The sequence below is a fragment of the Streptomyces sp. NPDC031554 genome, from assembly GCF_055580685.1.
The window spans coordinates 1-57,671 of record NZ_JBVIKX010000015.1 but is presented as its reverse complement, the minus strand read 5'-3'; the positions used below and the strand labels follow the sequence as shown (position 1 = coordinate 57,671).

General features: G+C 74.0%; 33 protein-coding genes and 2 pseudogenes (1 of these 35 running past the window's edge). 19 read left to right on the top strand and 16 right to left on the bottom strand.

Features of this window, described 5'->3' with window-relative positions:
• The 5 genes from ACZ5FU_RS30580 to ACZ5FU_RS30560 form a co-directional block, all read right to left on the bottom strand.
• Positions 1 to 339, bottom strand: partial view of a cytochrome P450 gene (locus ACZ5FU_RS30580; protein WP_451525851.1) — the 5' portion only. The gene continues 903 nt to the left of window position 1, outside the view; 339 of the gene's 1,242 nt are visible here — the first part of the coding sequence; its start codon is at positions 337 to 339; its stop codon lies beyond the left edge, outside the window.
• Positions 336 to 3,278, bottom strand: coding sequence for a non-ribosomal peptide synthetase (locus tag ACZ5FU_RS30575; protein ID WP_451779229.1), 2,943 nt, complete (start codon positions 3,276 to 3,278; stop codon positions 336 to 338). The genes ACZ5FU_RS30580 and ACZ5FU_RS30575 overlap by 4 nt, the downstream gene beginning before the upstream one ends.
• 1 nt (position 3,279) lies before the next feature.
• Positions 3,280 to 4,845 (bottom strand): class I adenylate-forming enzyme family protein, encoded by a 1,566-nt coding sequence (locus tag ACZ5FU_RS30570; protein WP_451779232.1) that lies wholly within the window; start codon positions 4,843 to 4,845, stop codon positions 3,280 to 3,282.
• A 203-nt stretch (positions 4,846 to 5,048) separates the two neighbouring features.
• Positions 5,049 to 5,726: an SDR family NAD(P)-dependent oxidoreductase gene (locus tag ACZ5FU_RS30565; protein WP_451779235.1), complete on the bottom strand. Its 678-nt coding sequence runs from the start codon at positions 5,724 to 5,726 to the stop codon at positions 5,049 to 5,051.
• Between the two features lie 740 nt (positions 5,727 to 6,466).
• Positions 6,467 to 7,771, bottom strand: a complete 1,305-nt coding sequence (locus tag ACZ5FU_RS30560; RefSeq protein ID WP_468835006.1) for a 3-deoxy-7-phosphoheptulonate synthase class II — start codon at positions 7,769 to 7,771, stop codon at positions 6,467 to 6,469.
• A 697-nt stretch (positions 7,772 to 8,468) separates the two neighbouring features.
• Between ACZ5FU_RS30560 and ACZ5FU_RS30555 the strand changes: the two genes are divergently transcribed.
• On the top strand, positions 8,469 to 9,791 hold the full coding sequence (locus ACZ5FU_RS30555) for a helix-turn-helix transcriptional regulator (protein ID WP_468835009.1): 1,323 nt from the start codon (positions 8,469 to 8,471) through the stop codon (positions 9,789 to 9,791).
• A 719-nt stretch (positions 9,792 to 10,510) separates the two neighbouring features.
• Here the strand turns inward: ACZ5FU_RS30555 and ACZ5FU_RS30550 are convergent.
• Both ACZ5FU_RS30550 and ACZ5FU_RS30545 read right to left on the bottom strand, forming a co-directional pair.
• Positions 10,511 to 11,746, bottom strand: coding sequence for a CaiB/BaiF CoA transferase family protein (locus ACZ5FU_RS30550; RefSeq protein WP_451525845.1), 1,236 nt, complete (start codon positions 11,744 to 11,746; stop codon positions 10,511 to 10,513).
• A gap of 6 nt (positions 11,747 to 11,752) precedes the next feature.
• Positions 11,753 to 12,982: a cytochrome P450 gene (locus ACZ5FU_RS30545; protein WP_451525844.1), complete on the bottom strand. Its 1,230-nt coding sequence runs from the start codon at positions 12,980 to 12,982 to the stop codon at positions 11,753 to 11,755.
• A gap of 416 nt (positions 12,983 to 13,398) precedes the next feature.
• Here ACZ5FU_RS30545 and ACZ5FU_RS30540 point away from each other — a divergent pair, with 416 nt between their 5' ends.
• Genes ACZ5FU_RS30540 through ACZ5FU_RS30525 form a run of 4 tightly spaced genes read left to right on the top strand, consistent with a single transcriptional unit; the run spans position 13,399 to position 17,283 of the window.
• Entirely contained in the window at positions 13,399 to 14,559 is a 1,161-nt protein-coding gene (locus tag ACZ5FU_RS30540; RefSeq protein WP_451525843.1) for a DegT/DnrJ/EryC1/StrS family aminotransferase, read from the top strand.
• Positions 14,556 to 15,653 (top strand): Gfo/Idh/MocA family protein, encoded by a 1,098-nt coding sequence (locus ACZ5FU_RS30535; protein ID WP_451779250.1) that lies wholly within the window; start codon positions 14,556 to 14,558, stop codon positions 15,651 to 15,653. Before ACZ5FU_RS30540 ends, ACZ5FU_RS30535 begins: the two co-directional genes overlap by 4 nt.
• Positions 15,650 to 16,315: an HAD-IA family hydrolase gene (locus ACZ5FU_RS30530; RefSeq protein ID WP_468642155.1), complete on the top strand. Its 666-nt coding sequence runs from the start codon at positions 15,650 to 15,652 to the stop codon at positions 16,313 to 16,315. Before ACZ5FU_RS30535 ends, ACZ5FU_RS30530 begins: the two co-directional genes overlap by 4 nt.
• Positions 16,312 to 17,283, top strand: coding sequence for an ROK family protein (locus tag ACZ5FU_RS30525; protein ID WP_451525840.1), 972 nt, complete (start codon positions 16,312 to 16,314; stop codon positions 17,281 to 17,283). The genes ACZ5FU_RS30530 and ACZ5FU_RS30525 overlap by 4 nt, the downstream gene beginning before the upstream one ends.
• Before the next feature lie 33 nt (positions 17,284 to 17,316).
• On the opposite strand, the gene ACZ5FU_RS30520 is transcribed toward ACZ5FU_RS30525, so the two are convergent.
• On the bottom strand, positions 17,317 to 18,651 hold the full coding sequence (locus ACZ5FU_RS30520) for a helix-turn-helix transcriptional regulator (protein WP_469047478.1): 1,335 nt from the start codon (positions 18,649 to 18,651) through the stop codon (positions 17,317 to 17,319).
• A gap of 565 nt (positions 18,652 to 19,216) precedes the next feature.
• On the opposite strand from ACZ5FU_RS30520, the gene mhpA reads away from it, so the two are divergent.
• Positions 19,217 to 20,842 (top strand): bifunctional 3-(3-hydroxy-phenyl)propionate/3-hydroxycinnamic acid hydroxylase MhpA, encoded by a 1,626-nt coding sequence (gene mhpA, locus ACZ5FU_RS30515; protein WP_468835013.1) that lies wholly within the window; start codon positions 19,217 to 19,219, stop codon positions 20,840 to 20,842.
• A gap of 218 nt (positions 20,843 to 21,060) precedes the next feature.
• Here mhpA and ACZ5FU_RS30510 read toward each other — a convergent pair whose 3' ends face one another.
• On the bottom strand, positions 21,061 to 22,257 hold the full coding sequence (locus ACZ5FU_RS30510; RefSeq protein WP_451525837.1) for a cytochrome P450: 1,197 nt from the start codon (positions 22,255 to 22,257) through the stop codon (positions 21,061 to 21,063).
• A 187-nt stretch (positions 22,258 to 22,444) separates the two neighbouring features.
• Here ACZ5FU_RS30510 and ACZ5FU_RS30505 point away from each other — a divergent pair, with 187 nt between their 5' ends.
• Complete coding sequence (locus ACZ5FU_RS30505) at positions 22,445 to 23,467, top strand: NADPH:quinone reductase (RefSeq protein ID WP_451525836.1); 1,023 nt, start codon at positions 22,445 to 22,447, stop codon at positions 23,465 to 23,467.
• A 191-nt stretch (positions 23,468 to 23,658) separates the two neighbouring features.
• On the opposite strand, the gene ACZ5FU_RS30500 is transcribed toward ACZ5FU_RS30505, so the two are convergent.
• Positions 23,659 to 24,660 (bottom strand): acetamidase/formamidase family protein, encoded by a 1,002-nt coding sequence (locus ACZ5FU_RS30500; protein ID WP_451525835.1) that lies wholly within the window; start codon positions 24,658 to 24,660, stop codon positions 23,659 to 23,661.
• A 206-nt stretch (positions 24,661 to 24,866) separates the two neighbouring features.
• Here ACZ5FU_RS30500 and ACZ5FU_RS30495 point away from each other — a divergent pair, with 206 nt between their 5' ends.
• Positions 24,867 to 25,487: an NADPH-dependent FMN reductase gene (locus ACZ5FU_RS30495; RefSeq protein ID WP_451779252.1), complete on the top strand. Its 621-nt coding sequence runs from the start codon at positions 24,867 to 24,869 to the stop codon at positions 25,485 to 25,487.
• 94 nt (positions 25,488 to 25,581) lie between these two features.
• Here ACZ5FU_RS30495 and ACZ5FU_RS30490 read toward each other — a convergent pair whose 3' ends face one another.
• The 3 genes and pseudogenes from ACZ5FU_RS30490 to ACZ5FU_RS30480 form a co-directional block, all read right to left on the bottom strand.
• Positions 25,582 to 25,746 (bottom strand): hypothetical protein, encoded by a 165-nt coding sequence (locus ACZ5FU_RS30490; protein WP_451525833.1) that lies wholly within the window; start codon positions 25,744 to 25,746, stop codon positions 25,582 to 25,584.
• Between the two features lie 133 nt (positions 25,747 to 25,879).
• Positions 25,880 to 26,047, bottom strand: a pseudogene (locus ACZ5FU_RS30485) (3-dehydroquinate synthase family protein); the annotation flags it as partial.
• A 707-nt stretch (positions 26,048 to 26,754) separates the two neighbouring features.
• On the bottom strand, positions 26,755 to 42,972 hold the full coding sequence (locus ACZ5FU_RS30480) for a type I polyketide synthase (RefSeq protein ID WP_469047476.1): 16,218 nt from the start codon (positions 42,970 to 42,972) through the stop codon (positions 26,755 to 26,757).
• Between the two features lie 268 nt (positions 42,973 to 43,240).
• Here ACZ5FU_RS30480 and ACZ5FU_RS30475 point away from each other — a divergent pair, with 268 nt between their 5' ends.
• The 4 genes from ACZ5FU_RS30475 (at position 43,241) to ACZ5FU_RS30460 (ending at position 46,271) form a co-directional block, all read left to right on the top strand.
• Positions 43,241 to 44,014 carry a thioesterase II family protein gene (locus tag ACZ5FU_RS30475; RefSeq protein WP_451525831.1) on the top strand — a complete coding sequence of 258 codons (774 nt, stop codon included), beginning with the start codon at positions 43,241 to 43,243 and terminating at the stop codon, positions 44,012 to 44,014.
• 189 nt (positions 44,015 to 44,203) lie between these two features.
• A complete protein-coding gene (locus ACZ5FU_RS30470) occupies positions 44,204 to 45,382 on the top strand; it encodes a hydroxymethylglutaryl-CoA synthase (protein ID WP_469047474.1) in 1,179 nt (392 codons plus the stop codon).
• Positions 45,383 to 45,442: 60 nt separating this feature from the next.
• Entirely contained in the window at positions 45,443 to 45,805 is a 363-nt protein-coding gene (locus ACZ5FU_RS30465; RefSeq protein ID WP_451525829.1) for a helix-turn-helix domain-containing protein, read from the top strand.
• Between the two features lie 22 nt (positions 45,806 to 45,827).
• Positions 45,828 to 46,271: a hypothetical protein gene (locus ACZ5FU_RS30460; RefSeq protein ID WP_451525828.1), complete on the top strand. Its 444-nt coding sequence runs from the start codon at positions 45,828 to 45,830 to the stop codon at positions 46,269 to 46,271.
• A gap of 87 nt (positions 46,272 to 46,358) precedes the next feature.
• Here ACZ5FU_RS30460 and ACZ5FU_RS30455 read toward each other — a convergent pair.
• Positions 46,359 to 46,667, bottom strand: a pseudogene (locus ACZ5FU_RS30455) (DUF6197 family protein); the annotation flags it as partial.
• Positions 46,668 to 47,321: 654 nt separating this feature from the next.
• Here ACZ5FU_RS30455 and ACZ5FU_RS30450 point away from each other — a divergent pair.
• The 5 genes from ACZ5FU_RS30450 to ACZ5FU_RS30430 all read left to right on the top strand — a co-directional run bounded on the left by ACZ5FU_RS30450 (position 47,322) and on the right by ACZ5FU_RS30430 (position 52,898).
• Positions 47,322 to 48,311: a 3-oxoacyl-ACP synthase III family protein gene (locus tag ACZ5FU_RS30450; RefSeq protein WP_468835024.1), complete on the top strand. Its 990-nt coding sequence runs from the start codon at positions 47,322 to 47,324 to the stop codon at positions 48,309 to 48,311.
• Between the two features lie 96 nt (positions 48,312 to 48,407).
• Complete coding sequence (locus tag ACZ5FU_RS30445; RefSeq protein ID WP_468835224.1) at positions 48,408 to 49,727, top strand: aminotransferase class III-fold pyridoxal phosphate-dependent enzyme; 1,320 nt, start codon at positions 48,408 to 48,410, stop codon at positions 49,725 to 49,727.
• A gap of 58 nt (positions 49,728 to 49,785) precedes the next feature.
• Positions 49,786 to 50,931: an acyl-CoA dehydrogenase family protein gene (locus ACZ5FU_RS30440; protein ID WP_451525826.1), complete on the top strand. Its 1,146-nt coding sequence runs from the start codon at positions 49,786 to 49,788 to the stop codon at positions 50,929 to 50,931.
• Between the two features lie 104 nt (positions 50,932 to 51,035).
• The gene (locus tag ACZ5FU_RS30435; RefSeq protein WP_451525825.1) at positions 51,036 to 51,452 is read left to right on the top strand and encodes a thioesterase family protein; all 417 of its coding nucleotides are present in this window, start codon (positions 51,036 to 51,038) and stop codon (positions 51,450 to 51,452) included.
• A 99-nt stretch (positions 51,453 to 51,551) separates the two neighbouring features.
• The gene (locus ACZ5FU_RS30430; protein WP_468835027.1) at positions 51,552 to 52,898 is read left to right on the top strand and encodes a preATP grasp domain-containing protein; all 1,347 of its coding nucleotides are present in this window, start codon (positions 51,552 to 51,554) and stop codon (positions 52,896 to 52,898) included.
• Positions 52,899 to 52,953: 55 nt separating this feature from the next.
• Here the strand turns inward: ACZ5FU_RS30430 and ACZ5FU_RS30425 are convergent, their stop codons facing one another.
• Positions 52,954 to 53,466, bottom strand: a complete 513-nt coding sequence (locus ACZ5FU_RS30425; RefSeq protein WP_451525823.1) for a CGNR zinc finger domain-containing protein — start codon at positions 53,464 to 53,466, stop codon at positions 52,954 to 52,956.
• A gap of 110 nt (positions 53,467 to 53,576) precedes the next feature.
• On the opposite strand from ACZ5FU_RS30425, the gene ACZ5FU_RS30420 reads away from it, so the two are divergent.
• Positions 53,577 to 54,830, top strand: coding sequence for an MFS transporter (locus tag ACZ5FU_RS30420; RefSeq protein WP_468835030.1), 1,254 nt, complete (start codon positions 53,577 to 53,579; stop codon positions 54,828 to 54,830).
• 338 nt (positions 54,831 to 55,168) lie between these two features.
• On the top strand, positions 55,169 to 55,306 hold the full coding sequence (locus ACZ5FU_RS30415) for a hypothetical protein (protein WP_451525821.1): 138 nt from the start codon (positions 55,169 to 55,171) through the stop codon (positions 55,304 to 55,306).
• A 208-nt stretch (positions 55,307 to 55,514) separates the two neighbouring features.
• On the opposite strand, the gene ACZ5FU_RS30410 is transcribed toward ACZ5FU_RS30415, so the two are convergent.
• The gene (locus tag ACZ5FU_RS30410) at positions 55,515 to 56,699 is read right to left on the bottom strand and encodes an SGNH/GDSL hydrolase family protein (protein WP_468642135.1); all 1,185 of its coding nucleotides are present in this window, start codon (positions 56,697 to 56,699) and stop codon (positions 55,515 to 55,517) included.
• Positions 56,700 to 57,671: the final 972 nt, after the last annotated feature.

Sequence of the window (57,671 nt, the reverse complement as noted above, 5' to 3'; positions counted from 1 at the left end):
GAACGCCCTCGTCAGGATCGTGCGGATCTGCTGGTGGCGTAGTCCGTCGGTCACCGCGAGCATCGTCCCGGCGGCCGCGTCCCCTCCGGTGAGCAGGGTCGGCAGGCCGTTGCCGCGCTCGGTGGTGAACTCCCGGCTGCGGTAGACCTCCACCGCGTCGGCGTACCGGGTGATCACCCGGAACTCCGGCTGCGGGCCGCGCGCGGGCTGGCGGTGGAAGGGGCGCTCGGCCCGCAGCCTGCGCCACACCTCGGTCAGGTCGTGCTCGGCGTGCAACCGGGGGTCGGCGAAGTCGAGTTCGTCCAGTTCGTCGGGGGGGACCAGGGGCAGCGACGTCATCGGGCGCCGCCCTGGGTGGGGGTGGCGACCGCGGCGAGCGCGCGGACCGTCGGGTTGTTGATGATCTCCTTGGGCGAGACGGCGAAACCGGCGGCGCGGGCCCGCTGGATCACGCTGATGGCGAGCATGCTGTCGCCTCCGAGGGCGAAGAAGTTGCCGTCGACGTCCACCGGGGCGACCCCGAGCAGTTCCCCGAAGATCGTGCAGAACACTTCCTCCGCCGGGGTGCGCGGCGCCCTGCCGCCGCCGGCCGGCGCCACGGCCGGGGGCTCCGGGAGCGCCGGCCGGTCGAGCTTGCCGCCCGGGGTGACCGGGAAGGCGTCCAGCACGACGACGGCGGCGGGCACCATGTGGTCGGGCAGGAACCGGGAGGCGTGCTCCCGCACCCCGGTCACGTCGACCGTCGCTCCGTCCCGCGGGGTGACGTACCCGACGAGCACGTCGCGCTCCCCGTCCCCGCCGCGCACCGCGGCCGCCGCGTGCAGGACGCCCGGGCAGCCGGCCAGGACCGTCTCGACCTCGCCGAGTTCGATCCGGAAGCCGCGCAGCTTGACCTGGTCGTCGACACGGCCGTGGAAGGCCAGGGTGCCGTCCGGCTGCCAGGAGACCAGGTCGCCGGTGCGGTACATGCGGGAGCCGGACGGGCCGAACGGGTCGGCCACGAACCGCTCCGCGGTGAGCCCGGGACGTCCGAGGTATCCCCGCGCCAGCCCGTCGCCCGCCACGTACAGCTCGCCGGGCACGCCCGGCGGCAGCGGTTGGAGTCCCTTGCCGAGCACGTAGACCGAGGCGCCGGCGATCGGCCGCCCGATGGAGGGCGTCCCGGCGCCGCTCAGCGGTTCGCTGCAGGTGGCGCAGACGGTGACCTCGGTCGGGCCGTACGCGTTGACCATCCGGCGCCCCGGCGACCAGCGCGCGACCAGGTCGGCCGGGCAGGCCTCCCCCGCGGTCATCAGGCCCCTGACCCCGGCCAGTCGCCGCGGCTCCACGCTCGCGGCCGCCACCGGCGGCAGCAGCAGACGCGTCACGTCGTGCTCGGTGATCACCTCGGCCAGGGCGTCGCCGGCGAGCGGGACGTCCGGCGGTACGACCAGCGCGGCACCCGCGTGGTGGGCGCCGAGCAGTTCCGCGACGAACGCGTCGAAGCTCGGCGAGGCGAACTGCAGCAGCCTGCTGTCGCCGTCCAGCCCCATGCCCTCGGCCATGGTGGCGGCCAGACCGGCGAGCCCCGCGTGGGACACGGCGACGCCCTTGGGCCGTCCCGTGGTGCCGGAGGTGTAGATGACGTAGGCGACTTCGGCCTGCGCGGGGACGGGGTACGGGTGCTCCGCCGCGTCCGCCGCGTCCGCCGCGTCCGTCCCGGCGGGCCCGCGCACGGTGTCCCGTACCTCGGGCCGGTCCAGGAGCAGGGCTCCCGGCAGGTCCGCGAGAGGGGTGGTGGAGTGCGTGCAGACGAACGACGGCGCGGCGTCCTCCAGCATGAACGCGACCCGCTCGGCGGGATAGCCGGGGTCGACGGGCACGAACGCGGCTCCGGTGCGGGCCACCGCCAGTACGGCGACGACGAGGTCGACCGAACGGGGCAGCGCCAGCGCCACCAGTCGTCCGGGTTCCGCGCCGCGGTCGGCGAGGAGCCGGGCGAGGCGGTCCGCGCGCCGGCCGAGTTCGGCGAAGGAGACGGTCTCGGCCGCCGACACCAGCGCGGTCGCGTCCGGGGTGCGGACGACCGGGCGGTGCAGCAGTTCGAAGAGCGTGCGGGGCGGTGCCGCGGTGCCGGTGTCGTTCCACTCCGAGAGCGTGCGCCGCCGCTCCGCCGGAGACAGCAGGTCCACCCCGCCGACGCGCTGGGCCGGGTCCTTCTCCACGGCGGCGAACAGCCGGGTCAGCACCTCCAGCATCCGTTCAACGTCGGCGCGCTCCAGCAGGTCCGGCCGGAAGTCCAGGTCCAGCCGCAGCCGCTCGCCCGTCCCCTGGACCCGGAAGGCCAGGGCTCCGGGCGCCTGCGGCCGTTGCTCCACGGCCGCCACCCGGACGTCGGCGGCCGACGCCGGCTCGCCGCAGTCGACCGACACCAGCGTGTCGAAGATGCCGTCGACCGCGCGCGGCGCCAGGACGCCGGTGAGCCGGGCCTGTTCGGCGGCCAGCCGGAAGAACACGTCGAGCAGCGTGTCCCGCGCGGGGGCCCGCACCACCACCGGCCTCGGTTCGGCCAGGCGGCCGGCCATGATGTCGATGCCGAGGAAGCGCGGCCGGGCCGCGACCCCGAACACGACGTCGTCCCGGCCGGTCAGCCAGCCCAGCAGGACGCCGAACACGCCCTGTGCGACCGTCTCGAACGCCAGCCCGTGGTCGTGGGCCATCCGCAGCAGACCACCGCCGACGTCCGCGGGCAGCTGGGCGGAGATCCGCTCGACCGGGCCCGGCCGCGCGAGGGGCGTCCGGCCGCCCACCAGGGTGGGTTCGGCCCCGGCGAGGTGGGTCGACCACACCAGGTCGGCCGCCTCGCGGTCCTGGACGGCCAGCCAGCCGGCGTAGTCGGCCTGGCTCGGCACCCGCGGCAGGTCGCCGTTCCTTCCGCCGTACACGGTGAGCAGTTCGTCGACGAGCACGCGGTGCGACTGCGCGTCGACGGCCGACGGGGCGCTGCTCAGCCGGAGCCGGTGCCGTTCGGGGCCCAGGCGGGTGAGCAGCAGCCGCAGCGGGATCGCAGGGTCCTGGTCCTCCTCGGCGTCGATCCGGTCCAGTTCGGCGTCGCGCCGGGGCCCGTCCACGGTGCCGAGGTCGACGTCGCGCCAGGGCAGTTCCGCGTCCGGCGCCGACCGCAGGTGGGGGTGGCGCCGGGCCAGTTCGGCGGCGGCCCGTCGCAGCGCGGCCCCGTCCAGGGGACCGTCGACGTCGACCAGGGTGACCACGCGGGCGGGGAGTGTCGCTCGCACCATGTCAGCTCGCCGTCCCCTCGGCCGGCGCGGCCCGTCCCACGGCCTCGGCGCGCAGCCGCACCCGGTCCGGCTTGCCGGGACCCACCAGCGGCAGCGTCTCGCGCAGTTCGATGTCGGTGGGCACGTGGTTCGCCGACAGCGCGGCGGTGACGTGCCGTTCCAGCACCGCGCGGTCGAGGGTCACGCCGTCGCGCGGCACCACGGCGGCGCAGATCCGCTCGACGCGCTGCTCGTCCTCGACGCCGAAGACCGCGGCGGCGGCCACGCCCGGGTGCTCCAGGAGCACGCGCTCGACCGCGCTCGGGTGGACCTTGATGCCCTTGACCTTGATGACGTCCGCGATCCGGCCGTGCAGGTGCAGCCGGCCCGCCTCGTCCAGGTGTCCGATGTCCCCGGTGTGCACCCAGCCGTCGCGCACCACACGCGCCGTCAGTTCGGGGTCGTTCCAGTAGCCGGCCATCTGCCACCGGCCGATCACGCACACCTCGCCGGCCTCGCCGACGGGCAGTTCCCGGCCGTCGGCGACGGAGCGGATGCTCACCCGCACGGCCTCCGGCGGGCGGCCGACGGTGGCGCGCAGCTCCGGGTCCAGGTGGTCCTGCGGCGTCAGCAGGCTGATCAGTCCGGTCTCGCTGGTGCCGTAGACCTGGAAGAGGACGGGGCCGAGCGCCTTCACCGCGTGGGCGAGCCTCTCGGGCGCCGCGGGGCTGCCGGTGTAGAACACCTCGCGCAGGCTCGTCAGGTCCGTGGTCGCCGTGTCGGGGTGTTCGGCCAGCGCGTTCACCTGCGGCGAGCCGAGCACGAGGCGGGTGATCCCGTGGCGGGGGACGGCGCGCAGCACCTCGCCGGCGTCGAAGCCGTGGTGCAGCACGACGACGCCGCCGGCGACGATCGTGTCGTCCGCGGTGGCACCGCTGGAGTGGGTGAGGGGCGCGGTGACCAGGCAGCGGGCGCGGTCGCCGCGGACCGCGGAGGTCGCGACCATCTCGTTCTTGACCGCGTAGGGCCAGCTGACGCCCTTGGGTCTGCCCGTGGAGCCGCTGGTGTAGGTCACGACGGCGATCGTGCCCTGCTCGGCGGTGGCGAGGTCGACGTCGCCGGGGGCCGACAGGTCGATCGCGCCGGGGAGGGCGTCACCGCCGCCGAGCACCGCGACCGGCGGACGCTCGGGCAGCGAGGCGCACAGCTCCAGTGCCCGCGCGATGTTGTCCCGGTCGATGGCGAGCACGGCCGGCTCGACGTCGGTGAGGATGTCGAGCTGCGCCTCGGCGGACAGCTCGTCGGAGGGGTCGACCGCGTTGACGCCGCGGATGTGCACCGCGGTGGCGCCCACCAGGTTCGCCGCGTAGCGCAGTATCAGGGTCGCGGGCGTGTTCGGGTTCGTCAGTACGGCGACCGCGCTGCCGGGGCCGACGCCGTGCTCGCGCATGCGGGCCGCGGCGGAGAGGACGGAGTCCGCCAGCTCGCGGGCGGTGGTCGGCGTGTCCCGGTGGACGAGGGGGACGGCACCGGGGTCGGCGCTCAGTTTCGCGAGGATCTGGCGCACGTAGTGCTCATGGCCTTGCACGTACGTTCTCCAATGCGACTCGGTGGTCAACAGGCACGTTCGGGCATGGCGTGTCGGCATGTCCGGGCCGGGTGCAGGGATCTTCCGGCGGAGTGCATCGACCTGCGCCCTGATCCCGACCACCGTAGGTTCCGGCCGGGCGGGCCGACATCCCTCGGGCTGGTAGCCCGGCGGAGCCGCCGTGCGGTCACGGTCGACGGCTGTCAGGGGGTGCTCAGGCACAGGGTCTGCCCGGTGAGGGGGTCGGCGGCGGTCCCGGCGAGCATCACGGCGGTCCGGGCCGCCCGCGCGGAGAACTCGGCCGCGGTGGGGGTCCGGCCCGCCCGGGTGCCGAGCTGGTCGACGGGGAGGGCCGCGGCGAGGAGATGGGCCGTGATGCCCAGCGGCGCCAGTTCGAGCGCCAGGGTCCGGGTGAGGCCCTCGAGCGCGGTGCGGACGGTGGCGTTCTCGCTCTCGGCGCCCGCGGCGTCCGCGACCGTGATGATCCGGCCGCCACCGTTCTTGATCATGGGGTCGAGCACGGCCCGGCAGGCCAGGAAGAGCGCGCGCAGCGGTACGGCGGTCGTGTCGGTCCACTGCCGCGCGGAGAGCGCGTGCGGTCGCCCGGGGCCGGCCACGGGGACGACGGTGAGCAGGATCGACGGATCGCCGAGGCCGGTGCACACCTGTCCGATCGCGGCGTCGGCCGACTCCTCGTCGGTCCAGTCGGCGCGTACCGCCGACACCCGGCGGCCCAGGTCCTCGACCCGGGCCGCCGCGGCCTCGTGGGCTGATCCGTCGGCGTCGAGCAGTGCCACGTCGAACCCGTCCGCGGCGAGCGCGAGCGCCGCGGCGGCCATGGTGTCGGTACCGGCTCCGGCGATGATCGCCACGTGCGACATCTCCCCACCTCTCATCCGGCGCGGGCCGATTCGCCCGCGTGCGCCAGAGGCTAGGGCGGTCCGGGCCCGGCCGGCATCGGTCGGGTTGGTAGTCGTCGAGCGGGTCGGCGAGTGGGTCGGCGGGTCGGCCCGCTCGCCCGGGGCAGGACCGCGGGGCCCGGGCAGGACCGCGGCGCCGGGGGCTCGACGATCCCGGCGGCCCGCGCGGGAGGCGCCCCGCCGGGGTGGATCCGGGCGGGGCGGCCGGTCGTGGCCGGGCGGCCCGTGCTGCCACCGGGTGCGGTCCGTGCTCTGCCGCGGGCCGCCGGGCGGCGGCCCGACGCCCTCGCCCCACCGAGGGTCGGACGTCTCGCGCCGCTCCGGGAGCCGGCCCCGGCACGGGTGAGCGGTACACGGTGGCGGCCCGGCCGCCCCGGGGCCGGGAGGCGGTCCCGCGCAGCGGTTCGAGGCGGTCGGCGAACAGGCCTCCGTGCTCGTCGGGTTCGTACCCGGACGGCTTTGGCTCGGACGGCTCGGGGAACGCCGCCCGGGCCCACGGTGATCTCGGCGCCGCCGCCGGAGATCGGGTCCACGGCGGCGGAGGCCTCACACCCGTACCGGATCGGGCCCCCGTCGGCGTCGTCGCGCTCGTGAGCTCGACGCGTGGGGCGGTCAGGGTTGTGCGTGGGGCGGTCAGGACGATCGCGGCGGGCACGGCGGCGCGCACGACGCCGGAGACCCGCCTGCCGGCGGGCACGACGTCACCGGTCACCCGATCCGGGGTGAGGCCCGTGAGGCCGATCGGTCCAGGCGGCCTGCGGACACCCCGTCAGGAGCCCGAGCCGGTGGCAGGCCGCTCCCCCGGCGCGGGGTGCCGGGCGGATCAGCTCCGCCAGGAGCGCGGCCACCTCCATCGCCTGACGGTCGTTCAGACGGGGGTCGCACGCGCTCTCGTAACGGTGCGGCAGGTCCGCCTCGCCGACGCCCGCGCCCAGGCACTCGGTGACGTCGTCCCCGGTCAGTTCCAGATGGGCGCCGCCGGGGTGGGTGTCGAGCTGCCGGTGCACCTCGAAGTACCCGGTGAGTTCGTCGAGGACGTGGTCGACGTGCCGGGTCTTGTGGCCGGTCGGCGCGACGAAGGTGTTGCCGTGCATGGGGTCGCACTGCCAGACCACCTGGTGTCCCAGCGCGGTCACCTTCTCCACGATCGGCGGCAGCACGTCGCGCACCCGCCGGTGTCCCATCCGGCTCACCAGCGTCAGCCGGCCCGGCACTCCGTCCGGGTCCAGCCGCCGCACGTACTCGACGGCCTCCTCCGGCGTGGTCGTGGGGCCCAGTTTCACTCCGACGGGGTTGGCCAGCAGTTCGGCGAACCCGATGTGGGCGCCGTCGAGCCGGCGCGTCCGCTCCCCGATCCACAGGAAGTGTCCCGAGCCGCTGTAGGGCCGGCGCTCGCCGGGCGGCCCCGGCCGCAGCAGCGCGCGCTCGTAGTCGAGCACCAGCGCCTCGTGGCCGGTGAAGACCTCGCTGCCCGCCCGGCCCCGCAGGAAGTTCATCGCGACCGCCGAGGTGGCGTGGGCCCGGAGCATCCGGTCCGGGTCGGGCGCCCGCTCCGCCGGGGTCGCGGCGAGGCCGTTGACCATGTCACCGCGGTAGACGGGCAGCCCGTGGGCGTCCACCGCGGCGGAACGGGGCTTGGCGTACTGCCCCGCCATCCGGGCCAGCCGGACCACGGGCAGGCCGCCCGCGCGGGTGAGGACGGCGGCCATGCGGGCCAGCAGGTCGAGGTTCCCGCTCAGATGCGACTCGGTGGTGTCGGCGAAGGTCTCGGCGCAGTCCCCGCCCTGGAGGACGAAGGCCTCACCCCGCGCCACTTCGGCGAGCCGGGCCGTGAGGCGGTCGGCCTCGGCGGGCAGGACGAGCGGCGGCGCCGTACGCAGCACCGCGCGGACGGTCCGCACGTCCGCCGGATCCGGCCAGTCGGGCTGTTGCGCCGTGGGCCGGGTGAGCGCGGCCGCGAGCGGCAGCGGGGCCGGGCCGTCCTCCGGCGGACCCAGGTGCATCATCGGCGTCGCGGAGACACGGCGTCGTGCGGTGTCGCGGTCGTGAGTCCTGCGTGGCCGGAGCGGCCGGAGCGGCCGGAGCGGCTGGGGTGGCGGGCGCCCGGCGGCGGGAATCCGGCCGAGGCCCGTCCGGCAGGTGTCGCCGTCCGTTCCCACCGGACCGAAATCACTTCCCGTCCTTTTTCCGCCACTTCGACCGAAGCCATTTTATCCATATCGCCGACGCCCCCTCGGCCGCGCAATTCAGGTTCACGTTCGCCAAGAATTCCAAGATTCATTCCGGTCGACGAATGAATGGCTCCCATGCCCACCTCTCCGCACGACGGAAACCGGCCGCCGGATGCGATCACGACCCCGGCCGCAAGATTCACCCACACCCACTTCCCTCACAACCGCACGACCTGACAGTCCTGGACGCGAGCACCTGGATCATCGGATCGCCCCAGTTCACCTGCGTGCCCAGGTCGCACCTCGCGCAAACATTCGACAACCACGCACCCTGTCGAGCCCCTCGCGGGCCACAAGTCAAACAAGAGCCGGCAAAGAATCCGTCAACTTTCTCATGCCATAAGGTCGCCCTTTCGGGTCGAATTACCATCCCGAATAGCCGCCGTTGACAACCGCGAGAAGCCGCTCCTAGACTCGGCCGGGCATGTCGGAGTTCGAATGGCGTAGGCGGGGGTTTGCTTTGCAAAACAGCATGTTAGCCGATTGCGTCACTCCCCGTTCGACGGCATCCCCACTGAAATGCGCGGCATCGTCGTGCCGTAGCGCCCCCTTCGTCTCGTCGGCCCGGCGCTCCTGGCGCGACGGCCGGCTGGACGACGGCATCGGCATCGCCGAACAGGCGCTGCACGACGGATGCGGGACGGACAGTCCCTGCCGCGCGGAGGCCGCGTTCGTCCTGAGCCTCCTGCTCGCACAGGTACGGAGGACGGATCACGCACAGGCCGTGCTGGAGACCGTCGACCCCCTCGTCCAGGCGCACGGCGACGACCGGCTGACCGCCGTCGCGACACTCGCCCGGTCCGAGGTCGTCCTCACCACCGGTGCCTTCGGGAAGGCCGCCAAGCTCGCCACCGCCGGACTCGAGGAAGCCGAACGGTCCGGCCTCAAGGCCTGGACGCCGCTCGGACACTTCGTGCTGGCGCAGTGCGCACTGCGCCAGGGCCACCTGTCCACGGCCGTCCGCTACGCGCAGAAACTGAAGGAGGACACCGTCTTCCAGCGGGAGATGGTGCACGTCGGCCAGGCCGCCTGGGCCGTGATCCAGATCGCCGAGGCGCAGAAGGGCCGACGCAACGCCGTACCGCTGGGCGCCGAGCTGCTCGCCGCGGACGGGGTCGTGCGCCAGCTCTCGATCGCCGAACCCGCGGCGCTGCCCTGGCTCGTCCGGCTCATGATGAAGGGCGGCCGCAAGCAGCTGGCGCGACACGGCGTCCGCATCTGTCAGCAGCTGGCCTCCGAGAACCCCCACTTCCGTTCCCTGCAGGCGACCGCCGCCCACGCCGCCGGACTGTACGACGAGGACCTCGGCAAGCTCCGGCTCGCCGCCGAGTCGCACGTCGACCCCTGGGCGAAGGCGTCGGCCGACGAGGACATCGCCGTCATGCTCGCCCGCGGTGCCGACGACCGGGCCGCCCCGACGCGTGACCTCCAGCAGGCGCTGGACGCCTACACGCGGACCGGGGCGTGGCGCGACGCCTCGCGCGTCGAGTCCCAGCTGCACCACAGCGCCGCGGACGGCGGCGTGGTGGGGAGACATCAGCGCAGGCGGGAGATCCCGGAGCTGACCGACACCGAGTACGCCGTCGCGCACCTGGTCGCCCAGGGCTTCACCAACGGGCAGACCGCCGGCCAGCTCTTCCTGTCGCCGCACACCATCGCGTTCCACCTGCGGAAGATCTTCCGCAAGCTGGGTGTGGAGTCCCGCGTGCAACTGGCGAGCGCCTGGAACGAGCTGGGGATGCGCGAGCACACGACGGGCACCGTCGCGCCGGGCCGGCCCCGGCTGTGCTCCTAGCGTCCTGAGCCGGAAGTCCTCGGACGGACGGGCGGCCGTCGACCGGCTGCCGTGCGGCCGCCGGGTCCGGCACGGTGTGCGGGAGGCCGGCCTCCCGCACACCGTGCGGCTCGCGAGAACCACCCGGAGATCCTCGGCTCGGACCACCGGGGCGTGTCCGACCGTTCCCGCCGGGCGCGCGACGCCCGGCACGGCACCTCGACGCGTCGCCGGACCACCCGCGTACGTCCCGTGCGCGGGTGGTCCTCCGCCCCGTGACGCTCCCCCGCGGCCCGAACGGTGGGGGAGGCGCGCCCGGCACCGGACGCCGCACGCCGATCCGACGGCGCGCCGATCGGACGCGAAGGGCCGAGCACGCCCCGGCGCCCGACGTCGCGAGGCCCGCCTCCGGCCGGACGGCGGGAAGGTGACGACAGGGCCCGGCCGAAACGCCCCCGCCTGGGACCGACGGCGACGGCGCCCTGTGGAGCGGGGGTACGCGGCGCCTCGCACCGGGGGTCCCGGACAACGCCCTTCCCCCGCGGCCGGAGCGGACGGCCGGTGCCCCTGGTCCGGCGGCCGGTGCCACGGCCCGCCGGACGGCGGCCGGTGCCACGGTCGGGCGGACGACGGCAGGTGCCACGGTCGGGCGGGCCGACGGCGGCCGATGCCACGGTCGGGCGGGCACGTCGCCGGTGGGGCCTGCCGTGCCGCCCGTGCGCGCCCGGACCGCCCCCTGCTCAGGCCGGGGAGTTCTCCGGTGTGCGGGAGAGCGACCCGTGGCGCCGCAGGCCGGCGATGTCCGCGGCGGAGTAGCCCAGCTCGCGCAGCACCGGTTCGGTGTGCTCGCCGAGTGCCGGGACCGGCCCCATCGGCAGCTCCACTCCGTCGACGGTGAACGGCGGCAGCAGTCCGCGCACGGTGCCGCCGGGGGTCTCCACCGGACGCCAGCGCCGGCGCGCGGCCAGCTGCGGATGGTCCAGCACGTCGGCGACCTCGTTGACGCGGGCGCACGCGATGCCGATGGCGTCCAGGCGGGCCACCAGCAGGTCCGCGGCCGTCGCCGAGGTGTGCTCGGCGACCAGCGCGTCCACCTCGTCCCGGTGCCGCACCCGGGCCACGTTCGTCGCCCAGGCCGGGTCGGTCGCGAGGTCGGGCCGGCCCAGGAACTCCTCCGCGAGCCTCGCCCACTCCCGGTCGTTCTGCACGCCGATGACCACCTCCGCGCCGTCGGCCGTGGGAAACGCGTCGTAGGGCGCCACGCTGGGATGCGACAGGCCCATGCGGCCGGGCGAGATCCCGGTGCCCTGGGCATGGTGGATCTGGTACCCCATCCATTCGCTGGCCGCCTCCAGCATGGAGATCTCCAGCGCGGCGCCCTCACCGCTCACCCCTCGCCCCACCAGGGCTGCGAGGGTCGCGGAGAGGGCGTACATGCCCGCCGCGATGTCGGAGGCGGGGATGCCCGCCTTCGCCGGACGGTCCGCGGTCCCGGTCACCGAGACCAGGCCCGCCTCGCACTGGATGAGCATGTCGTAGGCCCGTTTGTCCCGGTAGGGGCCGGTGTTCCCGTACCCCGACATGTCGACGGTCACCAGTCGCGGGTGTCGGGCCCGCAGCCCCGCCGCCCCGAAGCCGAGGCGCGCGGCCGCGCCCGGGGCGAGGTTCTGCAGGAAGACGTCGGCGGTGGCGACGAGCTCGGCCAGGACCCGGCGCCCGCCGGGCGACTTCAGGTCGAGGGCGACCGATTCCTTGCCCCTGTTGAGCCAGACGAAATGGCTGGCCAGTCCGCCCACACTGGTGTCGTAACTGCGCGCGAAGTCCCCGCCGTCGGGGCGTTCCACCTTGATCACGCGGGCGCCGAGGTCGGCCATGTGGCGGGTGGCCAGCGGCGCCGCCACCGCCTGCTCGACGGCGACCACGGTGACGCCCGCGAGCGGCAGGGCGGCGCCCGCGGGCGGCTGGGTGCGGGGCATCCGGCGTCACCGCCCCTCGGGCGTGAGCGCCACCGGCAGGGAACTCATGCCGTGCAGGATGCTCGAGTAGATCCACTCCTCGGGACCGGTCTGCTCGGCCGAGGACACCAGGGTGCGCAGGGCGTCGAGCACCTCCTCCACCTCGATCCGCGCCAGGTTGTGCCCCAGGCAGATGTGGGAGCCGAAGGCGAACGTCAGATGCTTGTTCGGGCGGCGGTCCAGGGTGAAGCGGTCCGGGTCCGCGAACACCTCGGCGTCGCGGTTGACCGAGGGGGTCCACACGGTGACGATGTCGCCCTCCGCGATCGGCCGGCCGTTCACCTCGGTGTCGGCGGTGGCCGTCCGGCCGCTGTGCAGCGACGGGACGGTCCAGCGCAGCACCTCGTCGGCGGCGGTCGTGAGCCCGACCGCGCCGTCCTTGAGCGCTCGCCACTGCTCCGGGTGCTCGATCAGCGTCTTCAGACCGCTCGAGATCGCGTGCCGTCCGGTCTCGTCGCCGCCGATGATCAGCCCGTAGCAGTTGGCCATCAGGTCGCGGTCGCTGATCGGGCAGCCGTCGACGAGGGAGTTGGCCAGCAGGCTGATCACGTCGTCGCCGTCGGAGCCGCGCCGTGTCGCGGCCACGTCGGAGAAGTACAGCAGGAGTTCGCTCTTCGCCTGCCAGGTCGCCTCCGGGGAGGCGTCGGCCTCGTCGGAGCTCCAGGCGTGCGAGGTGCGCTCCAGCAGGTACTGGTGGTCGGACTCCGGGACGCCCAGGAGGGCGCAGATGGCGCCCAGCGGGATGCTCGCCGACACGTCGCGGACGAAGTCGCACTCGCCCTTCTCCAGGGCGACGGCGAGGAGGTCGTCGATGCTGCGGCGCAGGGCGTGGCGGATCCGGGCGAGCGTCTTCGGCGCGAACGCGGCGTTGAGGACGTTGCGCAACTGGGTGTGCTTGTGGCCGTCGGTGACCGCGAGCATGGAGCCGGCCGCCGGGTCGCCTCCGATCAGGAGGTTCTCCAGGGCGTTCCCGCGTTCGGTGGTGAAGTGCTCCTTGTCGCGGTAGACGGCCATCGCGTCGGCGTGGCGGCTGAGCACCCAGAAGCCCGGACGGTCCTCCCGCGGGGGCTGCCAGTGGAACGGCCGCTGCTCCCGCAGGTGACGCCACACCTCGGTGAGGTCCCGCTCGGCGTGCAGCCGGGGGTCGGCGAAGTCCAGGGAGTCGAGCTCATCGGGGCTGACGACGGGGCGGGTCATGATCCGGGCCCTTCCACGGCGGGGGTGGGAGAGCGGCGGCCTCCGCGCGCCGCCGGGCCGGTGGCCCGTCCCGGCGCGGATCACCGCCGCCCGCCCGCCACCGTAGGCTCGCGGCGGACGCCCCGGCATCCTCCACCCGGGTAGTGCGCACTCCCCCGCGAGGCCGCCGTACGGACGGTCCGCGCCCCGCCGCGGTGGTCCCCGGCCGGGTACTACCAGGTCGTGCGATGCGACGGCCGCGACCGGCTGCCTACGGTGGGGCGACACTCGATCACCTCGCCTGCGGACGCCCTGCGGAATTCTCCGGGACGGTCCGCGAGACGGCGCAGGACACGGACCCTCTCCACGGTGGACGGCCGAGGCTGCTCGGAGGGAACCCACCGTCGCGGGCGGGAGACAAGAGGAGAGCAGTCAGCATGGATCCCCGGCCCGCACCGACCTTCCCGGCCTGGCCACAGTTCGACGACAGCGAACGCGAGGCTCTCGAACGTGCGCTGGCGCAGGGCCAGTGGTGGCGCATGGGAGGCGGTGAAGTGACCGCCTTCGAGGAGGAGTTCGCCGAGTACCACGGTGCCCGGCACGCGCTGGCCGTCACCAACGGAACGCATGCGCTGGAACTCGCCCTGCAGGCCATGGGTGTCGGCCCGGGCGACGAGGTGATCGTCCCCGCGTTCACCTTCATCTCGTCCTCGCAGGCGGTGCAGCGGCTCGGCGCGGTCAGCGTGCCCGTGGACGTGGACCCCGGGACGTACTGCATCGACGTCGCCGCGGCGGCCGCGGCCGTCACCCCGCGCACCAAGGTGATCATGCCCGTGCACATGGCCGGACTGATGGCGGACATGGACGGGCTGGACAAGCTCGCCGCCGACGCCGGCGTGGCGCTGCTCCAGGACGCGGCGCACGCGCACGGGGCGCGGTGGCGTGGCCGCAGGGTCGGCGAACTGGGCTCGGTCGCCGCGTTCAGCTTCCAGAACGGCAAGCTGATGACCGCCGGCGAGGGCGGCGCCCTCCTCTTCCCCGACGAGGAGATGTACGAGAGGGCGTTCCTGCGGCACTCCTGCGGCCGTCCCCCCACCGACCGCCACTACCTGCACCGGGTGGCCGGCACCAACATGCGGCTCAACGAGTTCTCGGCCGCGGTGCTGCGCGCCCAGCTCGCCCGTCTGGACGGTCAGATCACGGTTCGTGAGGAGCGGTGGCCGGTGCTGTCCGCGCTGCTGGCCGGCATTCCCGGCGTCCAGCCGCAGGCCGACGACGACCGCACCGACCGCAACCCCCACTACATGGCCATGTTCCGGCTGCCCGGCTGGTCCGAGGAACGGCGCAACGCCCTGGTGGACCGGCTGGTGGAGGCGGGGCTCCCGGCGTTCGCGGCGTTCCGCGCGATCTACCGGACCGACGCCTTCTGGGAGGCCGGCGCCCCGGACGAGACGGTGGACGAGGTGGCCGCGCGGTGCCCGAACGCCGAGGCGATCAGCGCGGACTGCGTCTGGCTGCACCACCGGACGCTGCTCGGCTCCGTACCGGCGCTGACGGACGCCGCCGCCATCGTGGCCGAGCTGGTGCGCGCCGGATGACCGTACGCACGTTCCTGGTCGGACTCGGCTGGTCCGGCCGGGAGATCTGGCTCCCGCGGCTGTCGGCCCACGACGGCTACGACGTCGTGGCCGCCGCCGACCCCGATCCGGCGCGCCGGGCGGCTTTCACCGCCGCGACCGGACGCCCCGCGTTCGCGGACCCCGAGGCCTTCGACACCGGGCGGGCCGACCTCGCCGTCGTCGCCGTCCCCAACCACGCCCACGCCCCGGTGGCCCGGGACCTCCTGCTGCGCGGGCTGGCCACGTTCGTGGAGAAGCCGGTGTGTCTCTCCGCCGGCGAGGCCGCGGTCCTCGCCGACGCGGAACGGCGAGGGGGCGCGACCCTGCTGGCGGGCAGCGCCTCCCGGTACCGGGCCGACGTCGCCGAACTGGCCCGGCTGGTCCCCTCGCTCGGCCGGGTCCGCAACGTCGACCTGTCCTGGATCCGGGCCCGCGGGGTGCCACGGGCCGGAGGCTGGTTCACCCACCGCTCGCGGGCGGGCGGCGGTGTCCTGTTCGACCTGGGCTGGCACCTCCTCGACGTGCTCGACGCGGTCGTCGGCCCGCTGACGTTCGACCAGGTCGCGGCGGTCACGACGGACGACCACGTGAACGACGCAGCCTGGACGGCGGCCTGGCGCGACGACCCGCCGGCCCCGGGCGTCACCGCCGACGTCGAGGACACCGTGCGGGCCTTCCTGGTCGCCGGGGGCGGCCTGTCCGTCGGGCTGCGGGCCGGCTGGGCCTCGCCCGGCGCGACGCACGACGTCACCACGGTCCGGGTCGAGGGCACCGCCGGGACCGCGACCCTGCGCTGCACCTTCGGGTTCAGCCCCCGGCGCGTACCGCGGCCCGGGATCACCCTCGTGCGGGCGGGAGAGGCCGAGGACGTACGGGTGCCCGCGCAACCGGTCGGCGCCGAGTACGACCGTCAGCTCTCCACCCTGAGCTCACTGCTGTCCGCGCCCTCGTCCCGGGGCCGGGCGATCGAGGGTGCCCGCCGAATCGTCACGGTCGTCGAAGCGATCTACGCTGCCGCGGCCACGTCCCTGGTGCCGGCCGGGCCGGCCGAGTCCAAGGCAGGTGAGAGATGACGACCGTCGCGCCACGCAGCGCGGTGATCTTCGACCTCGACGGCGTCCTCGTCGACAGCCACGAGGTGATGGGAAGGGCCTTCACCGCCGCGTACGCCGAGGTGGTCGGTGACGGCCCCGCGCCGTTCGCGGAGTACCAGCGGTACCAGGGCCGGTACTTCCCGGAGATCATGCGCATCATGGGACTGCCCCTGGAGATGGAGGAGCCGTTCGTCCGCGAGAGCTACCGGCTGGCCGACCAGGTCCCGGTGGTCGACGGGATCGTGGACCTGCTGGGGACCCTGCGGGCCCGCGGGCTGGGGCTCGCCGTGGCCACCGGGAAGGCCGGGGTGCGGGCCCGCTCGCTGCTGGAGACCCTGGGCATCGCCGGGTTCTTCGACCATGTGATCGGGTCCGACGAGGTCGCGCGCCCCAAGCCGGCGCCGGACATCGTGCTGCGGGCCCTGCGGCTGCTCGACGTCCGGGCCGAGGAGACGATCATGGTGGGGGACGCTCCCGCGGACGTCCACAGCGCCCGGGGCGCGGGCGTCACCTCCGCCGGGGCGACCTGGGCGACGGTCGACGAGGGCGGTCTGCTGGACGCCGGGCCCGACCTGCTCCTGAAGTCTCCCGCGGATCTGCTGGCCTGGTGTCCCCCGGCTCCGGTCGGCGGCCTGGGATGAGCCCGTCCTCCGCGGCCGCCCGCTCCCGGGCGCCGGCGGCCTGGCTCGGCCTGGACATCGGCGGCACCAAGGTGGCCCTGCGCGCGGAGATACCGGGCGGGGAGGTCCGTGAGCGCGTCGCGCGCTGGCACGGCCGCGGTGTCGCCTCCGACCTGGCCCGGCTCGCCGCCGAGGTCCGCCTGCTGCACCGGGAGGTTCCGGGCGGGTTCGCCGCCGTGGGCATCGCGCTGCCCGCCACCGTCGGCCCGGACGACCGCGTGGTGGTCTGGCCGAGCCGGCCCGAGTGGATCGGCCTGGACGTCCGCGGCGCGATGGCCGAGCTGTTCCCGGACACACCGGTCGGCTGGGCCGACGACGGAGACCTGGCCGCGCTGGCGGAGGCGGAGGCGACCGGCTGCGCCGACGTGCTGTACGTCGGGATCGGGACCGGCGTCGGGGGCGGCCTCACCTCCGGGGCGGGCCCGCTCCCCGGCCTCGGCCGCGGCTCCTTCGAGTTCGGTCACGTGGTGACCGATCCGGACGGTCCGTCCTGCCGGTGCGGCCGGCGGGGCTGTCTGCAGTCCACCGCCTCCGGCCCGGCCACCCTGGCCCGGGCGAGCCGGCTGCGTGGCGCCGAGGTGACGTACCGGCGACTGCGGGAGGGCCTCGTGCACCGGGAGCCGTGGGCCGTGCAGGCCGTGGACCGCACCTGTCACCGGATCGCGCTCGCGGTCACCGGCGTCCGGGAGCTGATGCACCCCGCGCTGGTGGTCGTGGGCGGCGGATTCGCCGACGGGCTGCCCGGCTTCGTCGACACGGTGGCGCACCATGTGCACGCCCTGGCCCGGCCCGGCGTGCACGCGCCACCGGTGCGGGCGTCGTGCCGGGGCGGGCTCACGTCGCTGTACGGGGCCGTGGCCCTCGCCCGGGTCCTGGGGCGGGACCCGGCGCGCGCCACCGCCCTGGCGAGCCCGGCTCCACCCGGCTGAGCGGGACGGGCGCGCACGCAGGGTGACGGTGCGTCAGGTCCGGCTGTAACTCGGTACGGGCCCGGCTTCGACGGCCGGGCCCAGGGGGCCGGTGTCGATCTCGCTCCAGATGACGGCCAGTTCGAGCCGGGACTTGACCCCGACCTTCTGGAACACCTTGCGCAGGTGGAAGGCGACGGTGTGCCGGGACAGGAACAGCTGTTCCGCCGTCTCGCCGTTGGTCAGCCCCTGGGAGACCAGCTTCGCCACGGCGTACTCCGTGTCGGTCAGGCCCCGGACGCCGCTGCGCGGCCGGCACCTCTCCCGCGAGCGCGGGCTGGCGTTGATGCCCCGCAGCCGGCTCATGACCCGGGACGAGTCGCGCAGCGATCCCATCCGGGTGTAGGCGTGCATCGCGCGCTCGAAGTGCCCCGCCGCCTCCGGGGCCTCCTGCCGTCCTTCGCAGAGCCGGACGCCGATGTCCTCCAGCACCGAGGCGCGGGCCCACGGATCGGTGTGGGTCTCCGCGGCGCGCCGCAGCTTGTCGAGGTCGCCCTCCAGCAGCGCGGCGGCGTGCAGTGCGGCGGCGGCGACCGAGTCGACGTCCGGGTTCTCGGCCGCGAGCCGCTCGGCGAAGCGGACCCCCGTGCGGGCGGGGCCGGGCTCGCCGACCCGGAGCAGCAGCCGGACCAGCCAGGGCACCGCCGCGGGTTCCGCCACCAGCAGGCGGCGTGTGAACGTCTCGGACTCGAGCAGTTCCCGGGCGAGGGCCGCGGCCTTGTCGCGCCCCTTGCCCGCTTCGCTGAGCTGCACGACGGCCCACGCGGGCTGTCCGATCGGGAACATCTCCCGGCCGAACACCGCGCCCTCCTCGAGCTTGCCGCTGTAGTGCAGCGCGGCGGACATGTCGCCCCGGCGCAGGGCCGTCGTGGCCAGCACCAGGTTCCCGATCGGGGTCCAGGCGGTCTGGCCGGTCTCGTCCGCGAGCCGCAGACCCTGTTCGGCGAGGGCGGCCGCGGTCGCGTAGTCCCCGGCGGCCAGTGCCACCTTCGCCCCCACGAGCGTGGAACTCGCGACGAGTTGGGGGTCCTCCTGCACCTCCGGCGACGCGAGGAGCCGGCTCTGCAGGTCCGCCGCCTCCTCCACGTGGCGGATGCCCACCAGGAACAGGGTCAGCAGCAGACTCGCGTAGACGGAGCAGTACCTGCCGCAGCGGCCGCAGTCCGCCCCGACCGCCTCCTCGGCGAGGGTGATGGCTCCCCTGAGGCTGCCGTCCTGCCAGCGTCCGTGGGCGCGGGTCAGGATTTCGGCGGTGACGCAGTCGAGCACGACGCAGGCCGGCAGTGACGATTCCTCACCGGCATCCAGTTCGCGTGCTTGCTCGATCATAGAAACCCCCAATTCGACGGACTGTGCGGTGGGCCCGGCGCCAAGTCCTGACGCCGCGTCAAAACCGGCTGGACCGCGGCCCGTTCCTCGTGGGAAGATTCCGCGGAGTCACCGGTGAGGTGCGGTGCGCTCCGTGAAGGCGCACGTGTGGGTGTGGTGAATCGATTCGGCCGGCGGGCACGCGTCGGTGCGGCCCGGACGCCGGAGCGGGTGGCCGACCGGCGACGTCTCCTTCACGACCGCGCCCCGGTCAGCGTCCGGTGACCGCCCGGTCCGCGTCACCGTCACAGCGGCAGACCGCGCCGGACCTCACTGTCCGACGCGTCGGGGGCAGGGGCGTCTTCCCTGGCTTCTCGACGTCGCTTCCCCCCCCTTCGCTGGTGCCTACACCGGTCTCGTGCGCCGCCGTCAGGCTACGCCGCCCGCGGCGGCCCCAGCATCCCCCAGCCTGACAGTCGTGCCACGACCTTCCCCGTGGAGCCTTGACAACGCCACGCGGGCCGCCGGTAGCGTTCCGAAGCCGTTGCCCCCCGCATCACCTGTCGCGGTACGGAGGCCTCTGGACATGCCCGGCACACCTCATCCGTCCGCATCCCGCCCGGACACCCCCGGCGCCCCCGGCGCCCCGGACGCCGACGTCATCGTCGTCGGCCGGGGGCCGGTGGGCGCCGTGCTCGCCGCCCTGCTGGCCGACCGCCGCCACCGGGTGTGCGTCCTCGAGCGCCGGCCGGAGCCCTATCCGCTGCCCCGTGCGACGAGCTTCGACGGCGAGACCGCGCGCCTGCTCGCGGCCACCGGCATCGGCGACGGCCTGGCCGCGATCTCCGAGCCGGCGACCGGCTACCAGTGGCGTGACGCCCACGGCCGGCCCCTGCTCGACATCGTCTTCGGCCGCACCGGCCGGTACGGCTGGCCGGACGCCAGCACGATGCACCAGCCGGCGCTCGAAGAGCTGCTCGCGAAGCGGCTGGCGACGCTCCCGGACGTCGAGACGCACACCGGCCACCGCGTGGTGGACATCGCCCAGACGCCCTCGGGCGTCACCGCGACCGCGGTCCGCGAGGACGGCGCGACACGCACGTTCACCGCCCGGTGGCTGGTGGGCTGCGACGGCGCCAACAGCTTCGTGCGCGAACGCGTCGGCGTGTCCGTCACCGACCTCGGCTTCTCCTACGAGTGGCTGCTCTGCGACGTCCGGCTCCACACCCCCCGCGCGTTCGTCCCGACGAACGTGCAGCTGTGCGACCCGGCTCGCCCCACGACGATGGTCGGCAGCGGGCCGGGACGCCGCCGCTGGGAGTTCATGCGCCTGCCGGGCGAGAGCGCCGCGGAGCTGGACACCCCCGAGGCCGCCTGGCGCCTGCTCGCCCCGCACGGGGTCACCCCGGCGACGGCCACGCTGCTGCGCAGCACCACCTACCGGTTCCGCGCCCTGTGGGCCGACCGGTGGCGTTCGGGCCGGGTCTTCCTCGCCGGGGACGCCGCCCACCTGATGCCCCCGTTCGCCGGGCAGGGCATGTGCGCCGGCGTCCGGGACGTCGTCAACCTCGCCTGGAAGCTCGACCTGGTGCTGACGGACCGGGCGCCGGAGCGTCTGCTCGACACCTACACGCTCGAACGCCGCCCGCAGGCCAAGGCCTCGATCACCGCGTCGGTCAAGCTGGGCCGGGTGATCTGTGTGACCGACCCGGCGGCGGCGGCCGACCGGGACGCGGCGATCCTGGCCAACGGCGCCGGCCGTGGGCCGCAGGGCCCGCCGGCCGCCGAGCCGCTGACCCAGGGGCTGCTGCGGCCCGCCGGGCAGGGGTGCGGTGGTGCCGGTGAGGTCATGATCGCCGGCACGGTGGAGACCGACGGCGCGCGGGGCCGCTTCGACCAGCTCGTCGGCACCGGCTTCGTCCTGATCACCACGGAGGACCCGGCCGGGCTGAGCGAGGACCAGCGGGCGTTCCTGGCCGGTCTCGGAACACGCGTGGCACGTCTGGTGCCGCCCGGCTCACCGGCCGGGCCGGGTGAGGTGCGGGACGTCGACGGCGTCTACCACGCCTGTCTCGAACGGTTCGGTGCGGCGAGCGTCCTGGTCCGTCCCGACCACCACGTGTTCGGCACCGCCGGGCCGGGCGACGCCGCGGCCCTCGTCGACGAGCTGCGCGCGCAGCTGCGGGGCGCCCCGGTCGCACACGCTCGCTGACCGGGCCGGCGGCCGCGACCGGGGCCGCGGGCCGCCCCTGCCGGAAGGGGGCGTACCGGACGCCTGCCCGAGAGCCGTGCCGGTCGTGTCCACGCGCCGGTGACACCGCGGTGCCGGGCCGCGCGCCGGACGCCCGGTGCCGTCACCCTGCGGGACCGCGTACGGCGGACGCCCGGCGCGGTTCCACCGGCCGGGCGTCGTACGGGTCGAGCGCCGGGCTACCAGCGCACGGGCAGCCTGCCCACGCTCAGCACGGGGGTGCGGGCCCGCAGCGGGATGTCCTCCAGCGGCGCGTCCAGGGTCAGTTCCGGCAGCCCCCGCACGAGCGTCTCCAGCGCGGTGCCCAGCACGGCGCGTCCGAGGCGCTGACCGACGCAGGCGTGGGCGCCGTAGCCGAACGCGATGTGACCGGAGGCGTCCTGCCGGTCGAGGTCCAGCTGCGCGGGGCAGCCGAACTGGGCCGGGTCGCGGTTCGCCGCCGGCAGCGAGACGGTCACCGTGTCCCCCTCGCGGACCAGTTCGCCGTGCAGGTGGGTGTCCTGCAGTGCCGTGCGGAAGATCTGGTACTGGTTCACGGTGGTGTGGCGCAGCAGTTCCTCGACCGCCTGTTCGGTGCCCTTGCCCGATTCCGCCGCGGCGCGGAAGACCGCGAGCTGTTCGCCGTGGTGGAGCAGGGCGAGTGCCGCGGCCGCCACGGCTCCCTCGCAGGTGGCGAAGCCGGCGACGAACACCACCAGCAGCATGTTGGTGATCTCGCGGTCGGAGAGTCCCTCGACCGCCGTCAGCCGTCCCAGGACGTCGTCCCCGGGCGAGGTCCTGGCCCGCTCGACCAGGTCGCGGGTGAGGAAGAACGCCCGCTTCTCGGCGGCGAACTCGTCCTCCAGCGGGACGTCGTCGTCGTTGGCGGTGTCCGCCAGCGCGGCCAGGGTGGGGGCGTCCTCGTAGGGGACGCCGACGACCTCGCAGAGCACCCGCAGCACCAGCGGCCGGATGTAGGCGGGCAGCAGGTCGGCGGGCGAGCCCTGGGCGCGCAGGGCCTCCAGCTGCCCGGCCGCGATCTCCTCGACGCGCGGGGCGAGCGCGGCCATCCGGCGCGTGCCGAACTCGGCGGTGAGCATGCCGCGGTAGCGCGTGTGCTCGGGCGGGTCCATGTGGATGAACATGCCCGGGATGACGGGCATGGAGGGGAACGGCTCCCCCTTCTTCAGCATCGGGAAGTGCGCCGAGTGGAAGTTGTGGCTGAACGCGGGACTGCTCAGCACCTCCTTGGCCACCTCGAGCCCGGTGGCCAGCCAGCCGACGTGCCCGTCCGGGTAGAGCATCCGGGACAACGGCGCCGCCGCGGTCAGCACCGCCGGCGGGGCGAAGTGGTCGGTCCGGTCCACGAGTTGCTGGTAGGTGATGGGCGCTGCCATACGACATCCTCCTCAGGCCGGGCGGAACCGGCGGACCGAAGCGACGTTAGTGATCCCCGGACGCCCCGCCATCCCTCACCTTGACAGGCATCGCGGGAAGCGCTGTGGCGCCGGATCCGCGGCGGTTAGCCTCGCGGCCGTGGGACGGCTTCCGGTTCCACAGCGGCTCCCTGTCGAAGGAGTGCCAGTGAAGGCGATCGTCTACGCGTCGGTGGGAAACCGGGAGGTCCTCGAACTGGCCGACCGGCCGGTGCCGGAGCCCGGTCCCGGCGAGGTCCGGGTCCGGGTGGCGATCTCGGGGGTGAACGCCACCGACTGGAAGTGCCGCCGGTTCGGTCACGCCGACGGACGCCTGATGTACCCCGAGGTGACCCCCCATCACGACGGCAGCGGGGTGATCGAGGCCGTCGGCCCCGGTGTCGCCGCGGAGCGCGTGGGACAGCGGGTGTGGATGTGGGAGGCGGCGTGGCGGCGTCCGCGGGGCACCGCCGCCGAGTTCGTGGTGCTGCCGTCCCGTCAGGCGGTGGCACTGCCCCCGGGCGCCTCGCTGGAACTGGGCGCGAGCATCGGGCTGCCCGCGCTGGCGGCGCACCGGTGCCTGACCTCGGGCCGGCACGCGCCGGCCGGACTCGGGCCGGGCGCGCTGGCCGGGAGCACCGTGCTGGTGGCGGGCGGCGCGGGCGGCGTCGGCCACGCGGCGGTCCAGCTCGCGGCGTGGAGCGGCGCGACGGTGATCGCGACGGTCGGCAGCCCGGAGAAGGAGAAGCTGGCGCGCGCCGCGGGTGCCGGGCACGTGGTGCACCACCGGTCGGACGGCGCCGCGGCGGACGTCCGCGCGGTGGCGCCCGCGGGGGTGGACCTGATCGTCGAGGTGGCCCCGTCCGCGAACCTCGGCCTCGATCTCGAGGTGCTCGCCCCGGGCGGCACGGTCGCCGCCTACGGGACCGAGGGCGACGGCGAGGTGCGGCTGCCCACCCGGCTGCTGATGGGCCGGAACCTGCGCTACCAGTTCGTGCTGGCGCTGACGCTGTCGCCCGGGGAGAAGGACGCCGCCGTGGCGGACGTGACCGCGGCGGTCGCGGACGGGGCCCTGAGCGTGGGCGAGGACGCGGGGCTGCCGCTCCACCGCTACCCGCTCGACCGCACCGGCGACGCCCACGACGCGGTCGAGAACGGGGTGACCGGCAAGGTCCTGATCGGCCTCGGCTGAGAGGCGGCCCTCGCCGCCCGGGCGGTCGGGCGGTCGGGCGGTCGGGCGGTCGGCCACCGGGTCGGCGGAGCTGTCGGCCGCCGGGCCGCCGGTCGGCCGAGCTGTCGGCCGCCGGGACCCCGGGCCGCCGGTCGACGAAGCCGCCGGGCTGTCGGGCTGTCGGGCTGTCGGGCGGTGGAGCCGTCGGCCCGTCAGCTGTCCGGGCGCAGCCACCGGTCGACGCGCGACCGCAGCTCCGCCGGGAAGACGTCCTTCGGCAGCAGGCCGTGCACACCCTTCGGCGGTCCGTCGAGACCGACGTGCGGGGCGCCGCGCTGGTCGGCGTACTGGGTGACGCGGAAGCTCGCCGAGATGCTGCACAGCGCGTACGCCTCGGCGGCGCCGACGCCGGTCGCGGCACCGATCCAGCTGATCATGCCGCGGACGCAGTCGATCAGGGCGTCGTCGAGGTTGTCGGCGAAGCCGAGGCCGATCCAGTGGGTGTCGGTCTCGGCCAGCGGCCGGGTCAGTCCGACGTCACGGTGCAGGTCGTAGCGCATCCGCAGCTCCTCCGCGGTGGACTTGATCGCCGTCTGGTCCACGAGGCCGTCCCCCTGCAGGGCGTGCACGTCGCCCACCCAGATCCGGCCGCCGGGCTTGGCCACCGGCAGGAACAGGGACGAGCCGACGGTGAGTTCGCGCAGCGACAGGTTGCCGCCGTGGGCGCCGGCCGGAAGCGCGCTGACCGGGTCGTCGCCGGCCGGCTCGACCGCGACGATGCCGAGGAACGGCGCCAGGTCGAACGAGATGCCCCGCACGTAGTCGGCGCGGGTCCGGGTCTCGTCGAACCGGAAGTAGTGCGTGTACGGCTCGTCGAAGTCGTGCGGGAGCGCCCCCGCACCGGTGGGGAAGACGTTGCACCCCCAGTCGGCGAGCCGCAGCCGCACCAGCCGGCACTCGATCACGTCTCCGGGCCGGGAACCGGCCATTTCCACCGGCCCGATCAACTGGAAGGGACAGCCCGGGTACTGCTCCCGCAGACGTGCGCGCTCGGCGAACGACATGCCGAATTTCATCTCGTTCTGCCAGTTCGTCCAAGTATTCGGATAGTCGACCTCGTCACCGGATTCGATCGTGGCGGCGGGCGGCGCCTTCGGATCAAGGATTCCGGAACGCACCGTTTTGTGCGAGGATTCCACCGTATACGTCGTCATGCCGACTGAAGCTAGACAGCGAACCGCCCTCCCAGCAAGGCTTTTCGAGCCACGCAGCCGAGAACTACCAACCTGACGGATGGCTCGCGGGGGACGCCGGAGCGATTCTGCAAAGAGCTCACCAATGCGGCCAAAAAAGGCCCATGCCCCGACAGGACCACTGTTACGGTGAGGCGATTTCAAAAACACCACAGGGAGCTTTTCCGTTGCGCATTCTCGCCATTTCCGGGTCACTGCGTCAGGACTCGTTCAACACGCGGCTGCTGCGTGCACTTCCCCCACTGGCACCCGAGGGAATGGAGATCGAACTCTTCGACGGCCTCGGTGAGGTTCCCCCCTACGACCAGGACCTCGACGTCGCGGACTGCCCGCGGCCGGTGCACCGGCTGCGCACGGCGATCGCCGAGGCGGACGGCCTGGTCATCGCCAGCCCGGAGTACAACGGCTCCATTCCGGGCGTGCTCAAGAACGCCATCGACTGGGCCTCCCGTCCGATGGCGACCTCCGCTCTGCTGGGCAAATGCGTCGTCACCATGGTGGCCACGCCCGGCGCCGGCCTCGGCCGCAACGCCCTCAGCGATCTGGGCCGCGTGCTGCACAACTGCCACGCGTTCGTGATCAGCGGCCCGTGGGTGCACCTCAGCGAGGCCCCGGCGAAGATGGAGGACGTCGAGGCCGAGGACGGCGGGGTCACGACCGTCCTCACGGACCCGCGGACCCGCCGGCTCGTGGACGTCCAGCTCACCGCCCTCCGGCAGGCCGTCAAGGAGGAGGCCGGGCGGCACGCGGTCACCCCGTTGCTGCCGTTCATCCAGCCCCGGCCGTGAGCGGCCCGTACGGCTGACCGTCCCGTCCGCCCGGTGGGGCTCCCGGCTCGGCCGGGAGCCCCACCGGTGTGCCGGGCCCGCCCTTCGCCGGGTGTCAGGCCCGCGCGGCGGCCCGCAGCAGCCCTGCCGTCGGGCGGCGCGGCATCCGCTCCAGGACGCGCGTCACGACGCCCTCGGCGACGCCGGCGAACCGCTCCGCTCCCCGCGGGCCGTCCAGGACGAAGGCCGGCCCGTTCACCGCCTTCTCGTCCCGGCGCATCACCCGGACCGGCCTCGGTGGCGGGCCCGGTCGGCAGGGCCGCGGGCAGGCCGTGGTGCTCCACCACGGCCCGGTGCTCCACCACGGCCCGGTGCTCGGCCACCCGGTCCGGGGTGATCCGGCCCAGCTCTCCGGCGAGCAGACCCGCGAACACGGTGCCGACGGCGACGGCCTCACCGTGCCGCGGCGCGAAACCGGTGGTCACCTCCGGCGCGTGCCCCAGGGTGTGGCCGTGGTCGCGGACGTGCCGGAGGCCGGTGTCGCGCTCGTCCTGCTCGACGGTCCTCGCCTTCAGGGTCACACTCGCGGCGATCCGCTCGGCGAGCGGCAGGCCGCGCGGGTCGCCGGCGCCGATGAAACGGCACCGGCGATCCCACCGAGCCCGTCGCGCGGTTCCCGCCGGGGCAGCGTGGTGAGGTGGTCGGTGTCGCACGGCGCGGCGCCGGGCTGCCCGTAGGCGCCCACGAGGTTCTTCCCCCGGGCGGGTCGACCGCGGTCTTCCCCCCGACGCTCGCGTCGACCTGGGCGAGCGGGGACGTCGGCAGGTGCACCACCGGCACACCCCGGTGGTGGAGCGCCGCGGCGAGCCCCACCACGTCCGTGGTGGCGCCCCCCGCCGCAGGAGACGACCGCGTCGTGCCGGGTCGGTCCGAACGCGGTGGACTCCCGGCGGAGCGCCTCCACGGTGGCCGGGTTCTCGTCCTCCTCGCCGTCCCGGGCCGCGAGCGCCGGCGTCTCGATCCCCGTCCCGGGCACCCACTCGCGCGGCCGGGCCGAGACCACGACGGTCCGGGCCGCGCCCGGCCCGTGCAGCACGGACGCCGGCTCGTCGCGCACGCCGGGGCCGATCAGCACCTCGTACGACCGGGTGCCCAGGCGCAGCGGAACTCGCCGGACCATTCCGTCCCCCTACGGTCCCTCGTGTTCCTCGTGTTCCTCGTGTTCCTCGTGTTCCTCGTGTTCCTCGCGGCTCGTGCGCGGCTCGTGCGCCGCGGCGACGGCGCCGTGTCAGCCCGAGGCGCCCAGCACCCGCTGCACCAGGCTGTCCACGTCCATCGCGTCGATGGCGTCCTCCTCGTCCTCCCCGTCGTCGTCCCGGACCGCCGCGACCGCCCCGGCCTCCTCGCCCGCCGTCCCGCCGTCGTCGGCCAGGGCGAGCAGCGTCTCCAGCACCCCGGCCTCCCGGAACCGCTCCAGCGCGACGGTGGCCAGCACGCGCCGGAGGTCCTCCTCCCTGGCCTCCGGGTCGTCCCCGGGGTCGCGCAGCAGTTCCTCCCGCAGGTGGCCGACGAGCGCCTCCGGGGTCGGATAGTCGAACACCAGCGTGGACGGCAGTGTGAGCCCGGTGGCGGTGTGCAGGCCGTTGCGGAAGTTGACCGCGGCCAGCGAGTCGAAGCCGGCCTCCTGGAACGCCTGGGCTGGGCCGATGGCGTCGGCGCCGCTGTGCCCGAGGACCGCCGCCGCCTGGCCGCGCACGAGCCGCAGCAGCATGCGCTCCTGTTCGGCCTCCGCGACCGCGCGCAAGGAGTCCACCAGGGAGGAGGTGGTCTCGCCGCCGTCGTCGGCCGCCGCCGCCCGCAGCACGTCCGCCGCTTCCGGCAGCTCCGCGAACAGCGGACCGGGCCGCACCGAGGTGAACGCCGGGACGAAGGCCGCCCAGTCCATGTCGGCGACGGTGACGGTCTTCTCCCCCGTCTCCGCCACCTGCGCCAGCGCGGTGACCGCCAGCTCCGGGGCGATCGGCAGCACACCGCGGCGCCGCAGCTGCGCCAGGGCCGCCTCGTCCATGCCCACCCCGATCTCGTCCAGCGCGCCCCAGGCGACGGCGGTCGCCGCGAGACCCCGCCCCCGGCGCCACTCCACGAGCGCGTCGAGAACGGCGTTGGCCGCGCCGGAGGGGCCCTGGCCGCCGCCGCCCCAGACACCTGCGATCGAGGAGAACACCACGAACGCGTCGAGCGGTGTGCCGGCGAACCGCTCGGCCAGCCAGAGCGCCGGCTCCACCTTGGTCCCGAAGACCGCGGCGAGGTCCGCCGCCGCGGTGTCGTCGAGGGGGCCGGCCTGCGTGACGTCGGCGGCGTGCACCACGGCGGTGAGCGGCCGCCGCGGATCGGCGGACAGCAGTTCGGCGAGCCGCCCGGTGTCCCGCTGGGCGCAGGACTCCAGCTCCGTTCCCGACCCGCCGAGTTCGGCACGCAGGCGGTCCACGCAGTCCTCGGGCGCACCGGAGGTCGTGGTGACGACCAGCCGGGCGGCCCCGTTGCGCGCCAGCCACAGCGAGGTGTGCCGGCCGAGGCCCTCCGCGCCGCCGGTGACCAGGACCGTGCCGCGCGGCCGCCAGCCGGCGTCGGCGGACCTGGGCACGGGCTTGCGGACGAGCCGGCGGACGTAGACGCCGGAACGCCGGATCGCCAGCTGGTCCTCGCCCGAGGCTGCGCCGAGCACTCCCAGCAGGCGCTGCGCCGTCCGCGGTCCCGGGTCCGCCGGCAGGTCGATCAGTCCGCCCCAGCGGTCGGGGCGCTCCAGGGCGACGACCCGGCCGAGCCCCCACAGCGCCGCCTGGGCGGGCGCCTCGAGGGTGTCGCGGATGCCGATGTCCACCGCGCCCCGGGTCACGCACCACAGGGGCGCGGTGACGCCCGCGTCGCCGAGCGCCTGGACGAGCGCGAGGGTCGACGCCGTGAGCGCGGTCGGGTCCTGCGGGCCGGTGCCCGGGTGCTCGCCGAGGGCCAGCAGGGACAGCACACCGGACACCTCGCACGCGGCGAGGGCGTCGGTGAGCCGCTCGGCGAGCGCGGCCCGGTCCGTCTCCCCCGCCGTCAGCGGCAGGGGGTCGAACCCGAGCCCGGTCAGCTCCTCCAGCAGGTCGTCCGGCCGGGCGCCGTCGGGCAGGACGACGAGCCACCGGCCACCGGGCACGCCCACGGAGTCACGCTCCAGCGGCTTCCAGGTGACGGTGTAGCGCAGTTTCTCCACGGCCCCGCGCTCGCGCCTGCCCCGGCGCCAGTCGGTGAGGGCCGGCACGAGCGAACCCAGCGCCGCGCGCTGGTCGCCGGACAGGGCCAGCAGTTCGCCGAGCGAGCCGACGTCGCGGTGCTCGACCGCCGTCCAGAAGTCGTCGTCCGCGCCTTCGGCCGCCCCGGCCCCGCGGTCGGGCGCCGGGTCTTCGCCCAGCCAGTAGTGGCGACGCTCGAAGGCGTACGTCGGCAGGTCGGGGGCGGGGGTGACGCCGGCCGGCAGGAGCGCGGACCAGTCGACCGCCACCCCGCCGGTGAAGAGCTGGGCGGCCGAGGCGAGCAGGCGCCCGAGGCCGCCGTCGCCGCGCCTGAGGGTGCCGCAGACGACCGTACGGGACGGCCCGGCCGCGCTGCCGTCCGCCAGGTCGGTGACCGGCTGGATCAGCACCGGGTGGGCGCTGACCTCGACGAAGACGCCGTACCGCAGCCTCAGCAGTTCCTCGACGGCCGGCCCGAACCCGACCGGCCGGCGCAGGTTGCGGTACCAGTACGCGGCGTCCAGGACCGAGTCGTCGGTGACCCGCTCGCCGGTCACCGTGGAGTGGAAGGGCACCCGCGGCGCGCTCGCCTCGACGCCCGCGAGCGCCTGCGCCAGCACCTCCTCCAGCTCCTCGACGTGCCGGGTGTGCGAGGCGTAGTCCACCGGCACCCGCCGGACCCGGACGCCCTGCGCGGCCAGCGCGTCGAGGGCCTCGTCGAGCGCCTCGGTGTCCCCCGCGACCACCGCCGACGCGGGACCGTTGACGGCGGCGACCTCCACCCGCCCGTCCCAGGGCAGGAGGCGGCGGCGCGCCTCTTCCGCGTCCAGCGCCACCGAGGCCATCCCGCCGCGCCCGGACAGGGTGGCCGCGATGGCCCGGCTGCGGACCGCGACGATCCGGGCGGCGGTCTCCAGCGACAGCGCCCCGGCCACACAGGCCGCCGCGATCTCGCCCTGCGAATGTCCCACGACGGCGTCGGGCAGCACGCCGGCCGCGGCCCACACCGCCGCCAGGCCGATCATCATCGCGAAGCTCGCCGGCTGGACGACGTCGACGCGCTCCAGCGTCCCGGCGTCCACGTCGCCGCGCAGGACGTCCGTCAGGGACCAGTCGATCCAGGGTTCGAGGGCGCGGGCGCACTCGGCGATCCGCTGCGCGAACACCGGTGAGGCGTCCAGCAGTTCCCGCCCCATGCCGGCCCACTGGGCCCCCTGGCCCGGGAAGACCAGGACGACCTTGCCCGGTGCCGGCGCGGCGCTGCCGGTGACCACGTGGGGCGCGCTCTCGCCCCGGGCCAGGGCCTCCAGGCCGGCCAGGGCCTCGGTGCGCGTCCCGGCCACGACGACGGCCCGCTCGGTGAGCGTCGCCCGCGCGGTCACCAGCGTCGAGGCGACCGCGGGGAGCGACGGAGCGTCCGGCCGCCCCAGGAAGGCGGCCGTCCGGCCGGCCTGCGCGGCCAGCGAGCCGGGCGTCCTGGCCGACAGCACCAGCGGCAGCACGGGGGGCGGGGCGTCCGCGCCGTCCGGGAGCACGAGCGGGGTCTCCGCGTCCGCCGGGGGCACGGGTACGGCGGGCCGGGACTCCTCGGGAACCGGGCCGGCCTCCTCGATGACCAGGTGCGCGTTCGTGCCGCTCGCCCCGAAGGCGGAGACGGCGGCGCGGCGCGGCCGGTCGCCGCGCGGCCACTCCCGCGCCTCGGTGAGGAGCCGTACCGCGCCGGACGACCAGTCCACCTGACGGGTGGGCTCCTCGACGTGCAGGGTGGGCGGCAGGACGCCGTGGCGCAGCGCCTGCACCATCTTGATCACACCCGCCACACCGGCCGCGGCCTGGGTGTGCCCGATGTTCGACTTCACCGACCCCAGCCACAACGGCCGTTCCGCCGGACGCCCCTGACCGTACGTCGCCAGCAACGCCTGGGCCTCGATCGGATCACCCAGCACCGTACCCGTCCCGTGCGCCTCCACCGCGTCCACGTCCGCCGGACCCAGACCCGAGACCGCCAGCGCCTGCCGGATCACCCGCTGCTGCGACGGACCGTTCGGCGCCGTCAACCCGTTCGAGGCACCGTCGGAGTTCACCGCACTGCCACGGACCACCGCCAGCACGCGGTGGCCCTTCTCCCGGGCGACGGAGAGCCGTTCGAGGACCACCACGCCCACGCCCTCGGACCAGCCGGTGCCGTCGGCGGTGGACGAGAAGGCCTTGCACCTGCCGTCCGCGGACAGCCCGCGCTGCCGGGAGAACTCCACGAAGGCGTCCGGGCTGGCCATGACGGTCGCGCCGCCGGCGAGCGCCAGGGAGCACTCGCCCTGCCGCAGGGCCTGCGCGGCCAGGTGGATCGCCACCAGGGACGAGGAGCAGGCGGTGTCCACGGTGACGGCCGGCCCCTCGAAGCCGAACACGTAGGAGACCCGGCCCGAGGCCACGCTGGAGGAGGTCCCGGTCATCACGTAGCCCTGGGCCTCCTCGGGCACGCTGCGCAGCCGGGTGACGTAGTCGTGGTGGACGATCCCGGTGAAGACGCCGACGTCGCGGCCGCGGGCCGAGAGCGGGTCGATGCCCGCGTGCTCCAGCGCCTCCCAGGAGGTCTCCAGCAGCAGCCGTTGCTGCGGGTCCATGGCGAGGGCCTCGCGCGGGGAGATCCCGAACAGGGCGGCGTCGAACTGCGCGGCGTCGTGCAGGAATCCGCCGGCGCGCGTGTAGCTGGTCCCGGGGTGGGCCGGGTCCGGGTGGTAGAGGGCTTCGAGGTCCCAGTCGCGGTCGATGGGGAACCCGGACACGGCGTCGCGTCCCTCGGCGACCAGCCGCCACAGCTCCTCGGGGCTGTTCACGTCACCGGGCAGCCGGGTGCTCATCCCGACGATCGCGATCGGCTCTCCGGCGTACGACGGCACGGCGACGGCGACGTCGGACGAGCGGTCCTCCCCCAGCAGGTACGCGGCCAGCGCCGCCGGGGTCGGGTGGTCGAAGACCGCGGTCGCGGGAACCGGTACGCCGGTGAGGTCCTGGAGCCGGCGGCTGAGCCGGACCCCGGTGAGGGAGTCGAAGCCGAGGCTCTTGAAGGGCTGGTCCTCGTCGAACACCTCGTCGCCGTGGTGGCCGAGGACGACGGTGGTGCTCTCCCGGATCAGCTCCAGGAACGTGTCGCGCCGGTCCGCGCCGGAACGGTCGGCGGCGGGCACCGCCCCACCGGCGGGCACCGCGTCGGCGGCGGGCACCGCGTCATCGGCGGGCCCGGTCTCCGGAAGGGCCCGTACCGGAGCGCTGCCGCCCGGCGCGGGCTCGTCGAGCCAGTAGCGCCGGTGCTGGAAGGCGTAGGTGGGCAGTTCGGCGGCGAGCGGGCCGGCGGGCGGGCCGCCGAGGACCGCCGGCCAGTCGACGGGGACGCCCCGCGTGTGCAGCGCGGCCAGCGCGGCCAGCACGTCCGCCGCCGCGCCGTTCTCGCGCAGGGTGGGGAAGCAGCCCTCGGCCGGCACGTCGGGCGATTCCAGGGCCATGGCGACGAGGGCGCCACCGGGGCCGACCTCGGTGAAGGTGACCGCTCCTTGCGCGCACAGGGCGGTGACGGCGTCCCCGAACCGCACCGGGGCCTCGACCTGGTCGACCCAGTGGTCCGGGCCCGCCAGCCGGCCGTCCGTGACGAGGGCGCCGGTCACGGTGGACACGACCGGCAGCTCGCCCGGCCGGTACGTCAGCCGTTCGGCGACGGCACGGAACTCCTCGCGCATCGGCGCCATCAGGGGCGAGTGGAAGGCGTGGCTGACCGGGAGCCGACGGGTCCTGCGCCCGCGTGCGGCCAGCTCGCGGACGACGGCGAGGACGGCGTCCTCCTCGCCGGACAGCACCAGCGAGCCGGGGCTGTTGACGGCCGCGACGGCCACCGCGCCCGGTGCGCGCGCCAGCAGGGGCGCCGTCTCGGCCTCGGTGGCCTGGACCGCGGCCATGGCGCCGCCCGGGGGCAGCCCTTGCATGAGCCGGCCGCGTGCCGCCACCATCTCACCGGCCTCGGCCAGGCCGAGCACACCGCTCACGTGGGCCGCGGTGATCTCCCCGACGGAGTGTCCCGCGACGATGTCGGGGTGCACGCCCCAGGAGGCGAGCAGCCGGAACAGCGCGGTCTCCAGCGCGAACACGCACGTCTGGGTGTACAGGGTCCGGTCGAGCAGCTCGCCCTCGGCGGAGCCGGGCTCGGCGAACGCCACCTCGGCGAGGGGACGCACGTCGTGATCGCCCAGATGGCGTTCGACGGCCGCGCAGGCGTCGGCGAACGCCTCGGCGAACACCGGGAACGCCTCGGCCAGGGCCCGGCCCATGCCGGCCCATTGGCTGCCCTGGCCGGTGAAGAGGAAGGCGAGCCTGCCGTCGGCCGGACTGCCCGTGACGTCGGCGGCCGCGCCGTCGGCGAGCGCGCGCAGGCCGTCGAGGAGCCGGTCCCGGTCGTCGGCCAGCAGCACGGCACGGCGGTCGAGGTGGGCGCGACCGGTGGCGAGGGCCAGGGCGGTGTCCGTGAGGGACACCTCCGGGCGGCCGGCCAGGAAGTCGGCGAGCAGGGCCGCCTGGGCGCGCAGCGCGGCGGGGGTGCGTGCCGACACCGGCACGGGCACGGGCACCCGGGCGGGGCCGGTCGCTTCGGGGGCGGACCCGGCCGGCCGGTGTGCCGCTCCCGGGAGGGGCCGGCCGGACGCGCGGGCCGGTTCGGCGCCGGACCCCGCGGCTCCGGGGACCGGGCCGGACGCGGGCTCCTCCGGGTCGGGGGCCTGTTCGAGGATGACGTGGGCGTTGGTGCCGCCGATGCCGAAGGAGGACACACCGGCCCGGCGCGGGCGTCCGGTCTCCGGCCAGTCGCGGGCCTCCGTCAGCAGCCGGACGTCGCCCGCCGTCCAGTCGACGTGGGTCGAGGGCCGGTCGACGTGCAGGGTGGGCGGCAGGACGCCGTGGCGCAGCGCCTGCACCATCTTGATCACACCCGCCACACCGGCCGCGGCCTGGGTGTGCCCGATGTTCGACTTCACCGACCCCAGCCACAACGGCCGTTCCGCCGGACGCCCCTGACCGTACGTCGCCAGCAACGCCTGGGCCTCGATCGGATCACCCAGCACCGTACCCGTCCCGTGCGCCTCCACCGCGTCCACGTCCGCCGGACCCAGACCCGAGACCGCCAGCGCCTGCCGGATCACCCGCTGCTGCGACGGACCGTTCGGCGCCGTCAACCCGTTCGAGGCACCGTCGGAGTTCACCGCACTGCCACGGACCACCGCCAGCACCGGATGTCCGTGCCGCCGGGCCCGGGAGAGGGGTTCGAGGAGCAGGAGCCCCGCGCCCTCGGACCAGCCGGTGCCGTCGGCGGCGTCGGCGAACGCCTTGCAGCGCCCGTCGGGTGCCAGGCCGCGCTGCCGGGAGAACTCCACGAAGGTCTCGGCGTCGCCCATCACCATCACCCCGCCGACGAGGGCCATGGAGCACTCGCCGAGCCGCATCGCCTGTGTCGCCAGGTGCAGCGCGACCAGCGAGGAGGAGCAGGCGGTGTCCACGGTGAGGGCGGGGCCGACGAGGCCGAGGTGGTAGGCGATCCGGCCGGAGAGGACACCGCCGGAGCTGCCGGTCAGGCGGAACCCCTCGACCTCGGCGGCCCGGTGCAGCCGTACCGACCAGTCGTGGCTGTTGATGCCCGCGAACACCCCGACGTCCTGGCCGGCCAGTGCGGTGGGGTCGATGCCGGCCCGCTCGAACGTCTCCCACGCCGTCTCGAGGAGCAGCCGCTGCTGCGGGTCCATCGCCAGTGCCTCGTTCGGCGAGATGCCGAAGAAGGCCGCGTCGAACCCGGCGGCGTCGTCGAGGAAGGCGCCGTGGCGGACGTAGGTGGTGCCGGGGTGGTCGGGGTCGGGGTGGAAGAGCGCGTCGGTGTCCCAGCCGCGGTCCTCGGGGAACGCGCCGACCGCGTCGATCCCCTCGGACACCACCCGCCACAGGTCCTCCGGACCGCGCACCCCGGCCGGGAAGCGGCACGCCATCGACACGACGGCGATCGGGTCCTCCTCGGCCGGCGCCTCCCGCCGCGCCGGGGCGGCGGGGCTCGCCGGCCCGCCCAGGAGCCTGGCCCGCAGGTGCTCGGCGAGCGCGACGGGCCTCGGGTAGTCGAAGATCACCGCCGGGGACAGGGTGAGGCCGGTCTCCGCGGCCAGCCGGTTGCGCAGTTCCAGCGCGGTCAGCGAGTCGAACCCGGCGTCCTTGAACGTCCGGTCGGCGCCGACGGAACCGGGCCCGGCGTGGCCGAGGACCGCCGCGGCGTGCCGGCGCACCGCCGCGAGGAGCGCGGCGCTCTGCTCGGCGGGCGGCAGTCCGGTGAGCCGTTCGGCCGCGGTGGGCCCCGCGTCCGCGACCGCGGCGCGGACGACCGGGCGGCGCCGCGGGACCAGGCCCCGCAGCGGAGCGGGGACCGGGGCGTCGGCGGCCGCGAGGGCGGCCGGGTCGAGCTTCGCCGCGACGCACCGCGGCCCGGCCCGCAGCGCGGCGTCGAACTGGGCCATGCCCTCGGCGTCGGAGAGACCGGTCATGCCGATGGACTCGTTGCGCCGCAGGTCGGTGTCGCCCAGGTGCCGGGTCAGTCCGCTGGAGCGGCTCCAGTAGCCCCAGGCGATGGACACCGCGGGCAGCCCGAGGGCGTGCCGCCGTGCGGCCAGCGCGTCCAGCGCGGCGTTGGCGGCGGCGTAGTTGCCCTGCCCGGGGTTGCCGAGCAAGCCGGCGGCCGACGAGAAGAGGACGAAGGCGGCGAGGTCCAGGTCCCGCGTCAGTTCGTCGAGGTGCAGCGCCGCGTCCAGTTTGGGACCGAACACCGCGTCGAGGCGGCTCGGGGTCAGCGCGGTGAGCACGCCGTCGTCGAGGACGCCGGCGCTGTGCACGACCGCGGTGAGCGGGTGCTCCGCGGGCACCGCGTCGATGAGCGCGGCCAGCCGGGCGCGGTCGGCGACGTCGACGGGGGCGAGCGTGACGTCCGCGCCGAGCGCGGTCAGTTCGGCCGCCAGTTCGCGGGCACCCCGGGCCGCGGGGCCCTGCCGCCCGGCGAGCACCAGGTGCCGTACGCCGTGCCGGGTGACCAGGTGCCGTGCGGTCAGGGCGCCGAGGGTGCCGGTGCCTCCGGTGATCAGCACCGTGCCCGCCGGGTCCAGCGGGCGGGCGGCTCCCGTGAGGGCCGGCCGGGCCAGCCGGGGCACCTCGGTGCGACCGTCCGTGATCCGCAGCCAGGGTTCGCCGCCCGTCGCGGCGGCGGGCACCCGTGCCCGGCCGGCCTCGTCGGCCTCGACCAGCACGATCCGGCCCGGATGTTCCGACTGGGCCGAGCGCACCAGGCCGCCGACCGCGGCCGTGCCGGGATCGGTGCCGTCGGGGACCACGACGGCGCACCGGGTCGTGGCGGTGCCCGGAGCCGCGACGAACGCCTGGAGCACGGCCAGCGCCGAGGCGACCGCCGTCCGCGGCTCTGCCGGCCGCGCCTCGTACACCAGCAGGTCCGCGCCGGTCGCCGCGGTGACGTCGGCGGCCGTGGTGACGTGCCGGACGTCGGCGGCGGCCGTCGTCCCGTCGGGGCTCCACGGCCGCCATTCGAGGGCGAGGAGGTGGTCCGCCGGTCCGCCGTGGTCCTCGGTGACCGGCTCCGCCTCGAGGGCGTCGACGGTCATGACCGGCCGGCCCGTCGTCGTGACGAGTTCCAGGCCCGCCACCCGGTGGCCGTCCCCGGCCGGCGTCGTGGCGCCCGAGCGCACGCGCAGCGCGGACGCGCCGGAGGCCAGCAGCCGCACCCCGGACCACCGCGTGACCCGGGTGTTCCCGGGCAGGGCCGTGCGGACGGCGGCGTCCAGCAGCGCGGGGTGGATGCCGTAGCGGGGAACGTCGCCCAGCGCGGATTCGGGCAGCACCGCCTCGGCGGGGTCGCCGAGCCCGGGAAGGTCCGCGGCCTCGGAGTCGGGGGCCAGGACGCCGTGCGCGTGCCGTGTCCACGGCCCGTCCGGCGCGGCCGCCCCGTCACGGGAGTGCACCTCGACGGGCCTGCGTCCGTCGTCGTCCGCCTCGCCGACGACGACCTGGACGACGCGGCCGCCGTGGCGCGGCAGGGTCACCGGGCGGTCGACGGTCAGTTCGTCGGCGACGGGCGTGCCGGTCTCGTCGCCGAGGCGTACGACCAGTTCCACCAGGGCGGCGTCGGGCACGACGACCGGGTCGCCGGCCGCGGACAGCCAGGGGTGCGGCGCGGCCGACCAGCGGGCGGTGGCGACCGCGCCGTCCGGGTGGGGCGTCCGGACCACCGCGCCCAGCAGCGGGTGCCCGGCGTCGGTGAGCCCGAGCGCCGCCGGGTCGCCCGCGGGTGCCGTGCGGAGCCAGTAGTGCCGCCGTTCGAAGGCGTACGTCGGCAGCTCCACCCAGTCCGCGGCCGGGGCGGGCAGCAGGGGGGTCCAGTCCACGGCCACCCCGCGCACGAACAGCTCGGCCATCGAGGCCGCCAGTCGCGGCGGGCCGCCGTCGTCCCGGCGGAGCGTGCCGGTGACCACGGCGGGCACGGCGGCCTCGTCCAGGATCTCGGTGACCGCCTGCACCAGCACCGGATGGGCGCTGACCTCCAGGAAGACGCTGTGGCCCTGGTCCAGCAGCCGGCCGACGACGGGCCCGAACCGCACCTGCCGGCGCAGGTTGCGCCACCAGTACTCGCCGTCGAGGACGCCCGCGTCGACGACCGGCCCACCGGTGACGGTGGAGTGGAAGGGCACCGTCGGAGCCTTGGCGTCGAGTCCGCCCAGTGCCTCCTCGAGCGCCTCGCGGATGTCCTCCACCTGCTCGCTGTGCGAGGCGTAGTCCACCGCGACCCGGCGCACCCGTACGCCGTCGTCGGCCAGCTCCGCCAGCACCTCGTCCAGGGCGTCGGCCGCACCGGACACGACGACGGAGGCGGTGCCGTTCACCGCCGCGACCGCCAGCCGGCCGCCCCAGGGCCGGACGCGTTCCGCGGCGGCCTCCTCGCCCAGCGCGACCCAGGCCATCCCGCCGCGGCCGGACAGCCGCGCGGCGATGGCCCGGCTGCGCAGCGCGACCACCCGTAGCGCGTCCTCCAGCGACAGGGCGCCGGCCACGCAGGCCGCGGCGATCTCCCCCTGCGAGTGCCCGACGACCACGTCCGGGCGCACCCCCACCGACTCCCACACCGCCGCCAGTCCGACCATGACGGCGAAACTGGCGGGCTGGACGACGTCCACCCGCTGCAGCAGCTCCGGATCGGCGTCGCCGCGCAGGACGTCGAGCAGCGACCAGTCGGTCCACCGTGCGAGCAGTCGCACGCAGGCGCCGACCCGCTCGGCGAACACCGGGGAGTGGGCGAGCAGTTCCCGTCCCATCCCGGTCCACTGCGAGCCCTGGCCGGGGAACACCATGACGACCCGGCGGTGCGCGTCGGACGCGGCGGCGGTCCCGCGCACCACGGCGGGGCTGCTCTCCCCGGCGGCCAGCGCCGCCAGCGCGGCCAGTGCCTGCGCCCGGCTGCCGGCCAGGACGACGGCCCGTTCCTCCAGGAGGGTCCTGCGGGAGACCAGTGCCGTGGCCACGTCCGTCCAGGACTCGCCGGAGTCCTCCAGGAGGGACGCCAGCCGCCGGGCCTGGCCGCGCAGCGCGCCCTCGCTGCGGGCGGAGAGCACCAGCGGCACCACGGCGGGCGCCGCCGGCGTCGCCTCGCCCGCTTCCGGTCCCTCCTCGCCCCGCGTCGGCGTCCCCTCGTCCGTGACCGGTGTCTCGTCACGGGCGGCCGGTGCCTGCTCCAGGATCACGTGGGCGTTGGTGCCGCTGAGCCCGAAGCTGGAGACCCCGGCGCGGCGCGGCCGTCCGGTGTCCGGCCAGGGGCGGTTCTCGGTCAGCAGGGACACCGCGCCCGCCGACCAGTCGACCTTCGTCGTCGGCTCGTCGACGTGGCGGGTGGCCGGCAGCACCGCGTGCCGCAGCGCCTGCACGATCTTGATCACGCCGGCCACCCCGGCCGCGGCCTGGGTGTGGCCGATGTTCGACTTCAGCGACGCCAGCCACAGCGGACGTTCCGGGTCGCGGCCCCGGCCGTACGCGGCCAGCAGCGCCCCGGCCTCGATGGGGTCCCCCAGCACCGTTCCCGTGCCGTGGGCCTCGACGGCGTCGACGTCGGCGGCGGACAGGCCGGCCGCGGCCAGGGCCCGGCCGATGACCCGCTGCTGGGCGAGACCGTTCGGCGCGGTCAGGCCGTTGGAGGCGCCGTCCTGGTTCACCGCGGAGCCGCGCACCACCGCGAGCACGCGGTGTCCGCGGCGCCGGGCGTCGGAGAGGCGTTCCAGCACCAGTACGCCGGCGCCCTCGGCCCATCCGGTGCCGTCGGCGGCCGAGGCGAACGACTTGCAGCGGCCGTCTCCCGCCAGCGCCCGCTGCCGGGAGAACTCGACGAAGGTCCGGGGGGTGGCCATGACGGTGGCGCCGCCGGCCAGCGCCATGGAGCACTCCCCCGCGCGCAGGGCCTGGGCCGCCAGGTGGAGGGCGACCAGGGAGGAGGAGCACGCCGTGTCCACCGTGACCGCGGGCCCGGTGAACCCCAGCACGTAGCTGACGCGCCCGGACGCCACGCTGGCCGCCCGGCCCGCGGCGGCGAACGCCTCGGCCTCCTGCGGTACGGCGCCGGAGGCGGCGTACCCCTGCTCCATCACCCCGGAGAAGACGCCCACGTCGGTGCCCCTCAGGGTCGACGCGTCGATGCCGGAGTGCTCCAGCGCTTCCCACGAGGTCTCCAGCAGCAGTCGCTGCTGGGGGTCCATGGCCAGTGCCTCCCGCGGCGAGATCCCGAAGAAGCCGGCGTCGAACTCCCCGGCGTCGGGCAGGAATCCGCCCCGGTCGACGTACGAGGTGCCGAAGTGGTTCGGATCGGCGTCGAACAGGTCCTCGGTGTTCCAGCCGCGGTCGGTGGGGAACGGGGACAGCGTGTCGCGCCCCTCGCAGACCAGGCGCCACAGCTCGTCGGGGCTGCCGACGCCACCGGGCAGGCGGCAGGCCATGCCGACGATCACCACCGGGTCGTCCGCCCCGACGGCCGGGGCGTCCTCCGCGGCCCGAGCGTCCTTTGCGGCGGGCCCGGGGCCGCCGGACACCTCGGCGTGCAGGTGCTCGGCCAGCGCGCGCGGGGTGGGGTGGTCGAAGGTGATGGTGGTGGGCAGCCGCAGTCCGGTGCGCTCGGTGAGCCGGTCGCGCAGTTCCACCACGGCGACGGAGGTGAGGCCGAGGTCGCGGAACGCGCGGTCGGGCAGGGGGACGTGCGGGGCGGACCCGGGCAGCACGCTCGCGGTCTGTTCCCCGACCAGTCGTTCCCACCAGCTGTGCCGGGCCGGCTCGTCGAGACGGGCCAGCTCCTCGCGGAGCGCGGCCGTGACGGCGTCGTCGGGACGGCTTCGCGCGCCGGCGTCGGGGAACAGCGCCCGCAGCAGTGGCGGCACCGCGGCGCCGGCGGCCGGCCGGCGCACCCGGAGGCAGAGCAGGGACGAACGGTCCCCGGTGAGCAGGGTGTCCATGGCGGACAGCCCGGCGCGGACCCGGCGCGGATCGAGGGCGCCGTCCTGCGGCCAGGAGAGGAAGGACCCGTCGTGGCGGCGGGCCACCGCTTCGGCGAGGACGGCGGCGACGAGGGCGTCGGGATCGTCCGTCCCGCCGATGCCGTCCGACGCACCGGTCCCGTCCGTCCCGCCGGTCCCCTCCGACGCGCCGCCGCCGTCAGGCGCGACCGCGGGAACGGCCAGGTCGGCGATCACCAGGAACGTCCGCCCGTGGGGCTGCCCCGCGGTGGCGGCGGCCGCGATCGCCGCCGGGGCCAGGTCGCCGTCCGCGTGGATCACGGCGGTCACCGGAGCGGCCACGCCGGCGATCGCGGCCCGCAGGGAGCGCTTCCGGCCGGACGACCACCGCACGTCCGCCCCGGTGACGTCCGGGCCGGGTGCGGCCTCCTCCCCCACCAGCAGCAGGTGCTGTACCCGGTGGACCGAGACCAGGTGGCGGACGACCGCCGCCCCGCGCGCCGTGGCGGCGCCGGTCACCACGACGGTCCCCTTCGCCCCCGGCCAGGGCCGCCGCGGCCGGTCGTCCACCGGCACCCGCACCAGCCGCGGCACGTACGGCACACCGGACCGCAGCGCCGGCCACGGCTCGTCCGCCGCGAGCGCCGACGTCAGCGCGGCCGGCGCCGGCTCGCCGTCCGCGTCCAGGTCGGCGACGACCAGCCGGTCCGGGTACCTCGTCTGCAGGGCGCGCGCGGCGGCCCGCAGCGCGGCCTGCGCCGGATCCGGCGCGCCGTCCCCGGGGAGCGCCGGCACGGCGCCGCGCGTGAGGACGAGCAGCCGGCCCCGGCCGTCTTCCGTCCGGGCGAGCCAGTCGGCCAGCCGCTCGGCGAACCGCCGGGCGGCGGTGCGGGCCGCCGCCACGGAACCCCGCCCGGTGTCCTCGGCCGGCAGGACGACGGTCACCTCCGCGGTGCCGTCGGCGTCCGCCAGGTCGGCGTGGTGGGCGGCGCCGCCCGGCCAGGCGGCGGCCGGCGCGGCGGCCCCGGGGCCCACCATCGCCCAGGACGCGGGGCCGGCACCGGACACCGGGGCGGAGGCGCGCACCCAGTCGACCTCGAACAGGTCGTCGTGGTGACCGCTCGCGGCGTACCGCAGTACGGCGGGCTGCTCGGCGAGCACGCGCCGCGTGATCTTGCCGGAGGCGGTGCGCGGGATCTCGGCGACCTCGTGGATCTCCTCGGGCACCTTGAAGGCGGCCAGCCGCGCGCGGCAGAACTCGACCACCGCCGGGACGTCCAGTTCGCCCGAGGCCGGGACGACGTGGGCGACCGGCACTTCTCCGAGGGTGTCGTGCGGCCTTCCGCTCACACCGGCGTCGGCCACGCCCGGCGCCGCGCGCAGCACCGTCTCGACCTCCTCGGGGTGGAGGTTCTCGCCGCCCCTGATCACGAGGTCCGACAGGCGGCCGCAGACGGTGAAGTACCCGTGCTCGTCGCGCCGGGCCAGGTCCCCGGTGCGGTACCAGCCGTCCCTCGTCGCCGCGGCCGTCTCCTCGGGCCGGCCGTGGTAGCCGAGCATGACGTTCGGGCCGCTGACCCAGACCTCGCCCTCGCACCCGGTGGGGACGTCCGTGCCGGTGTCGGGGTCGACGAGGCGGACCTCGACACCGGGGACCGGCAGCCCGCAGGAGCCGTCGACCCTCATGCCGTCGGGCGGGTTCATGGTGATCGCGCCGCACGTCTCCGTGCTGCCGTAGGCGTCCACCAGGGGCGTGCCGAAGCTCTCGCGGAACGCGCGGCACAGCCCGGGGTCGGCGACCGCGCCGCCGACCAGGCCGATCCGCAGGTCGGGCAGCGAGAACGGCTGCCGGCGGATCGCCTCGACCAGGTAGTGGTAGGTGGTGGGAACGCCCGCCAGGAAGGTCGACCGGCGGGCGCGCAGGGCCGTCAGGACGTCCTCCGCGGACGCGCCGTCCATGAGGTGGGCGCTCGCCCCGACCACGGTCACCGACAGCACGCACGCGATGTGGGAGAGGCTGTGGAACAGCGGCAGCGGCCACAGCACCCGGTCCTCCGGCGAGAGTCCCGGTATCGGCACGTAGGAGGAGGCGACGGACCAGAGGCAGTTGCGCTGGGTCGACAGCACTCCCTTCGGCTGCCCGGTCGTCCCCGAGGTGTAGAACATCCACGCCGGCTGGTCCAGGCCGAGATCGTCCGGCGCGGGTGTCGCGGGCTCGGTGACCGCCAGTTCGTCGAAGGAACGGGTGCCCTCCGGCGCCGGGTCCGTGCCCGTCACCAGCACCGTGACACCGGGTGCCGGCGCCGGCCGGCGGAGGAACTCCGGTGCGTGCACGGCGTCGGTGACGACCACGACGGCGCCGCTGTCCGCCAGCAGCCAGTCCGTCTCGGCCGCGGTGGAGGCCGGGTTGACCGGAACACCCACGCCTCCGGCCCGCACGACGGCGAGGTAACTCTCCACCATGGAGACGCAGTTGCGCAGGCAGATCATCACCCGGTCGCCGCGCCGCACGCCGAGTCCGCTCAGATGGCCGGCCAGCCGGCGCGTGCGCTCCTCCAACTGATCGTAGGTGACCGCCCGCCGGCCGTCCGAGAAGGCGACCTTGCCCGCGAAGCGGGCCGCGTTCCTCCTGAGGATGACGGGCAAAGCTTCGATCAGATCAGCACGCACGGGTCGCACGTCCTTTCCCGGAGCGGCTCGTCCTTCGGCGGCGCGGCGGTGCCGCCGGCCTTCACGAGTTGTCGCGGCGCACGAAGGAGATGCTCAGGCGCGGCCCCTCGGCTCCATCCTCCTGGAGGCTAGGACGGCCTTCGGCGCCGAACATCCCTCAGCCTGGTAGGAGATCGACGGGCCCGGACCGCCCGCTACCAGGGCAGGGGATGCGCGCCGGATCGGGCCGTCCCTACCGTGGGCGGCGACGACCGACCCAAGGAGCGGAATGTCCCCGCGCGAACCCTCCCTCGCCTCACCGTGGATACGGCGGTACGCGCCCGCGCCCGGGGCGCCGGTCCGGCTGGTGTGCCTGCCGCACGCGGGCGGCTCGGCGACCTTCTACAGCGGTCTGGCCCGGACGCTGGCCCCGGACGTCGACGTCCTCGCCGTGCAGTACCCCGGGCGCCTGGACCGCCGGGCGGAGGCCCTGATGACGGACCTGGCCGCACTCGCCGACGTGCTCGCCACCGAGCTGGTGCCCTGGACCGGCGGCGCGTTCGCCCTCTTCGGGCACAGCCTGGGCGCGATGGTGGCCTTCGAGACGGCCCGGCGGCTGGAAGCCGCGGGCCGTCCCCCGGTCGCCCTGTTCGTGTCGGGACGCAACGCGCCGTCCCTGCACCGGGGGGAGTTCGGCCGGCGGCTGGACGACGCCGCCCTGCTCCAGCAGATGCGCGGGCTGGGCGGCACGGACCCGCGCGTCTTCGCCGACGAGGACCTGATGCGGCTCGCGCTGCCGGTGCTGCGCGCGGACTACCGGATGGTGGAGGACTACCGCTACGTGCCCGGCCCGCCCCTGGGGTGCCCCGTGACCGCCCTCAACGGCCGGACCGATCCCAAGGTCTCGTCCCCGGGCGTCGACGCCTGGCGCGAGCACACCGCGGCCTCCTTCGAATCCCTCACCTTCCCGGGCGGCCACTTCTACCTGGTGGACCGGCACGAAGAGGTGACGACCGCGCTCACCGGCCGTCTGTCCCGCCTCACCGGGCGGCCGGGGCCCTGACAGGAGGTGAGCCGGAGACCCGTGCCGCGGCCGCGGCGGCACGTTCGGACCGGTCGCGGTGCGGAGTCATCCGCACCGCCCGGCGCCGGCATCGTCCGGCGTCGACGGCACGAGGTCGCCGCGGGCGCGGCGGCACGCGGCCCACGTCCCACCGGAACACGACGACAAGCAAAGGCCGGTGCACAGAGCATGACCAGCGAAGGCGCCACGGGAATCCACGATCTGTCGTTCGCGACGACCGAGTTCGTCCTGCCGCACACGGCACTCGCCGATCACAACGGCACCGAGATCGGCAAGTACCACGTGGGCATCGGGCAGCGGTCGATGAGCGTGCCCGCCGCCGACGAGGACATCGTGACGATGGGCGCGGCGGCCGCCGCGCCCATCGTCGCCCGGCACGGCTCCGACCGGATCCGGACGGTCGTGTGCGCGACGGAGTCGTCGATCGACCAGGCGAAGTCGGCCGGGGTGTACGTCCATTCGCTGCTGGGGCTGCCGTCGGCGACCAGGGTCGTCGAACTGAAGCAAGCCTGCTACGGGGCGACGGCCGCCCTGCAGTTCGCCGTCGGCCTGGTGCTGCGCGACCCCGCGCAGCAGGTCCTCGTGATCGCGAGCGACATCTCCAAGTACGAGCTGGACAGCCCGGGTGAGCCGACCCAGGGCGCCGCGGCGGTGGCCATGCTGGTCGGCCGGGATCCGTCGCTGCTCCGCGTCGAGGAACCGTCGGGCCTGTTCACCGCCGACGTCATGGACTTCTGGCGGCCGAACTACCGTGACGCCGCGCTGGTCGACGGCCAGGAGTCCATCACCGCGTACCTGCAGGCGGTGGAGAGCACCTGGAAGGACTACGCGGAGCAGGGCGGCCGCCGGCTCGAGGAGTTCTCCGCGTTCTGCTATCACCAGCCGTTCACGAAGATGGCCCACAAGGCCCACCGTCACCTGCTGAACACCTGTGGGTACGACACCGACGAGGCTGGGCTCGAACGAGCCGTCGGGCGGACCACGGCCTACAACCGGGTCATCGGCAACAGCTACACCGCGTCGGTGTACCTCGGCCTGGCCGCACTGCTCGACCAGGGCGACGACCTGGCCGGCCGGCCCGTCGGCTTCCTCAGCTACGGCTCCGGCAGCGTCGCCGAGTTCTTCGCCGGGACCGTCGTCCCCGGCTACCGGGAGCACCTGCGGACGGCGGCGCACCGCGAGGCGATCGACCGGCGCCGGCCGCTCGACCACGCCGCCTACCGCGAGCTGCACGGACGGTCCTTCCCGGTCGACGGCGGCGACCACCCCACCCCGTCGCAGACCACCGGACCCTTCCGCCTGGCGGGGCTGCACGGCCACAAGCGCGTCTACGAGAGGCGCTGGTGACCTGAGTCGAAGATTCGTCGTCGGTTGGGTACGAGTCGTCCGGGTCCGAAGGTTCCGCCGTTGTCGTTGACCGATGCCCAGCGGGCCGCGCTGGAGGGGTGGGTGCGTCGTCGCACGACGGCCCAGGCTCTGGCCTTACGGTCGCGGATCGTGCTGGAGTGTGCCGAGGGGCACTCGATCATGGAGGTGTCCCGTCGGCTGCGGGTCAGCCCGGACACGGTCCGCACCTGGCGGCGGCGCTTCCTCGAACGCGGCATGGACGGCCTGTGTGACGACCCGCGTCCGGACGTCCCGCGCAAGATCACTGACGCGGACGTCGAGCGGGTCATCGTCAAGACACTCGAGGAGAAGCCGAAGAACGCCACCCACTGGTCCCGAAGCGGCCGGATCACCGGCAGGCTGCCTGCGCTCTACCGCCGATGATCACAGACGTAGAATGACAGGTATGGACATAAGGGCGGGCATCGAAGAACTGGCGGAGGAAGCCGAACAGCTCATCCGCGATCGCACGTGGATCCCGACAACCGCCGACCGTACCGTCGCGGCGAAGGCCGCCGCCGACCTGTGCGCCGCCGTGGGCACCCCGCAGTCCCAGCAGGCCCTGTCCGAGGTCGACCGGCTGGAACACCTGCGGGAAGCACTCGCTGCTGTGGCCATCGCCCTCGCCCACGTCCACGGGCGCCTGGCCTGGTTCCTCGGCGCATCTGCCACCACCCTCACGCCAGTCCTGCACTGGCGCGCCATGCCCGCCGAAGACGGCTCCACCTTCGGCGCTGTCCCGCCGTCCCGCCAGCAATACGCGGAAGCCGAAGACGCAATCCGCCGATTCCAAAAGACCCTCGCCCACATCGCCACCCCTGACGCCATCCGCCTCAGCCGAGAGGCATGATCGCCCGGACAAGACCTGGCCGTCCGTCGTGGCCGGAGCGGGGCTTTGCAGACCGCGGGCGTCGGCCATCGAGACGGCCTCACCGAGTACGCGCACGAGGACTCGGCCCGTACGGTGCGTGTCGTCGAAGGCGGGTACGGAGTCGACGTGGTCGCCGAAGCTGCGGCGGATGGCGTCCAGGACGACGGCTGCGGCGTAGGCTTCCAGGCTCCGGTTGCCGCCGGCCTCTTTGCGGGTGGCGCCGAGCAGGCAGACCGCGCCGGATTTGCCGGTCGCCGATCTGGTGGATCCTCGCGTGTATGCGGTTGCCGTGGACGAGAGCGGCGCAGTCGTGCTCCCCGGCTTTCGACGCCGGGACGCCGCGGACCCAGCGGCTGAACTCGTCGAGACACCCATGCTCGGGCAGCTCCCGCATGCTGGCCCTCTCCGTCCGCACGGTCTCCGATCCGTCGAGGAACACCATGAGCTGCGGTATCCCCTTGCGGCGCTTCCAGTGCGCCGGGAGGTCGCTGATGACGCGGTCCAGCACGCGCAGGACGTCCGCGCGCACCGCTGGATCCAGTGACTTCAGTTCCCCCAGTCGGCGGGAGAAGCTCACCTGCACCTGTGCCACTTCCAATGAAAACCGTCAGCGGTAACGGAAGCGCTTCGCCTGGTCGAGGGCTGCGGGAATTACCTTCGGCCATGACCTGAAGAACCCCCTTGCGGGTCACTCGACCGCTGTGCGCACAGGCATGAAGCGGTAAGGGCCGGGAGCCCGCCGCGGGCCGCCCGGCCGTCTCCCGGTCTACATCGTCTCCGGCTCCGACCTCGTCCCGTCTGCCGCCACTGCGCCCTTTTCGGCCCGCCGAAAGGAACTCACCAAGTGGGACATAGTTCAGATTTACGCATAATCCCACCTGACATTCATCACCTTCAGTGGCTGGAATGTCACTCAGTGACACCTCTCACAAGCCTCACCGACGCTGTTTACCGTCGTAAGGCTGAGGTAGATGGGTTGCGCAGTCACTGACTGGTCATTGCAGGATCAATCCTCCAAAAGGGGAATCCATGCCGAATGGAATACTTCGTGTCGCCGGACACGTGCCGTCCCGTGTCGTGGACAACCGCCGGATCGGCGCCTGGGCGGGAACCAGCGAGGAATGGATCGAGGAGCGTACCGGCGTCCGTGAACGCCGGTACGCGGACGAGGAGTCGGCGACGTCCGATCTCGCCGCGGCCGCCGCGACCCGGTTACTGAGCCCTCCGCACGAGACCCCGTGCGAGGCGAGCGAGATCGACGCGCTGATCGTGGCGACCACGACCCCCGACCAGCCCCAGCCGGCGACCGCCGTGTTCGTGCAGGCGCACCTGGGGCTGGGCGGCGTCCCGGCCTTCGACCTGAACGCCGTCTGCTCCGGTTTCCTGTACGCCCTGGACGTGGCCGACGCGATGCTGTGCGCCCACCGCGACTGGCGCAACGTCCTGGTCATCGGGGCGGACACCTACTCGACGATCATGGACAAAACGGATCGCCGGACGGTCAGTCTCTTCGGTGACGGTGCGGGCGCCGTACTGGTGGGGCGCGTCCCCGACGGTTACGGCATCCACGCCACTTCCCTGCTCGCGGACGGGACGACCACCGACCACGTCCGGGTCGAGGGTGGCGGCTCGCGGCGGCCCGCCGCGACCCTCCAGGACCCGGGCGCCCACCACTTCCGGATGAACGGACGGGCCGTCAAGGACTGGGCCGTGCAGCACGTGCCCAAGGCCGTGCACCAGGCGCTGGACGAGTCCGGCCTGCGCCTCAACGACATCGACCGCGCGGTCTTCCACCAGGGCAACCTGCGGCTGGTGCACACGCTCGCCGACACGCTCGGCATCGACTCCCACAAGGTCGCCGTCACCGCGGACCGCTACGGCAACACCGCCGCCGCCTCGATCCCGCTCACCCTGAGCGAGAGCCACAGCGCCGCGCCGCTGAAGCGCGGGGAGCGCGTCCTGATGGCCTCCGTCGGCGGCGGCATGACGGCCGGAGCGGCCGTCATGACCTGGTACTGACCGCCCCTCACCGAACCGGTCACGGCGCGCGGGAGACGACGAGCACGCCGAGCAGGACCGGCAAAAGACAGACAACGCAGGCATCACAGGCGGGTCATCCGCCGCACGACTGCCCCCACTCACAACCAGGAGACTCATATGCTTCCTACGGTCAGCCACGGTGACGGCGTCCACGTGTACGACACCGACGGCCGGGAGTACCTGGACGGCTGCTCCGGAGCGATCAACACCAACCTCGGGCACGGACTCACCGAGATCACTTCGCGCATGCACCGGCAGCTCGACGCCATCAGCTTCGCGTACCGCACCCAGTTCACCTCCGAGCCGCTGGAGCGGCTCTCCGAGCTGCTGACGGATCTCGCTCCCGGCAGCCTCGGCAACCCCCTCTACTGCAACTCGGGCTCGGAGGCCGTCGAGATGACGCTGCGCCTGACGACCCTGTTCCATGCGCAGGCCTACCGTCCCTTCAAGTGCACAGTGCTGACCGAGGAACCCAGCTATCACGGGATGACCGCCGGGGCCCTCGGCGCCTCCGGACACCCGCTGCGCAAGCGCGACCTCACGCCCCTGCTGGCGAATCAGGCCACCGTCGCCAAGGCGCGCCCCCGGCACGGCGAGATGCGTGCGGACGTCGAGCAATGGGAACGGGCCATCGACGAGGTGCAGGCGCAGAACCTGGCCGCCGTGATCGTCGAGCCGGTCGGCGGAGCGTCCTCGGGAGCCGTCCCGTGCGACCCCGCCGTCCTCCGGAGGCTGCGCGAGCTCGCCGACCGTGACGGCTTCCTGCTGATCGCCGACGAGGTCATGACCGGCCTCGGCAGGACCGGCGCCTGGTTCGGCTGCGACCACGCCGGGATCGTTCCCGACGTGATGGTGCTCGGCAAGGGCATGACGGCCGGATACGCGCCGCTGTCCGCCGTCCTGGTCCGCGACGAGGTGGCCGCCGCCTTCGAGGAGCCGCTGGGCTCCGTACTGTTCGGGCACACCATGGCCGGTGCACCGCTCGCCGCCGCGGCGGGCCTGGCGACCGTCGAGTACCTGAAGGAGCACGACATCCCCGCCCGAGCGGAGCGCTCCGGCCGCTACCTGCGCACGCTCCTGGACGGCGTCGCCGCCCGCCACGCCGTGGTCCGCGACGTCCGGGGCCGGGGCCTGCAACTCGCCCTCGGCCTGCACGCCGATCCCGACCGCTCCCCCGGCGTCGCGCACGATCTGGTGCGCGCGGCCCGCGACAACGGCCTGCTGCTGTACCCGTCCGGTGTGAACGCGCTGACGGAGTCCGTGATGGTGGCGCCCCCGCTGAACAGCACCGAGGCGGAGCTGGAGGAGCTGACGGTCCGTCTGGACCGCAGTCTGACCGCTCTCACGCCGGCCCCCGTCGCGCGGGCCGACGAACTGGCCGCCGCCGCCCACTGAACCGGTTCCCGTCCCCGGCCGGAACCGATCCCCCACGTTCGAAAGGAACACGAAGACCATGCTCCAGCACTTCACCGACCCGGCTCTGCGCGCACGCTACGCCGACCTTGCCGCCTCCTCCGTCGCCAAGCGCGCCGACGACTGCCGGGCGGAGGGCGTTCTGGACCGCGAGTCCTGGCAGGAGATCAGCGATGCCGGAATATGGCGGCTGGCCGTGGACCGGCAGTGGGGCGGCGATGGCGGCACCTGGTGGGACTTCACCGCCGCCTTCGAGGGCGTCGCGGCGGGCGGCCGTGATCTCGGCTTCTCCCTGTCCATGGTGGCGCAGGCGGGACTGATCCGGTCCCTGCTCATCTACGGCACGGACGACCAGAAGGGCTACTGGCTGCCCCGGCTGCTGTCCGGGGAGGTCGGCGCCACGGCCCTGACGGAGACCACCGGCGGATCGGACGTCACCCGTATCAAGACGTCCGCCGTCCGTGACGGCGACGTCTATCGCCTCGACGGCCACAAGGACCACATCACCAACGGCCCGGTCGCCGACATGGCCCTGGTACTCGGCCGCGTGCCCGAGCAGGGCGCTCGGGACATCACCCTGTTCATGGTCGACCTGCACGACGAGGGCGTCACCCAGGGGCCCGTGGAACGCATGATCGGCAACCAGACGAGCCCGACCGGACCCATCGCCTTCGACAACGTGCGGGTGGACGCCCGGCACCTGGTCGGTGAGATCGGCGCGGGCATCGAGGCGATCTACAACACCATCGCCCTCGACCGCCTGCTGTACGGGGTGCTGGCCGCGGCCTACCTCGACCCCCACCTGGACGAGGTGCTCGCGTACGCGCGTCGGCGGCAGGCCTTCAAGCAGCCGATCGCCGACCACCAGTACGTACAGGGCCGCATCACCGACGCCAAGTTCGCCATCGAGGCGACCCGCTACGTCTCCTACGGTGCCCTGGACGCCCTGTTGCGGGGCGACCGGCAGGCGTCGCTGCTGTGCTCCACGGCCAAGTACCACGCCGGCGAGACGCTCAGGCTGGGCACCGAGACCGCGCTGCGCGTCTACGGTCACCTCGGCTACATGGACGGTCCCGCCGCGCGCGCCCTCCAGGACGCCCTGGGCACCCTCATCGCCGGCGGCACCGCGGAGATGCAGCGCAAGAACGTCTTCAACCAGATGCGGGCCCTGGCGCAGGCCTCCTGACTCCGGCAGTCCTGCCCCTCTCGCGCTCCGTCCCTCCCCTGATCGACCGGGCGTCCGTCCCACCGGACGCTCGATCGCCCGTCCCTCCGTCCGGAAAGGCAGTCATGTCCGACACCACCGCCCCGCCGCGCCCCGCGCTCGAATCCCTCGTCGGCTCCTCGGCCACCCGCCACCACGTGGTCGGGCCCCGCGACGCCGCGACCGCCTGGGACAACGACATCGATGTCCTCGCCACGCCCGTCCTGTTGTGGCTGAGCGAGGTCACCGCCATGGACGTCCTGCGCGAGCAGGTCACCACACCCTGGATGACGGTGGGCCTCAGTCACGACTCCGCGCATGTGGCCCCGACGCCGGTCGGCGAGGAGATCACCGTGACCGCCACGCTGACCGGCGTCGACGGAAAGGTCCTGACCTTCGAGGTGGAGGCACGCGACAGCCGTGCCGTCATCCTCCGCGGAGTCCACGGCCGGGCCGTCGTCAACCGCGAGGCGTTCGAGAAGAAGCTGGCCGAACGCTCCTGAGTCCTCACTCGTGGGGACCGCCGCGCGGGCGGTCCCCGCACCTCCCCCGCCCAGCATCCGCAGGAGCCCGCGGCCGCGCCTGCCACGGAAGGAGCCCTCGTGCCCCAACTCGTCCTCGGCAACGTGACCAGCGAGTACATGTTCGCCAGTCCGCTCACCTCGTTCAGCCGCAAGGAGGCCCACAAGCAGCACGCCATCTCCACCCGGACGGCCTGGCTGCTGGAGGACGGCGACGCGATGCTCGCCCACCGGCGGCTCACACCCGACTTCCGGGACTACCTCGTCTCGTTGCTCGACCTCGACCCCATGACCTTGACGTTCCTCACCCCCGACGGACCGGACGAAGGCACATTCCTCGACGCCCGTACCGCGCTGGCCGGACCACTGCTGGAACGGCTGCGGGAGACCGTGGGCCCGGACTGGAAGCTCACGCCGTACCTGTACGACCGGACCGTCGCCGTACTCGCGGAGCGGCTCGGCCTGAGCCCAGCGGCCCCCGCGTTCTTCGCCCAGGGCGGCAGCGACTTCTTCAACAGCAAGTCCTTCTTCCGGGCGTGGGCCACCGGCACCGGCGTCCCGGTGGCACGCGGTGAGGTGTGCCGCAGCCGGGGGGCCACCGCGCGCGCCGTGCGAGATCTGCTGCCGCACACCGGCAGCGTCATCGTCAAGCAGGACTTCAGCGCGAGCGGGTACGGGAACGTCCTGTTCACGACCGACGCCGGCGTGCCCTCCATCGGGGCGTCCGCCCGGCACGTCATCGACCCGGACATCGCTCCCGGGGACATCGAGGCGGCGCTGGCCGAGTCCTTCCCCGTCGTCGAGGCGGTCCGCGATTTCCCCACGGGTCTGCGTCCGAGCGAGGCCGTCGTCGAGGTGTACCACCCCCACAGCCGCACCCTGTACAGCGAGCTGTTCCTTCCGGACCCGCCCGGCGAGCCGGTTCTCCTCGACCACGGCGACATGCGGATGGAGCCGGTATGGAACGGCTTCGCCATTCCGCCGGTGGGCCTGTCTGCCGAGGCCGGGCAGCGAATGCTGGACGCGTCGCTGGCCATGGCCCGCACGATCCGGCAGCTCGGTTACCGGGGCTACCTGAACTGCGACTCCATCGTCACGCCGGCGGGCGAGGTGCTCTTCAGCGAGGTGAACGCCCGGGTGGGCGGGTGCACCCACGTGCACGCCGCGGCCCGGCGGCTGCTGGGCGACGCCTACCAGCGCAGCCACACGGTCCTCACCCGCAACGACCTGCCGGTGCGGGACTTCGCCAAGCTCGCCTGGGCCCTCGACCACGACCCCCGGCTCAGCCCGGACGGGGACAGCGGCGCCGTGATCCTCGTCGACGACAGTCCCTACAACCAGACTGCGGAGTACCTCGTCTACGACCGCGGTCCGGAAGCCGCCGAGGAGACGGAACGCCTGTTGCGGCAGACCGCCGCCGCCGTCTGACCGCCCGTCGGACACCCACCGCCACGGGGTGAGGGAACCGGCTCGGCCGGGGTCCTCACCCCGTCTCCGTGACCGCCGACCGCCGCTTCTGTGCCGCTCGCATCCGGCGGACCTTGGCGATGCTGCCGCAGGCCCGGCCGGTCTTCCCGGCGTACATGCTGCACCAGGTGCGCGTGTTGTTTCGCGACTGGTCGTAGAAGACCCAGCGGCAGTCCGGACACGCCCTGAGCCGGCGCCAGCGTTCGGCGAGCACCAAGTGCGCCGCCTGGCGCAGGACGACGTCGACCGGGGCCGCCGGGCCTTCCAGGCGCAGTTCGCCCTCGCCGATGCGCACGGTCTGCGGCCTGCGGGCGAGCCAGTCGTCCAGCCGCCGGGTACCGCGTTCGCTCACGTCCTCGCGCAGGTCGTCGCGGAGCCTGAGCAGTTCAGCCAGCTCGTCGGTACGCGGGCGGGGGACGTGCGGCAGTACGCGCGCCCACTCCTGCGCGGACGCGGCGAGAGGGGGAAGGGTCTCCGTCTCCTCCCGAGTGTCGTTGGGGATCACCCAGGTGTTGAGGAAAGCCCTCATCTCCTCCACCTGTGGCCCGGCCACAGTCGTTCCCGCTTGGTTTCCCATACGTAGAGCTTAGTCGGTAAACAGGGTTTGCGATCGCTGGTACCCGGTTACCGTGTATCACTATGAGTGGTAACACAGTGTCGACCGCGCCGCCTGCCCCCACCTATGGCGACGTCCTGCGCCGTGAGGGCGGCACCGCCTGGTACGCCGCTATGGGGCTGATCCGCGCCCCCGTCGCGATGGCCCCCCTGGCTCTGGTCTTCCTGGGCCACAGCACGGGGTCGTTCTCCGCGGGCGGCGTCCTGGCCGCCGCACACGCGCTCGGGGAGGCCTTCGGAGCGCCCTTCATGGGAAGCCGCTTCGACCGGAAGCCGTTCCTGGGCCAACTGCGCTTCGCCCTGATCGCCGAGGCACTCGCCTTCGCGGCCCTCGTCGTCCTCGCGGGCCACACCCCGATGATCTTCCTGGTGGGGCTGGCCTTCGCCGCAGGAGCGGTCGCCGCGGGCGTGCCCGGTGGCATGCGCGCGCAGCTTTCCAGCACCACCCCGGACCACCTGCGGGCCACCGCGCTCGGACTGGAGAGCGCGCTGAACCAGGCCGTCTGGGCGGGTGGCCCGATGCTCGCCTCCTTGGTGTCGACCCAGGTTTCGCCGCGTGTCACGCTCGTCCTCATGGCCGTCGCCTCGGTCGCGCCGGTGCTCATGGCCGGCCGCATCCGGCACCAGGGCCCCGCCGCGAGGGAGCAGGACCGCACTCCGGTCGGAACCCTGAGCGTCCTCAGGACGGCATGGCCCACCGTGCTGCTGGCCGCCGCCATCATGTTCCTGGTCGGTGCCATGGACGTGGCCCTGCCGGCCCGCCTGGAGACGACCGGGCAGGAACTCGCGCTGACCGGTGTCGTCACGGGGGCGTTCGCCGTGGCCAGCATCGCGGCCGGCCTCGTTTACGGCCGGCGTGTCTGGCCCGGCACGCCCGGCTCACAGACACTCGTCCTGCTGCCGGCGATGACCATGGCACTGACGCTGTGTGCCGTCACCGGCCGGCTCTGGGGATTCTTCGCCGCGTTCCTGCTGGGCGGCCTCTTCTACAGCCCTCTCATGATCATCAGGAACCTGGCACTCCAGCACCGCCTCCCGAAGAACGTGTGGGCGACGGGCTTCTCCCTGCTGTACGCCGCGGGCGGCCTCGGCTACGGCGCCGCCGCGCTCCTGACAGCCGGTCTCGTCGATGCCACGAGCCCGGCGGTCACCATCGTGGTCTGTACGGCGCTGACGACGCTGATCGGCCTGGTCGCGGGTCTGGGTGAACACGCCGGTACCCGGGGAACCGGCCCCGCCGCCGCGAAGGCGAGCCACCCCGAGCGCACGACGGCCTGAGAGCACGTCATCCGCGCCGGACCGGAGTTCTCGGCTTTCGCCCGGGAGCAGAAGTCCCCCGGGCGTCATGGAGACGGAGCAGGCCGTAGGCGTCGCGACAGCGGGCGTGCAGGCGAGAATTCGTCCGCGGTCTTCCCGGGAGGGGCAGGCGGCGCGTGCCGGAGACCGCCCCGCCCCGCAGGCGCCTTCCGATCCGGTGCGGGTGCGCTCGGCTCGTTCCAGGAGGGACTGTCCGCAAGGGTCGCTCAGCGGCTCGTCGGTGCCCGCGACGCGGGATCAGCTCGTCCACCACGGAGCGTGGTCTTCTCGGGCCCCAGCCCGAAACCTTCGGTGAGTCAGTGCTGTCGGCGTTCGCCCACGACGGTCGCTACGCCGGCATGGTGATCGCCGCGCTCCCCGTCGTACTCCTGTTCCTCCTGTTCCTCTTCGGCCAGCGCTACATCGTCAAAGGTCTGGCCGACGGCATCGGCAAGTGAACGCCCCCAGCAAGAAGGGGGAACCCCACGCCGATCCCAGGTCCGGTCCCGCGGCGTCCAAATGCTGGCGCCGCTCCCCAGACGACACACCGGCCCGCAGGATCGGTCAGGATCCTGCGGGCCGGTTCCCACGTCGACGTGGGAGCTCGCTCTGCGCTGCGGTGATGGTCCCCACCCGGACCGGTCCACTGCAAGGACGACGGACCGGTTAGCCGATGACTCTGAGTGCCATCTGATCGTCCTGCCGCCCCTCCGGCACGCACTTGTAGGCGCCACCCATGTTGCGCGGCCAGGTCAGATACCACCACTGATTGAGGCAGTGGCCCAGGGCTCGCTGCCCATAGGCGTTCGGGTGGAAGGACTCCTCCAGACTGCCCTGGAAGACCCCCGTGTTGAAGATCCGGGTCCAGTCCATGGTCGCCGAGGTCGGGCGGTTCTGGGCGTCGGCGACCCTGGTGGACTTCGAGCAGGCCTCGTGTCCTTGGAAAGCGTCACTCAGGTCCAGGAAGTCGGCTCTGTTGCCCTTGGCGATCTCACCGATTCTGGACGAGAGTGCGGGGACCAGCGAGTCCCGGGCCCAGTTGAGGTCCGCGTCGAACATCGGGCAGCCCTGGTAGGTCCTGCTGTTCCCCAGGATGCCGCTCTGCGGGTAGCGCATCTCGTTCCCCCGGGGCAGCGGTGAAGGGTAAGACTGAACCACAAGTCGGTAGTCGGACTCCTGATAGCCGCTCTTGGCCATGACGAACCGAACGTCCTTGACGGCCTTGTCGAGCAAGACCATGGCTCGGTCCATCTTCCAGCCCAGGTCGGCCTGCTCCGATGTGTTGCACGGCCTGCCGAAGGGGTTCTTGTAGGCGAGGACGCAGTTGGTGATGATGTCACCGAACCCGAGATCATTGCCACCTACGGAGAGAACGATGGCTTTGACATCGTCCCTCTGGGCCACCTCTTTCAGCTGATCGCCCTGCGGCTGTTCCCCTTTCTGCGGCTGCCCGCCGGCCTCGGCCGGCCAGATGTTCTCGGCCTTGCTCCCGGAGCACGCCAGATTAACCGTCTTGAGCATTCCGCCTTCGTAGGGAATGGCGGCGCTGTTGATTTCGGTCGTGTCCGACCTGTAGCAATCTCCACTGTTGCCGTACACCCGGGTCGTGTCGTACGTGCCGGCTGCGTAGGCCCTGTCGGTGCCGTTCCGGTTTCCGAACGGGTCGTTGCTGTTGCCGAACCACCTGCCCCCGGGGGCGGCGATGTAGCTGTCGCCCAGGGAAACAATCGTCGGTTGGCCGTTGTTGGGCGCCGCGGATGAGTTCGCAGGGAGAGAAAGGACCGTGATGGCGGCGATACTGAGCGCGGCAGCGATCCGCCTGGTGACGGATCTGACGCCGGTGGTCTTCATAAACACCTCTGAGTAGGACTTCCCCGTGTGAAGTGGGCACCACGCAAGGAAACAAGGCGAGTCAGGAGGCGGCAGGGCCCGACTGGTGCGAAGTTTCAGTGCTTCTGGTGTCGACTGAGGTCAAGCATCGTCGGGTTGGGCCTGATGAGTCTTGAGCAACTGTTACCTATGTCTTGTCGCACGGCTTTGCCCCTGCGTCAGCGCTGCTCATGGCCCACCACTTGTCCGGCACTTCGTGTCGAGGTGCTGGAAAGGAGGCCTCACGACGTCGGCCGGAGCACACGTTCCACGCTGTTGCCGCCGCTCGCTTCGCCGTTGCTGACTCGCGGGTCAAGGAGGTGACGTCTGTGCCGGGCAGTACCGAATGTCCCTCCTCATCGTGGGTCGGCCCGGCATCGACGCCGCCCGGCGCCTCCAGTGTTGTGGCGGACACGCGGCCTCCAGGCATCCGCGACCGGAACGGACCTGTACAAGACCCTGTTCGCGAGGGGGGGTGCCTGCCCGGCCACCAGGTGAACGGGACATGGCCCCGGTTGGTGCTCCGGAGCAACGTGTCCACCCGGTCCGCGGCCCGTGCCGGACCGGCTGTGCCTGCGGGGCATCCTCTACGTCCTCCACAACGACATCGCCTGGCAGCTCCTGCCGCTGAAGCTGGGATTCGGCTCGGGACAGACCTGCTGACGGCGCCTCGAGCGCTGTATGACCGAATCCGCCTGATCCATCGCAACCAAATTTCTCAACCGGCCGACGCAGGCAGGAATGGGCGGATCGGCGACGAGCTCTCAGTGCCGGCGAGCCCGACGGCGGCGCCTCCGGAGAAGCTCGTCTGCGCCTATGCCACGGCCCTGATCAGCTCACACGACCCATCGGACAGCTCCTAGGCGGTGTCTTCAATTGATCTTGCGTGGTGGATCATGGTCGGGTGATACGTCGTCATGAACTGTCCGATGCTGAGTGGGAGTTCGTCCGGCC

Excerpts from the sequence above, each read along its gene's own strand:
- ACZ5FU_RS30575 (WP_451779229.1), bottom strand. The coding sequence starts at position 3,278 with ATGGTGCGAGCGACACTCCCCGCCCGCGTGGTCACCCTGGTCGACGTC.
- ACZ5FU_RS30565 (WP_451779235.1), bottom strand. The coding sequence starts at position 5,726 with ATGTCGCACGTGGCGATCATCGCCGGAGCCGGTACCGACACCATGGCC.
- ACZ5FU_RS30560 (WP_468835006.1), bottom strand. The coding sequence starts at position 7,771 with ATGATGCACCTGGGTCCGCCGGAGGACGGCCCGGCCCCGCTGCCGCTC.
- ACZ5FU_RS30555 (WP_468835009.1), top strand. The coding sequence starts at position 8,469 with ATGTTAGCCGATTGCGTCACTCCCCGTTCGACGGCATCCCCACTGAAA.
- ACZ5FU_RS30550 (WP_451525845.1), bottom strand. The coding sequence starts at position 11,746 with ATGCCCCGCACCCAGCCGCCCGCGGGCGCCGCCCTGCCGCTCGCGGGC.
- ACZ5FU_RS30545 (WP_451525844.1), bottom strand. The coding sequence starts at position 12,982 with ATGACCCGCCCCGTCGTCAGCCCCGATGAGCTCGACTCCCTGGACTTC.
- ACZ5FU_RS30540 (WP_451525843.1), top strand. The coding sequence starts at position 13,399 with ATGGATCCCCGGCCCGCACCGACCTTCCCGGCCTGGCCACAGTTCGAC.
- ACZ5FU_RS30535 (WP_451779250.1), top strand. The coding sequence starts at position 14,556 with ATGACCGTACGCACGTTCCTGGTCGGACTCGGCTGGTCCGGCCGGGAG.
- ACZ5FU_RS30530 (WP_468642155.1), top strand. The coding sequence starts at position 15,650 with ATGACGACCGTCGCGCCACGCAGCGCGGTGATCTTCGACCTCGACGGC.
- ACZ5FU_RS30525 (WP_451525840.1), top strand. The coding sequence starts at position 16,312 with ATGAGCCCGTCCTCCGCGGCCGCCCGCTCCCGGGCGCCGGCGGCCTGG.
- ACZ5FU_RS30520 (WP_469047478.1), bottom strand. The coding sequence starts at position 18,651 with ATGATCGAGCAAGCACGCGAACTGGATGCCGGTGAGGAATCGTCACTG.
- mhpA (WP_468835013.1), top strand. The coding sequence starts at position 19,217 with ATGCCCGGCACACCTCATCCGTCCGCATCCCGCCCGGACACCCCCGGC.
- ACZ5FU_RS30510 (WP_451525837.1), bottom strand. The coding sequence starts at position 22,257 with ATGGCAGCGCCCATCACCTACCAGCAACTCGTGGACCGGACCGACCAC.
- ACZ5FU_RS30500 (WP_451525835.1), bottom strand. The coding sequence starts at position 24,660 with ATGACGACGTATACGGTGGAATCCTCGCACAAAACGGTGCGTTCCGGA.
- ACZ5FU_RS30490 (WP_451525833.1), bottom strand. The coding sequence starts at position 25,746 with ATGCGCCGGGACGAGAAGGCGGTGAACGGGCCGGCCTTCGTCCTGGAC.
- ACZ5FU_RS30475 (WP_451525831.1), top strand. The coding sequence starts at position 43,241 with ATGTCCCCGCGCGAACCCTCCCTCGCCTCACCGTGGATACGGCGGTAC.
- ACZ5FU_RS30470 (WP_469047474.1), top strand. The coding sequence starts at position 44,204 with ATGACCAGCGAAGGCGCCACGGGAATCCACGATCTGTCGTTCGCGACG.
- ACZ5FU_RS30460 (WP_451525828.1), top strand. The coding sequence starts at position 45,828 with ATGGACATAAGGGCGGGCATCGAAGAACTGGCGGAGGAAGCCGAACAG.
- ACZ5FU_RS30450 (WP_468835024.1), top strand. The coding sequence starts at position 47,322 with ATGCCGAATGGAATACTTCGTGTCGCCGGACACGTGCCGTCCCGTGTC.
- ACZ5FU_RS30440 (WP_451525826.1), top strand. The coding sequence starts at position 49,786 with ATGCTCCAGCACTTCACCGACCCGGCTCTGCGCGCACGCTACGCCGAC.
- ACZ5FU_RS30435 (WP_451525825.1), top strand. The coding sequence starts at position 51,036 with ATGTCCGACACCACCGCCCCGCCGCGCCCCGCGCTCGAATCCCTCGTC.
- ACZ5FU_RS30425 (WP_451525823.1), bottom strand. The coding sequence starts at position 53,466 with ATGAGGGCTTTCCTCAACACCTGGGTGATCCCCAACGACACTCGGGAG.
- ACZ5FU_RS30420 (WP_468835030.1), top strand. The coding sequence starts at position 53,577 with ATGAGTGGTAACACAGTGTCGACCGCGCCGCCTGCCCCCACCTATGGC.
- ACZ5FU_RS30410 (WP_468642135.1), bottom strand. The coding sequence starts at position 56,699 with ATGAAGACCACCGGCGTCAGATCCGTCACCAGGCGGATCGCTGCCGCG.